This window comes from Terrirhizobium terrae (assembly GCF_030323265.1).
GTDB lineage: Bacteria > Pseudomonadota > Alphaproteobacteria > Rhizobiales > Rhizobiaceae > Neorhizobium.
This window is the reverse complement of record NZ_CP104992.1, coordinates 1,266,539-1,323,465: the sequence shown is the minus strand read 5'-3', so window position 1 is coordinate 1,323,465 and position 56,927 is coordinate 1,266,539. Positions and strand designations below refer to the sequence as shown.

The following is a 56,927-nucleotide window of genomic DNA, read 5'->3' as shown; positions in this document are numbered from 1 at the left end:
CCGACGCCGCGGCCAAGGCGATGGCTTCGGCCGTGTCTGCCGGTGCTGGCGCACAGACGACGCTTGCGCTTGGCGGTGATGCCTGGGCCGACAGGGCCGGCGGGACATCCGGTGCGATCTGGGGTCTGCTTCTACGGTCCTGGAGCAACGCGCTGAGCGATACGGACGTGCCGAACGAGGCAGCGATTGCCGAGGGTGCTCGGCTGGCGCTGGACGGCGTCACTCGCCTCGGTCGTGCGCGTGCCGGTGACAAGACGCTGGTGGACTCGCTCATTCCGTTTGTCGAAACCCTGACTGCCGAAACCGCGGCCGGAAAGTCCGTGGCCGAAGCCTGGAAGGCTGCTGCCGATGCATCCGAAGCCGCGGCCAAGGTAACGGCTTCGCTGACGCCGCGTCTCGGACGCGCCCGTCCGCTGGCGGAGAAGAGCATCGGCCACCCGGATGCCGGAGCGATCTCGCTTTCCATGGTGGCACAGCTTTCCGCAGGCTTCATCGCCGCAAGGCGCTAGGCGGCAAGGTCGGGCTGTTCGAGTTCAGCCGAACAGTCCGACAAGTGTCAGCCACAGGCCCGATGCAAGGGTAATGGCGTCCATCATCAGACGAAAATTCCGCGCCGACATGCTGATGACGTAGCGTTTCGAAAAGAAGGTTCCCGCCATCAGCGAAGAGCCGATGATCAGACCGCTGATCATGAGATCCCAGGTCAGTGCTCCCGCCTCGTAGAAGGTAAGCACCTTTGCCGCCTGAACGAAGATCGAGGAGGCGGCTTCCGTCGACAGGAAGGCGCCCTTGACCAGTCCGAAGGCGAGAAATGCCGGAATGCTGAGTGGCCCGGTAGACAGGAACATGCCCGTCAGGAAGCCAACCACGGCACCCGCAACCGCCAGGCCGCCAAGGCCGATCTTGATGTCGCGCTTCTGGATATAGTGCTTGAACGGCACGAGCAGCATGATGAAGACCCCAAGCAACGTGCCGCTGATCGCCGCCGGCAGATGGACGAGGCTGAGAGCGCCGAGCGATGCCGCCGGCACACCGGGCAGCGAATAGGCGAGAACCGCGCGCCAGTTCACCTCCCTATGCCATGCCATGACCCGCGCCGCATTCGCCATTAGTCCCGCGATCGCCATGACGGGAATGGCGCGCGCCGGATCGAACATCGGAACGAGGACGGGAAGAAGAATGAGGCTGGCGCCGGTCCCGATCACGCCACTCAGGCATCCTGCAACAAAACCGATGGCGCAGACGATGATGTAGGACAGCAAGGCGGGATCTCGGCAGGTTTGGCGTCACGCCGATGGGAAGAGCGCAGCCGGCTTGTGCCGGCTGCGCTGGCGCTTGGGAGGCGTCAGAAGAAGGCTTTATCCTGCTCGCGTCGCAGCGCAAGCAGTTCGGAGGTTTCGTCGAGTTCGACGTCGCCGCAGAGGATCGGCTGGCCCGCCTTGACCGCGCGCTTCAGCGTGCGATTGGCGGCGAGGTAGAAGGGGACGGGCTTTTCGTCGGACAGCGCCCCGGCCGGGATCATCCGTGCCGAGACGTTGACGATCGAGTGATGGTGACCGCTTGCGGTCAGCACGGTTCCGGCGGCGATATCGGCATCCGCATGGGCGACCAGATCGATTACCGGGCGTGGCTCGACGGCGCCGCTCGAGACACCGCGAAGGCCGACTTCGAGAATGCTCGTCGCCGCCTCCACGCCGAGAAGATGGCGCGGGATGTAGAGCATCGCAACGTCGCCCTTGCGGCTGACGACATGGCCCTTCTCGGCCAGCATCTGCCAGGTCTCAGCGTCGTCGCAGCGAACCGTCACGAAGACACCGCCGGCAAAGCTCAATTCACCGGGAAGCCGAAGGCAATGGAAAACATCGAGTACCTTGGGCGCAACGAGCAATCCGCCGCTCTCCGTCGAGGAGAAGAAATCCGCGACCTCCGTGATCCGCGCGATCGGGACATGCAGGTCGGCCCGGTCGACGAGGAAGCCGGTGGCGTTGGCGACGAGCGTCATCTCGCAAAGATCAGGCACCGCACGCTGCGGGAACTCCGCAGCGATCTGAGAGCGCTTCGCGGCAATCGTCGCGAGGTCGGTCGTCGCGGGATCCATCCAGTCGGCAAAGTCCGGTGCCGGTGCGATCTTGCCGTTGGAATTGAGCGTCTTCTCCTTCGGATCGAAGACGAAGTCGTATTCGCTGGCCTTGCCGGCAGCGATGATTTCAAGCCCGAGGACTTCGGCCCAGGTAACCAGTCCCATGAGCAAGCTCGGCTGATCACCGTCGACGGGGGTGACGATTACGTTGTTGCGGCGTGCGCGCAATGCGAGGCCCGGACCGACGACGCTGTCGACTTCCTTGGAGACGAGTGCGACATGCTTGCCGGCATCGACTGCAAGCCTGGAATGTCTGGCGCCGGCTTCCGGGTGGCCCGTGGCCTCGACAACGACCGAAACCGGAAGCTCGAGGACCGTGGCAAGGTCTGCGGTCGCGATGTAGTGCCCCGCATCCCAAGCTGTCTTTGCTTCGCTTGCAGTTGTGCATTGTGCGATTTTTGCGGGATCGATGCCCAGGCCGCGCAGAACTTCCGCCGCCGTTTCCGCCTTCAGGTCCACGGCAACGCGGGTGCTGATCAGGGGCGTCTTCAGGCTTTGTGCGATGAAGCTGCGGCCGAAGCCGCCGGTGCCGACGATGCAGCATTCAACCGGCGCGGCATTTTTGCCGAAGTAGGTATGATAGTTCATCTGTTCCCCTCCTAAACCGAATGAAAGATGGGCGAACCCGGCTTATGCAGCCGAGTCCGCGTTCTTGTGGCTCTTGAGGTACTGGATGAACTTCAGGCTCTGCGGAATGATGAGGAGCGCAAGAGCGATCGTCATGATCGTGCCGACCAGATAGTTCGAAAAGAAGATCCCGAGCGAACCGTCGGATGCAATCATCGACTGGTGGAACGAGCTTTCCGCCTTGCTGCCGAGAACCATGGCGAGAACCAACGGTGCGAGCGGGAATTCCAGCTTGTTGAAAACGAAGCCGACGACACCGAAGATCAGAACGAGCCAGAGATCGGATGTCGAGTTCGCCACCGTATAGGCGCCGACGAAGCAGATCGCCACGATCATCGGTCCGATGATGGCAAAGGGGATGCGGAGCAGCGCGGCGAAGAAGGGAACCGTCAGCAGGACCAGGATGACGCCGACGAAATTGGCGACATACATGCTGGCGATCAGGCCCCAGACGAAGTCCGGCTGGTTGGTGAAGAGCATCGGTCCGGGCGTCAGGCCCCAGATCATCAGGCCCCCCATCATGACTGCAGCGGTTGCGGAGCTCGGAACGCCGAGTGCCAGCATCGGCAGCATGGCGCAGGAGCCGGCCGAGTGGTCGGCGGTTTCCGGCGCGACAATGCCTTCCGGACGGCCCGTGCCGAACTTGTCGCCGGGTTTGGACCACTGGCGTGCAAGGCCGTAGCTCATGAAGGATGCCGCAGTCGGACCACCTGGCGTGATGCCCATCCATACGCCGACAGCCGAGGAGCGGATGATCGTGGTGATGTATTTCGGCAGTTCCAGCATGGTCTTGAAGACGTCGCGCGGGTCGATGCGAGACGCTACACCCCGGAATTTCAACCCGTCCTGCACGGTTGCCAGAAGTTCGCCGATACCGAAGAGGCCGATGACGACGACGAGGAAGCTGACGCCGCTCAGAAGCGCATCGAAACCGAAGGTCAGGCGAAGCGATCCCGTCACCGTATCCATGCCGACGGTGGACAGAAGCAGGCCGAGGCTGAGCGAGACGGCGGTCTTGATCGGCGATGCGCTACCCATGCCGATGAAGGCGCAGAAGGCGAGGAAATAGACGGCAAAATATTCAGCCGCGCCGAAACGAAGTGCGAAACGTGCCGCCCAGGAGGACAGAAGCGTAATGACGACTACGCCGACGAAGGCGCCGATGCCGGCCGACATGAAGGCGAGTGTCAAGGCTCTGGTCGATTGCCCTGACTTCGCCATCGGATAACCATCGAAGGTCGTCGCCACCGAACTCGGTTCACCGGGAATGTTGAAGAGGATAGACGTTGTCGAGCCACCGAAGAGCGCACCCCAATACATGGACGCCAGCAGGATGATGGCGGAGACAGGATCCATGGCGAAGGTCAGCGGAATAAGCAGTGACACGCCGTTTGGCGCACCGAGGCCGGGCAGGACGCCGACGATCAGTCCGAGGAGTACGCCAACGATCATCAATGCGATGTGCATCGGCGTCAGCGCGGTGGCGAAGCCACCCATGAGAAGTTCGAAATTTTCCATGATCTAGCTCCGGTCGCTCAGTAAATGCCGAGCATTTCTTCGATCGGGCCCTTGTGAAGCGGCACCTGGAACGCCCTTTCGAATACGAAGAAGAGCGCGATGGAGAAGGCGAGGCCGATCAGGATTGCGATCCATGGCTTATAGCCGCCGTTCCGCCAAGCGACGTAGAAGAGATACAGCGTCGTGCCGACATAGGTGCCGAGGAAGGCCGTCACGATGACGAACACGATCATGGGCAGCAGGAAGGAAAGCACCCGGCGCGTCTGCTCGGGCTCCAGGAAGGTCTCCCGCATTTCCTCGCTGCCCATTCTTGCGCGGAATAGGGCCTGAGCCGCGCTGGCCACCGCGGCAATGATCAGGATTATGCCCACGTAGAACGGGAAGTAGCCCGGCATCGGGCCGGACTCGCTCCAGCTCACGCCGAGCTCAAGAGCACCCGTGGAACCGAGGGCGCCGACGGCGGCCAGGGTCACGGCGGTGGCAATCTCCACATGGAGTCGCTTGATACGCATGATTGATTTCCTTCGATCGGGAAGATCCGGCACTCACGCGCCGGATCTTGCGTCGCTTAGGCTTGGAGACTTACTTGACCAGCCAGCCTTCGGCTTCGAAGACGCCGACGGCGTTCTTTTCGCTGGTGACGATGAAGTCCTGGAGCTTCTGACCAGCCATGAAGTCGCCCGTCTGCGAGGTCTTGCGGATGTATTCCGCCCATTCCGGGGTCTCGCTGACCTTCTTCAGCACTTCGCTGTAATAGGTCACTGCCTCATCCGGAGTGCCGGCTGCGGTCCAGACGGTGCGCGGCATCTTGTAGGAGGGGATGTTGAGACCGGCCGATGAGCAGGTCGGGATGTCGCCCCAGCCCTTGCCGTCATAGACCGGTTCGCCCTTGGCCATCGGCTTGTCGGAGAACACGCAAAGCGGCTTGACGGCGCCCGCCTGCCATTGGCCGACGTTTTCGTTCGGGTTGTTGACATTCGCTGCGACATGGCCGCCGGCGAGCTGAACGCCCACTTCGCCGCCACCGTTGAACGGCAGATACTTGAACTCTGCGCCGCTGGTCTGCTCGATCAGGGCTACCAGAGTTTCGTCCGTATCCTTGGACTGGCTGCCGGCGAAGGCGACGCCGTTCGGCTTGGCCTTGGCGGCGTCGATGAGCGCGGCCGGTGTCGTGTATTCGGAATCGCCCTTCACCCAGATCAGGAATTCATCGAAAGCGAGTGCTGCGACCGGGCGCAGGTCTTCCATCGAATAGGCAAGCTTGGCCACATGCGGCAGCAGATAAGCATTGTTGGTGCCGAAATAGAGCTTGTTCGGGTCGCCTTCGTTCTTGCGGGCATACAGGAATGCTTCTGCGCCGCTGCCGCCGCCCTTGTTGAGGACGACCATCGACTGATCCATGAGCTTGTGCTTGGTGATGATCGACTGAATGGTGCGGGCAAAGTTATCGGTACCGCCACCGGGACCCGAGGCAACGACGAATTCGACGGGGCGCGTGGGTTCGAAGGCAAGGGCCTGACCCGCCAGCATCGTGGCAGCGGCCAGTGTCATTCCGATCGATAGTGCTTTGATTTTCATCTTATTCCTCCTTTAGATGAAACGGCTGCAGGTTCTTCTGCATCCCGATATGTCAGCTTTCTCAGGCGGCGGCGGGGTGCGTCCTTGGCGCGCCATGCGAGTTCGAACAGTCAGCCGCCATGGACAGACGGCGCGGTACGCCGGTCTCAGCAGCCATGGCAGGTGCAGCATTGTTTCGAGAAAACGGAATGGAGGCGGGGGTGCTTGAGCCCTTGTAAGCGCGAGCCCCATTGATCTCCGAATTACCTGCGGCAAGCGCGGGGTCGGCTATCATCTGGCATCGTGCTGACGTCATAATCTCCTCCATCCGGTGAAATTCATAGGATATTTAACCGTGGACATCAAGTCTTCAGAATTCTGTATACAAAATTTTGCGGACAGGTCCGGGTCGGTATACGACACGCGATTTGAGGAGGGTCTAATCGATTTGTTCACCGCATCCGCGGAAATGAACCATCCAATGAATGAGCCCAGCCGCCTTGAAAGCCATGCAGCGGAAAAATTTTTCGGTGAAAAATGCGGTTACTTCTGAGCGACGATGCTCAAGCCATCTCGGCGCCTCAAGCTCGAAACGGGCGAACCGGATCGCGGGTGGAGTCGAATTCAATGGCTAAGTTCCCCGCCGCCTGCAAATGCTGCGGCGGAGAAAGCCGGAGGCCTTGAACGACCTTTCCGCTGATGATTGCCACCACGATTGCCCTCTTTCGCAGGCGCGTGGGGAGCAGCCGGCATTATCGGGAGCTACTCGCGCGGCGGCTGGCGGGCTCGCTTATAGAGAGGACATCTTCGTTTGGTGTCTTCAATCGATAGTGTTTTCGAGCCGTCTCTGCAAAAAGCTTGGCCTGCTCTCTGGTTGGATATCGGGCAGCTGCGTCCCTAAAGCCCGAATAGATTTCGTTGAATGACCCGCAAAGGCTATCAACGGGAAAGTTGCTGGCGAACATTGCCCGCTCGCAGGAGAACATGGCGATTGTCTCCGCGATGATGTAGCCGTTGTCTTCGATCGTCCACGGCCGACCTTGCTGGCCAATGCCCGAGATCTTGACGCAGACGTTGGGCATTTCCGCAAATTTGCCCATGGCCCTGTGCCAGCCGCGAATGCCTTCGCTTGATCGATCCGAAGGCAGACCCGTGTGATTGAGAATGATGGTCGTGTTCGGGAAATCCCTTGCCAGCAGGATTGCCTCATCAAGGTGCCACCAGTTCGTCTGCAGGTCGAAGTTCAGGCCATGCCTTTCGAGAAGGGCGTATCCTCTGCGCCACTTCTCATCGGTCATAAGGGTTCGATGGTCCGCGGCGCTGGCAGCGTTTTCGGCGCCGCCGGGCTTGTGGCGTATGCTGCGAACCAAGCCAAAAGATGCCTGGCCTTCAAGTACGTCGGCGACATCGGTCCTGTCGAGCCATGCCTGCGCCACGATGGCGTTCGGAAGGCCGAATGTTTCGGCTACCTTCGTCGCGTAACGGGTCTCACCGATAGGATCCGACGGATCCCATTCGGTTTCGACATAGACGGTCTGTACGACGTTGTAGCCTGCAGAATCCTCCAGGTATTCAGGTGGAAGATACCGCCGCTTGATCGAGCTGTAATCGCCGTAGCGGAAGGGGATGTTTGCCTCCGGTTTTAGCCAGGGATGATCGTTGGCGACGGGATCCCAGAAATGCTGGTGCGCATCGACGATCGGGCCATCCCACAAAGGAAATTTCTGCAATTAACTGTCCTTTCTTACGGGAGTGCTTTCGTTGAAGTCGATCGCGATGGTGGCAATCACATAGACGATCGCGCAGCCTGCAAAGAAGCCGAGAACGGTTCCGTAGGAGCCATTTGTCCATTGCAGGATGAAGCCGGTGAGGATCGGAACAACAATGCCACTGATGCTGCCGGCGAAATTCATCGTGCCGCCAACGATCCCCACCCGGCTCTTGGGAGCGAGGATCGAGGGGAGGCTCCAGTAGAGGCTACCGAAATAAAGCAGGAACAGCGTTGCGGACAGCAGCGCGACCGCGATGATCGGGTTGCTGACATGGGGTAGAGCGATGAAGGTCGCCGCAACACCGAGGCCGGTGATGCCCAGAAGCAGCTTGTAGACGACCGATCGCCTGTAACCCGCTGCCAGAAGCTTATCCGCAATGAAGCCGCTGGCGAGCGAACCGAGCATGCCGGCCAGGAAAATGACGAAGGTCGCCCCGCCCATTTCCTTGAGGTTGAAACCCCGAGCCTGCGCCAGATAGCTCGGTCCCCAGGTTAGCAGACCGAAGTTTATCATCGCCCATCCGGTGCGACCGGTAACAAGACCCAGGAGTGAGCGGCGAAGGACATGGGAAGGCTCGTATTCCGCATTCTCCTGCCTCGATTCTCCCACGTCCTTGATGATGTCCCTTTCGGCATCGTTGACACCGGGATGGGTGGAAGGGTTGTCGCGCAGGTAGCGCCACGCAAACCAGCCGAGCACGATCGTCACGAGGCCGGCTGCGATAAAGGCTAGACGCCAGCTGCCGAGGGCGAGGATAAGCCAGCTGATCAGCACGCCACCAAAGGCCGCACCGAGCGGCGCTCCGCTATCCATGAACACGGCGCCGCGTGCCCGCTCCTTGCTGGAAAGCCAGATCGAATTGAGCTTGGCGCCGGATGGAAACAGCGGAGCTTCGGCTGTCCCAAGGCCGATGCGGGTCAGCAGAAGCGAGATGCCTCCGGTGGTAAATCCCGCGATCGTCTGGAAAACGCCCCATCCCACCGTCGATAGCGTGATCACAGAGCGCGGGCCGTAACGGTCGATAAGCCAGCCGCCCGGAATCTGCATCAGCGCGTAGCTCCAGAAGAAGGAGCTGAGGATGAGCCCCTGCATTGCGGGGCCGAGTGAAAATTCCGCCGCAATGGTGGGCATGGCGATCGACAGTGCGGTGCGATCCACCATGTTGATGACCACGAGCAGGAAGACGACTACGAAAATGTACCATCTGACATTCGTTGCGGCTCCGTCCTTGGCCTGGACCCTCCCATAGGCAAAGCGTCCCTGTTCAATCTCAGACATTGATTGCAATCCTCCCTGATCGAAGAAGCAGCCCATCAGGCTGCTCACTCCTCCGGCGAATCTCACCGACCTCCTTGATCGGTGTTCCCTTCACCGTGTCTCCGCAGGAAATATAGAATTGATTGGATATTCCAAAATAATGAAATAATCAGATCATGTGATCGGATTTCTGGATCACTGGAGGATTGTTCGACAATGGAGGTTTGTCCGTGGCGTCCGAAAGGTTCGATCGTGGTCTTTCTCTTCTGAGGCATCTGAAGAGCTCGCAGCTTCTGCTGCTCATAGGCCTAGGGGAGGCGGCTAGCCTGCGAAAGGCAGCGTCCGCTCTGAACATGACCCAGCCAACGGCGACGAAACTCATTCAGGATCTCGAAGCTGCCGTGGGCGTGGCTCTCTTCGAAAGAAGCCGGCGGGGCATGCGGCCAACGTCCTATGGCGAGGTGATGATAAGGCATGCCCGTCTTATGCGGACCGAGATCATACGCACGAGAGAGGAGCTGGATTCGCTGGCTCAGGGGCGACCGGCGCTATCAAGATCGGCGCCGTCATCAGTGCCATTCCTTTCGTGCTGGCCAAGGCCGTCGCGGCCCTGAAGCTGGAGCATCCCAGATTGCAGGTTTCGGTGGATGTGAACACCAGCGATGTGCTTGTCGCCTCGCTTCTGCACGGCCAGCTTGATGTCCTGCTCGCGCGTCCATTGGTGCTGAGCGATCGTCGCGAGTTCGATTACGTTGATCTCATCGACGAACCTTTGAAAGTGGTCGGCCGCAAACAGCATCCGCTCGCGCTCAGACCTTCGGTGAGCCTAAGGGAACTGGGAAGGTGGCCCTGGACGCTGTTGCCGGCCGGTAGCCCGATGCGCAACGTCCTGGCACCGGTCCTTGCTGAAATGCGATTGTCAGGTCCGCAGGACATCGTGGAGACATCCTCCATGATGACAATGGTGGCGCTGATGCATGAAAGCGATATGCTGGCCGTGATGCCGGGAGATGTGTCCGACTTCTACATTCGCCATCAACTGCTCGACGAAATACCGGTCACTTTGCCCTCGGTCATGGGGTCGTATGGGATCGTTACCCGGCGCGATCGACCGGTTACTCCGGCGGTCGCGGCATTTCTTGCACAGCTTCGTGTTGCGATGGAAAATCAGAAGCTAGTGAAAACATCTCCCCAGCATGAGGGCTGACGAGAGCTTTTCCGCTGCCGCAGTTTCTTCTCGCCAAGGCGTTGCGACAACGGCCATGAAGGCCGGTCGAGCCCGGCCTTCGGTACCGCGAAATCGCTTCAGATCGAAGCCATCCAGCCGAGCCCGTCCTCTGTATTGCCCGCAGGCCTGTATTCGCAACCGACATAGCCTTGATAGCCGATCGCATCGATCTCCTGAAAGATGCGCCTATCGTCCAGTTCGCCGGTGGTCGGTTCGTGGCGATTAGGCACTGCGGCTATCTGGATATGCCCGATACGTGGCGCCATGCTTCTCAATGCAGTGATGACGTCCCCGTGCAGGATCTGACGATGATAGACGTCGAATTGCAAAGTGAGATTGGGGTGGTCGAGCTCTACGATCAGGTCGAAGGCCCGATTGAAGTCGTTGAGAAAATATCCCGGCATATCGCGTTTGTTTATCGGCTCGATGACCAGGCCGATACCGGCCTCGGCCGTGACGTCCGCCGCCTTCTTCACGTTTTCCCGAAAGCAGACCGCGGCCGCCTTGTCATCTGATGGGGCGATACCGGCCATCATATGAAGAAGAGGTGTTCCCAGCGCCTTGCCGTAGGTGATGGCGGTCAAAAGCGCAGCGTCGAATTCCTCTCGCCTGTTCGGGAGGCTGGCGAGACCACGATCGCCGGCAGCCCAATCTCCGGGCGGCATGTTGAAGAGAGCCTGCCTCAGCCCGGCGTCATGCAGCGCCCGGGCGACGACATCAGCAGGATGATCGTAGGGAAAGAGATATTCAACGGCCCTAAATCCGGCCCGGTTTGCGGCCTCGAAGCGCTCCAGAAACGGTCGCTCATTGAACATCATGGAAAGGTTCGCAGCAAATTTCGGCACGATTTATTCCTCCTCGGGCATGCCAGGCAGTTGCAGCCCGGCGATCTGGGCGAGCAGACGTGCGACGGAACTGTCATCGTCACGCCCCATGCCGGCAGCTTCGGTCATGATGAAAAGTTGAAGCGCAGCCGCGGTGATCGGCAGTGGAAATTTCTGATGGCGCCCGATGTCGGTTACGATGCCGAGATCCTTCGTAAAGATGGAAACGGCGCTGTGTGGTGTGTAGTCGCCCTCCAGAACATGCGGGATCCGGTTTTCGAACATCCAGCTATTGCCGGCCGACTTGGTGATCACGTCAAAGACACGGGAAATGTCGAGATCGAGGCTTTTCGCAAACGTGATCGCCTCGCATGCGGCGGCGATGTGCACCCCGGCAAGCAACTGATTGACGATCTTGAAAGATGACCCGACGCCCGGCTCGTTACCGAGCTCGTGGACGGTGGCCGCCATGGCTTCAAGCGCCGGCCGGGCCGCCTCGAAGGCTTGAGCCGACCCTGACGCCATGACAGTCAGCTCACCGGAACTGGCCTTTATCGAGCCCCCGCTGATCGGGCCATCGAGATACAGCAAACCCGCAGCCTCGGTGCGGGCGGCGAATGACTTTGCCTCGGCGGGCGAGATTGTGGCGCAAGAGACGATCACTGATCCAGGGCTCATTGCGGAGACAATACCGTCATCGCCGAACAGAACAGCTTCGGTCTGGACTGCGTTTACCACGACGATGACTGAGATATCCGCGCCACTGGCGGCGTCGGCAGGCGTGGATGCTGTGATGCCACCCTGTGCCTCCAGCGCCTCAAGCGCCTTGGGGTTTACGTCAAAGCCGCGGACCTGATGACCGGCTTTCAATGCCGATCGCGCCATGCCGAGCCCCATCGAACCAAGGCCGATCACAGCAATCTTCGTTTGGCGAGACATGGAAAAGCATCTCCTTGAATGGAATGAACTGCTATCTCAGCGCTAACATCATCTCAAAGCACATCCTCTTGATCTGTTCAAGCAAGTTATGTTAGCGCTGAGATAAAACTGGAGGCCGCCAAATGACGGACGAAGGCCGTGCGGCCGAAGACCCTATATCGCTCTCGACGCAAGGCACGCCGACGCTCGCCCATGTAGCCCGTCTGGCCAATGTCAGCGAGAACACGGTTTCCCGTGTCATCCGCAATAAGGGGTCCATCGCGCCGGAGACGAGACGGCGCGTCAGCGCGGCCATCGATCAACTCGGCTACGTACCGAACCGGGCTGCCGGATCGCTTGCGTCGTCCTCCTCCCTGATCATCGGCGTCATTCTGCCGTCACTATCGAACATCGTGTTCCCGGAAGTTCTGCGCGGTATCAATGCCGCACTTAGCGGTACGTCCTATCGGCCGATGATCGGAGTGACTGATTATGATCTCGAAACCGAACAGAATCTAATCTCATCGCTTCTCGCCTGGCATCCGGCAGCCCTCATCGTCACCGGTTTCGAGCATACGGATGCTGCGAGACGCATGCTTGAAGCCAGTCGCGTCAGGATCGCGGAACTGATGGATATCGATGATCGTCCAATCGATCTCGCGGTCGGTCTGTCGCATCGAAAGGCCGGTCGTTCCATGGCGCGCCACCTCGTAAAACGCGGTTATTCCAAAATCGCCTATGTCGGCCATGACTGGGAGACGGACCGGCGCGCCCATGCTCGCTATCAGGGACTGTGTGAAGGTCTGGCGGAAGCCGGTCTTTCGCTGGCGGCCGAGCGCCGAGCGGAGCAACCCAGCTCGACACTGGAGGGGCGCAACACGCTTGCCCGCCTGCTGGCTGAGAGCGAAGGCATCGATGCCGTCGCTTTTTCGAATGACGATATGGCGGTCGGTGGCTTCATGCATTGCCTTGCGGCCAATATTTCGGTGCCGGAGGAGTTGGCACTTATCGGTTTCAACGGGTTGGAAATAGGCCAAGTCCTACCCAAACCGCTGACGACGGTGCTCTCCAACCGCTTTGCCATCGGCAAAACCGCCGTCGAGATCTTACTCGAAAATCCAAAACGTCCGCAGGAGAGCCGGATCATCGATACCGGATTTTCAATCATCGAGGGAGCAACCGCCTGAGCGGGCCCCATGCAATACGGAGGAATGACATGCTGCTAGGCGCAATTGCCGACGATCTGACCGGAGCAACCGATCTGGCCCTGACGCTGTCCCGCGAGGGTATGCGCACGATCCAGACAGTGGGCATACCGCCGGCGGATTTCGACCTCAGCAATGTCGATGCAGTTGTGGTCGCGCTGAAATCCCGCACGAACCCTTCCGCCGAGGCCGTCAGCATGTCGCTTGAGGCGCTGGCATGGTTGAAGGTATCCGGCGCTCGCCAGATCATTTTCAAATACTGCTCGACGTTCGATTCCACCACCAAGGGTAATATCGGTCCTGTCACAGATGCGCTTATCGCAGAACTCGGGACAGACCTGACGATCGTCTGCCCGGCTTTTCCGGCTAACCGCCGGACGATCTATAAAGGGCATCTCTTCGTCGGTGATCAGCTGCTTTCAGACAGCCCGATGCGCCATCACCCGCTGACGCCGATGACAGACTCGTCCCTGGTCCGCCTCATGGCTGCGCAGTCGGGATCCAAGGTCGGTTTGGTCACCCATGATGCGGTTTCCGGCGGCGTCGGGAGTATACGTGAAGCCTTTGCACAGGCGAAACGGCGTGGGGAACAAGTGGTTGTCGTCGACGCGATTTCCGATATGGACCTGCGCGTCATCGGTGAGGCCATTGCGGACTTTCCCTGATTACCGGCGGCTCCGGCATCGCGATCGGCTTGCCTGAGAATTTTCGGCGTGCCGGGCTACTTGCCGCTGATAATGCTGCCGGCCGGTTCGAGGCGCCAACGGGAGGCGCCGCCATTCTTGCCGGTTCCTGCTCGGAGGCGACACGTGGACAGATCAAGCAGGTCATCGATGCCGGCTTGCCGGCCCTGAAACTCGATCCTATCGCGATTGCAGAAGGCCGCGTCGCTGTCGGCGAGACGCTGGAATGGGCGCTTTCACACGGAGATGCCGTGCCGCTGATCTATTCAAGTGCCGATCCGGAGGATGTCCTTTCCGCTCAGAAAAGCCTGGGTCATGAAAAGGCAGGGGCGGTTGTCGAGAATTTTCTGGCGCAGACCGCAATCGGGTTACGGGAGAGAGGTATCCGTCGGTTGATCGTTGCCGGAGGCGAAACCTCAGGCGCAGTTGTCGGCGCGCTTTCGCCTTCCGCATTGTTTATCGGCCAGGAAATCGCTCCGGGCGTGCCATGGACATTGACGATGGGGGATCGGGAGCCGATGGCGCTCGCCCTGAAGTCCGGCAATTTTGGCGCGCCGGATTTCTTCCTCAAGGCATGGGATGTCCTGAAATGACTGCGATCCTTTCAGAAGAAACGCGTTTGCGGGACGAGATCGTCGAGGTCTGCAAGTCGCTGTTCGATCGTTGCTTCACGTTTGGCTCCACGGGCAATATCAGCGCGCGCTTGTCGAATGGCGATCTGTTGATGACGCCGACCAATGCTTCGCTCGGCGCGCTTGATCCGGCGCGCCTGTCGAGATTTTCCGCCGAAGGCGTCCACATCGACGGCGATAAGCCGACGAAGGAGGCTTTTCTCCACCAGTGCATGTATTGCGAACGCAGCTCTGCCGGTGCCGTGGTCCATCTCCATTCCACCAACGCCGTGGCAATCAGCCTTATCGACGGGCTCGATCCGGATGATCTGCTGCCGCCGCTGACCGCGTATTATGTAATGCGGGTCGGAAAACTGCCCATGGCCCCGTACTTTCCGCCGGGTGATGTGGCCTTGGCGGAAGCGGTGAGGGAGCGTGCCCGCGATAGTCATGCGGTTTTGCTGGCAAATCACGGTCCCGTCGTAGCGGGCAAGTCTTTGCGCGAGGCACAATATGCGACAGAGGAGCTGGAGGAAACGGCCAAGCTGTTCCTGATGCTGCGTGGCGAAAAGATCAGACCGCTGACGCCGCAGCAGCGTGACGACTTGGTAAAGCGGCAAACCTGACCCGTCCTTAAGCTGTTCAGCGATGGCAGCATCCGGCTAAAGAAATGAAAGTGACGGTTTCCTGTCTCAACTGTTCTTGCGCGCCCATAGCCGAGCGAGCGTGAAAGCGAGCACTTCCGAGATAGCTGCGGCAACGCCGATCATCCAAACATTGCCGATGGCGATGATACCTGCGCCTAACGCGCTGCCTATGGAAAAGCCGAGATACATCGTGGATGTGTTGAGAGAAAGCGCGACGGATGACCGGGCCTGGCCGCCAGCGACAATGAGGCGCGCCATCTGAGCCGGGAAGAATGACCAGACGCTGAAGCCCCAGCCTGCGACGGCTGCAAAGACCACCGCCATCGACGCCAGGTCAGACAGAAGGGTAGCAAGAGCCAGGGCCGCGAACGAAACGGCGAGGGCGGCCAAGGAGCCTATTGCAACTTTCCTTGAACCGAAGCGATCATTGAGTATGCCGCCGGTGAATACGCCAAAGGCCGCAAAAATTCCCCAGAGTGTGACTGTCGAGGCGATGCCGCGATCTGAAAATCCCAGCGTCGAAGAAAGATATGGTGCGATGTAGGGATAGGCTGTGTAGGCGCCCATCGACCAGAACAGAGTGACCGACAGAAGCCTGAGTATGGGCGGCTGGCTGATGACGCTTATACGCTCACCCATGCTCGGGATCGTCATCCCTGCGCCCGCCTGTCGATCAACGCCGGCAGCTATACCGCTTATCGCCACGGCACCCATCGCCGCGACCATCAGAAAGGTGGTGCGCCAACCGAAGGCGTGCCCGATGATCGAGCCGAGTGGCAAGCCGAGTGCGATGGCGATCGTCATGCCTCCGCTGACGATTGCAAGCGCCCGGCCGCGTTTTTCGGGCGGGACAATCATGCCTGCCAGTGCATTGGCATTCGGTGCATAAAGCCCTGCTGCGATCGCCATCAGGATACGTGCGAGCATCAGCGTACCGAAGCCCGGTGCGAAAGCGGCGATCAGGTTTCCCAATGTGAAGATCGTCATCGCAAGCAACAGCGTATCGCGACGGCGCAGCCCGCCGGTGAGCACGGTTGCGATGGGCGAACTGACGGCCAGCACAAGAGTGAACACCACGACCAGCATGGCGGTTGCCGGCAGGCTCATCCCCAAATCAGCTGAGATCGTGGGCAGGAGGGGGCTATCATGAAACCTTCCGTGCCTATGGCGAATGTGCCAAGGGCGAGAAACCAGGCCGGGAGCATGGATGTTTCCCGCTGTGCCGGATGGTTTGGATCCAATGAACCGGTCGTCTTGGGGGCAATTTTCTGCAGCATCGCTGCCTCCGGCGTGCGCGATGACCGCCTGCCCGGCGGCCGGTTTCGCGGTCTGTGTTTAATCAAAGCGCTGGAAGGCGCGTGGCCATGGTGGTGGCCGCGCGGTCAATGGATCTTCATCGAATGAGGCAGCGTCAGGCCACGCGATCAACCTTCGGGAAGTCAAGCGTCGTCCCGACAATGTTGTTGACGCTGTTGGTCATGATGTTGATAGCAACATGCGCAACCGTCTCGAGGATTTCGGCGTCGGAGAGGCCATAGGCGCGTGCCGCTTCGAGTGCCGATGCGGCGCCCTGGCCGTGCGTCGCGTTGATCGCGAGTGCTAGATCCAGGATTGCCTGGATCTTAGCGTCCGATGTCCGGCCCTTCTGGGCGCTGGCACGATCATCGGCAGCAACGCCCGCCGCCTTCGCGGCACCGGTGTGGGCAGCGAGGCAGTAGTCGCAGCCGTTCGCCGCGGCAATCGCTATGGCGATCTGTTCGCGGGCTGCGGCAGGCAGAACGCCGGCCCGTAGGAACGCGCTGCCGCGAGTATAGACGTCGAGGGCGGCCGGGGCATGGGCCAATACACGATACAGGTTTGGAACCTTGCCCATCGATGCCTTGGCGGTCGAGAATATCTCTGCGACCTGCGGGCTGACTTCGCTGTCTGAAAGTGTGGATATTGCTGACATCATCGTTCTCCTTGAGCCGAGGCGATGATGAGCCGGCAAGGAGAGGCAAGATTGTAAGTTTGCGCCAACGGTGCCTTATGGTCAGCGGTTAACAGCCACATCACAGATTAGATGATCGGATGCGCCAATCGGCGCCGATCAGGCGTCGGCCCGCTCCAGTTCGGATGATGAAGCAACGGCTTTCTGTTCTCGCGGATCGATGCCACGCGGTTTTCCGTAAAGGCCGATGTTGGCGTCACCCCAGAGCTTCAGCGAGAGCAGAATTGGCTCCATGCTGCGACCAAGCGGCGAGAGGCTGTATTCCACCTTCGGTGGCACTTGCGCATAAACCTTGCGCTCGATCAGCCCATCCTCCTCCAGTTCACGCAACTGGTTCGTCAGCATCCTCGGCGTCACATTCGCTATATGTCGACGAATTTCATTGAAGCGCAGAGTGCCCGAAAGAAGATGGAATAGAACAACCGACTTCCATTTTCCGTCTATCAGTCCGATCGCGGCCTCGACCGAGCATCCGGGAGAACAATCGAAGCGGGAATGATGGGCTTTCGCCATGACAGTATCCTTTTTGATACTATATGCGTTTTTTGTGCGTATTGCTCATTTCTGAATATAGACCATTTCTGTGTCTTAGCAATGGAGACAAGGAGCAAATCATGAAAGCCATCGGCTACAACAAGGCAGGCACAATAGAACGGCACGATGCCCTTCAAGATATAGAGCTTCCACGGCCGGTGCCGTCGGGTCGAGATCTTCTGGTCGAGGTCGAGGCGATCTCAGTCAATCCGGTCGACACCAAAGTCAGAAAAGGCGCGCAGCCAGATGCCGATCAATGGAGGATCCTCGGTTGGGATGCAGTGGGCAAGGTGGTCGAGATCGGTTCTGAGGTCACTGGTTTCAAAATTGGTGACGAGGTCTATTACGCCGGGTCCCTCATTCGTCCGGGGGCCAACAGCGAGTTCCATCTTGTGGACGAGCGTATAGTCGGCAGGAAACCGCAGACACTTTCGGCTTCCGAAGCAGCAGCCCTGCCGTTGACCGCTATCACCGCTTGGGAAATGCTGTTCGACCGCCTCGATATCCGCAAACCTGTGCCGGGTGCGGCGAATGCGATCGTGATCGTCGGTGGTGCCGGCGGCGTGGGGTCGATTGCCATCCAGCTTGTTCGTGCGCTTACCGACGTAACGGTCATCGCTACCGCCTCGCGTCCTGAAACCCTCGAATGGGTAAAGGTGCTCGGCGCCCATCACGTGATCGACCATTCGAAGCCAATTGCCGAGCAGGTGGCTGCACTCGGAATCGGTGCTCCGGCCTTCGTTTTCTCGACGACCGAGACGCATCGGCATCTTAAGGAAATCATCGAGCTCATCGCGCCGCAGGGCCGGTTCGGCCTGATCGACGATCCGGACAGTCTCGATGTCGTGGGTTTCAAGCGAAAGGCTGCCTCCATCCATTGGGAGCTGATGTTCACCCGCTCGATTTTCGAGACGGCCGATATCGCCGAGCAGGGCAAGCTTCTCAACGAAGTCGCACGTCTGGTCGATAAGGGCGATATTCGCACTACCATCACCGAGACGTTATCGCCGATCAACGCGGAAAATCTGAAGAAGGCTCATGCGGCGATCGAAAGCGGGCGAACGAAGGGCAAGGTTGTGCTGGAAGGTTTTCACGCAGGCTGAGCGGCCGGTAATTTAAAGCGAGCAGGGCCGGCGTGTCGGTCATTAGCCCGCCCGATAGCGGACACTATCGGCTCTTAGCCGGTAGTGTCCTGCGTTTCATCGTTGAGCGGCCTAAGGGCCTTTTCCATCGCGGCCGGCGATACCATCATCCAAGACACGTGTTGATTGAACGGACATCTAGCAATTCATCCCCGATACGTGGCACGTTGATCACCGGGGTCTGAGGCGCCCGTCATCTACGATGTCGGGTAAAGAGGGTGGCAATCGACAAATGAGACTGATGCTTGGCTTTTGCTTGACGAGGGGTTTCCTCACCCGCGTATACGGGTATCTGGCTGGCTGTCGGATTTCCGTGGCCAATTTACCGAGGCGCGGCCCATGGTCGGCGTTTACTATTGCGGTCCTTTGCTCGGTCAACCTTGCTTTTGTGCTTCCTTCCGATGTCGCGGCGCAGGACGCCGTTCGGATGGCGACCGTCCTGCCGGAGGCAAGGACAGTCGAACTAAGGCCGAAAACGGATATTCAGTTCCGCAAGATCTCGCTCGCTCAGGGCTTGTCGCAAACCCGTGTAGGCAAGATCATCCAGGACGATAGCGGCTATATCTGGCTGGGGCCGCAGCATGGCGCAAACCGCTATGACGGCTACAATTTTCGTGTTTTTACCCATGATCGCGATGATGCCGGTAGCCTGAGCGGCGTCTACATCTATTCCATGTTCAAAGATCGCAAGGGCACGGTGTGGATCGGCACCGACCAATTGCTTGATGCTTTCGACGAAAAGACGGGCGAGTTCCGTCACTTCAAGCTCGATGACACGACACCCACCGTATTGCATATCAGTCAGGACCGGCACGGCCTGTTGTGGCTTTCGACGTCCCAAGGGCTCTATCGGCTGGACCCTGAGAGCGGATTGATCGAACGCTTCGGCCATGTCGAGGGGGACGATGCCGGGCTAAGCACCGATGACGTGAAATTCACGGGCGAGGACAGCCAAGGCGTATTCTGGGTAGCAACCGGCAATGGACTGGAGGCATTCGATCCCGTTAGCCGCAAGGTGAGCCTCAGGATCCCGTTGCGCATGGAAGCGCGAGAGTTCGAGTTCTTTGAGGACAGCCATGGTCTGTTCTGGATATTCTTCGGATCCGGAAGTGGTCTTGCTCTCTATGACCGAACGTCCAACACTCTACAGAAGCTTTCCTTCAGCAATGCCGACAGCGGTCTCTCCGGAATCTATCGGATGATCGAGGCCAAGAACGGTGACTTGTGGTTTGCGACCATGGGTGCCGGGCTGCTGCGGTTCAACCGGAATGACTTCAGCTTCGATCAATATATCAACGATCCAACCGATCCCCAGAGCCTCACCGAAAACAGGGTTATCGAACTCTATGAAGATCGGCAGGGCAATATCTGGACAGGCTTGCATGCAAATCCGCCCAACGTGTTCAGCGTCGAGCCCCGACCCTTTCGGAAGGTCTGGCCTTCACCAGGACAGGTCAACAAGCTCGGAGAAATGTTCGTCAATACGATCCTTGAGGACCGAGCTGGAACCGTGTGGCTTGGTGCAGGGGAGCGCTGCATCGGATCGACAAGGATGGGACTATCTCGGTCGTGGACCTCTCGGGGGAGAACAAGTCCGTCGAAATCCTCTCGATCGAGGAAGATGCCGAGGGGACACTCTGGATCGGTACGATCGGTACTGGTCTCATCTCCTTCAATCCAGCCACCGGTAAGAGGGCGACATATCGATACGAGCGCGGCAAGCCGGACTGGATCAGCAGCGATGTCGTCACACGCCTCTATATTGACCCACAGGGGATTGTCTGGATATCGACCTGGAACGGCCTCAACCGGCTGGATACGAAGACCGGGCGGTTTCGATCTTTCCGCGCCGACACCTCGCTAAACAAGGAGCTGTTTTCGATCGAACCTGACGATCGGGGAAACCTCTGGATCGGCTCGCGCGTCGGCCTGGTCAAATTCTCGACGATCACTGAGACCTTCGAGGAATTCCGGCACGATCCCAACGATCCGACGACGATCAGCAACAACACGGTCAACAACATCTTCCATGACGGCAACGGGGCATTGTGGCTGGCGACGCACAACGGGCTCAACCGCTTTGATCCCCAGACTGGAAAATCGCAGGCCTATTTCGAGAAGGATGGTTTGCCCGGCAATGCGATCAGCTGTATTTTGCAGGATGCGGGCGGAGATCTCTGGATCAGCACCAATCATGGGGTATCGAAGATGGACCCCAAGACCGGCCGGTTTCTCAACTATAACAGTTTCGATGGCTTGCCCGGAGACGACATGGGCGGCTGGCACTCCTGCTCGGCCGGCGCCAACGGTCGGATGTATTTTGCGGGGTTTCCAGGTGCCGCAGTCACCGACCCGTCTTACGTCGAAAAGCCTGATGAACCTATGCCGGTCGTTTTCACCGACATCAAGATCGGCGATCGTTCGGCGCTATACCCTCTGAAGCCGTCTTCGGAGCCCTACAGCTTGGCCTATGACGACAATCTGGCCGTAACCTTCGCAGCTCTGGATTTCGCCAATCCGGCTCAGGCGCGATACCGATACAGATTGTCCGGCCTTGACGAAGACTGGCATTTCGTCTCGAGTACACAGCGAACCATCAATTATGCTGCCTTGCCGGCCGGCCAATTCGAACTCGAAGTCCAGGCGGCGACCGAAAGAGGCGACTGGATTTCAAAGTCATCGCCTCTCGCTGTTTTCGTGGCTACACCATGGTGGCGGACCTGGTGGTTTTATGCGCTCGTGCTCGTCGCCTTTCTGGCCGTGGCAACTGTCGCCTATCGGCTGAGGCTGAGACAGATTGCGGCCATATACAGTATGCGGCTCGAGGAAAGGCTAGGCGAGAGGACCCGCGTCGCGCGCGATCTGCACGACACTATCCTTCAAAGTTTCCAAGGCCTGACTTATCGTCTCGAGGCGATACGAAACCTGCTTCCCGAACAGCCGCAAAAGGCTGCGGACATGCTGGAAGTCGTTCTACGAAAAAGCGACGACGCGATCATCGAGGGCCGGGAGACGATCCAGTCCCTGCGTGATCCGGCCAATGTCACGGGTGACCTCATTGCTGCGATCAATGCGGACGCGCGAGAGCTCTCAGCGGCTCAGACCGGAGAAGTAACCGCTAAGTTCAATCTTACCATAGAGGGTGAAGCAGAGAAATTTCCGCCGAATGTTCGTCATGAACTACGCCAGATTTTCCGTGAGGCATTGCGCAACGCATTCACTCACGCCCATGCAACACAGATCGAGTGCAGCTTCGTGTTCAACAGGGAGGGGCGATCATTACCTTGAAAGACAATGGTCGAGGCATGGAGCCTGCGACCACCCTGTCCGGGGCGAGCGGACATTTCGGCGTGTCGGGCATGCGCGAGCGCGCAGCCCGGGCCGGCGCGGAAATAAGGATCGACACGCTCGGCGGATTGGGTACCAAGGTCGAGCTGTCGATCACGACAAACCCCGTACGACTAGCCGAAATTTCCCGAAGGCTTGGAAACGAGGAAGGCGTTGTCTGAGAGGGAGCTTTAAGCTCAGATCGTGATGATACCGCGCTTCAGACCCAACGCGACGGCATGAGCTCTATCATGTGCCGAGAGCTTGCTGAGTATGCTCTTTATGTGCCCCTTGACGGTTTCTTCGGTGATCGAAAGCTCTACCCCGATCTCGCGGTTGGAGTTGCCTCTTGCAACGAGAGACAGAACAGAGATTTCCCGCGGCGTAAGGGAATCGCCATCCGCATATGTCGCCAGTGTAGAGGCAACCGTTGCATCAATGTGCCTGCGGCCGCTCGCCACCGCACGGATGGTATTGATCAGCTCGCGTCTGACCGACGTCTTCAAAAGATAGGCCTGGGCCCCTGCCGCTATGGCGCGGTTGGCGAGTTGCTCCGTATCGTAGGTCGTCAGAACAATAACGCGGGCGGAGGGGTATTTTGCCCTTATTGCCTCGAGCGCATCGATGCCGTCCCGTTTCGGCATCTGCAGGTCAAGAAGCAGGATGTCAGGTTTCAATTCGTCGTATTTACGGATGGCTTCGTCACCATCGGAGGCTTCGCCGACGATCATGATATCTGGCTGCCCTGCGATGAGCGCGGCAAGACCTTCCCGAATCAACTGATGGTCGTCCGCAGTCATGACGCGGATTGGACTGGAACTGCTCAACGAAAATTTCTCCCTGACTTCTCAACCATCAGCCATACGCGGATCGGCAGGAACCGGCTGGTCCTGCAGGCGAAGTTCTCGCGGGAGAATGGGGTCGGCGGAAGACGGCGGGTCCCATCCTCTAGTCAGCATCGAAAGAAGTGCATCTCGGGACGCCGATGTGATCACAGTCCATCTCAGGCTTCGGATTTAATTTAGGAACGGCCCCAGCGACTTCGCCGCGAGAGCGTGAGTAAGGACCGATCCTAGGTTTAGACAGCGTTCTGTCTACCCTCTAATGGGGGATGCATGGCGAAAGCTGGTGATTCTGTGTTCGCCCGCCGTCATCCATCACCGATCCAAGATTGCCGTAGCTTGGAGGAGCCTTTCCAGCCGGCAAAAGTCCTCGATGAGTTTTTTCGAGGTTCGTTTTGCCGCATCGACATCGGGTTGTTCGCGATCCAGCCAGATGAAATTGGCGTTGATGCCGAGGCCGACCGCTGTGAGAGCGTTGATCAGGTCATGCAGGTCCGGGTTGACGGCCTGTGGCGTGCGGGGCATCGCGGAAGACAGAATAGCGTCCTCCGCAAAATCGATATCGCTGCCCGACATTTCGTCCCATCCGGCCATTACTAAAAATCCCGAGCAATGTTGCGAGATCGGTTCGGTTTCCGGGAAGGCGAAACATGAGCTCCCGTCATGACTGAGATTTTATGTCAGTCACTGACTACGTACACCCTCGAAAGAGGGGGATAGGCCCCTTACATTGCGGGGGCTAGGGTCGGTTGAGTCATCACGGGATCTAATGCAGTGCAGTCTCCAACTGCGTCATCAACGAATCGAATTCGACAGGCTTCGATAGAAAGGCCTGGGCGCCATTAGCCATCGCTGCAGCGACGGTACGCTCGTCATTGTAGGATGACAGGAAGATAACTGGTGTCTGCCTTCCCGAAGAATTCAGTTGCCGTTGCAATTCCAGTCCGCTGATGCCCGTCATGTTCACGTCCAGCAGGATGCAATCCACGTTGGTGGTGTCGTGTGACAGAAATTCTTCCGCGGATGGGAATGCGCGACATTCATATCCGAGTGAACGCAGCAGATCGTCCATTGCTTCGCGGATCGCGACGTCGTCGTCGACCACAGCGACTATTTTCTTCGATGCCAAGGCCCGCTACCTTCGAAAAGCATATGCATGTCCGAGAGCTATGAACCTCGAAAGCCGCCGAGGAATCATACTTCGGTGTATGTTTAGGACTTTCTGATCATTTCCGACAGGCGGACAAGGTCGGCAACACTATGAACCTGCATCTTGCGCATCACGTTGCCACGGTGAAGCTTCACGGTAATGTCCGAAATTCCGAGCGCGAACGCGATCTGCTTGTTCATTCGCCCTTCCACGACAAGCCACATCACCTCTTTTTCCCGCCCTGTCAGTGTCTTGAATAGATCGGAGGCTGCGGTCGTCGCATCCTGCTCCTGCCGCAAAGACCTATCTTTGGCCAAGGCAACTGTTGCGGCATCGAGAACGTCCTGATCGCGAAATGGCTTGGTCAGGAAATCTACCGCACCGGCCTTCATGGCGCGTACGCTGGTGGGCACGTCACCAAAGCCCGTGATGAAAATGATAGGCCGGCGTATTGCAGCTTGCTCAAGGCGAAGCTGGAAATCGAAGCCGCTCATGCCCGGCATGCGCAGATCGAGGATGATGCAGCCGGGCCTGTCGAGGCCGTCATCTTGTAGCAGATCATTGGCACTCGAGAAGCCCTGTGCGTCAATGCCGACAGACCTGAACAGATCCACAAGCGATTCCCGGATCGCGACATCATCGTCCACGATCCTTACCAGAGGCAGTTCGTTGCCATCCCGTCTATCGAGAGAAAGCTTTTCGCTGTTGTCGACGGTATTCGCCTTATCCATTGTCCGGCCCAACCTTAAGGGTCATCTCAAAACACGCTCCGCCCTCGGCATTGTTCATCGCGTGGAGCGTTCCGCCGTGTGCCTCAAGCAGAGACTGGCAGATCGACAATCCCAATCCCATCCCCGCAATTTTCGTCGTGAAAAAGGGCTTCGCAAGCTTGTTCAGGACATTCTCCGGCAATCCCGGCCCGTTATCCCTGATCGCGACATATACTTCGCCTGCCCGTGCGATCCCAAGGCTGATCGCAATCCTTGCATTCGCCACGTGTTCCACCGCCTGGAGGGCATTGGTGATCAGATTGATGAGAACCTGCTGGATTTCTATGCGAACGATATGAACCTGGGGTAATCCCGGCGCGGAGGTTACCTTGATGCTGATATGTTGACGTTCGAGATCCTGCTCGAGAATGACCAAGGTTTCCCGCAATAGATCGTGAAGGTCAGTCAGTTCGTGAAATCGAGCAGACTTGGTCAGATGTTCGCGGGTATTCCTGATGATCTCGCTTGCCCGCCGGCTGTCCCGCTCCATGCGTTCAGCCGTTTTGTAGGCTGATGCAAGATCAGGCGGGTCCTTGTCCAGCCATCGCATCAACGTCTTCGAGTTGACCACGATAGCGCCCAGAGGCTGATTGAGTTCATGGGCGAGGGATGCCGTGAGGGCTCCTACCGTCGCTGCGCGAGATGCAAGTGTGAGATCGGCCTTCGCCTCGTCGAGTGCCTTTTTTGCTTCGATGCGATGGGTGAGGTCAGTCATGCTGACGACAACGCGATCATAGTTCGCATTTTCTTCCGGCACGGACATGCTGAGAAGCACGCGACGGCGTTCCCCGCCGTCGGAAACCATCGTGGCCTCCATCTCAAGATAGGATTGCTCGTGGAAGAGTGCCTCGATTGCGAAGATGAAAGTGTCGTCGTCTGGAAGAAAAAACCGGTCGAATGACCCCGCTTTGCTCTTGCCACAACTCGGACCCAGCAGTTCCAGCGCGGCACTGTTTGCGGAATTTGTCCCGATCAGCTTGAGGCATCGCTGAACGAAGCCCGGATTTGACAGCGCATATTCTCGAATATCGGTAATGCCGTTGGCTTTCAAAGATTTCAGATGCGCGTTGAGCCCTGAATAGTCTCGCTCCCACAAGGCCACGCTGGTATTGTCGAAGATCGAGCGATATCGCGCTTCGCTCTGCCTTAGTGAAGCATTGCTCGTTATGAGCTGCTGCTTTGCGTCATGGTTTCGAAGCAGCAGTGCCGCTGTAATAGCAATGGCCGCCAGTGAAACGCTCAGGCGCAGAATGGTAGGAAAGTCGATATCCGTTCCGTGAGAAACGAGGAGAGCAACAAACCCTGCCACGGCGAAGGTTGATGCGGCCGCAATTATGCCCGTGCGAGTAAGAATTTCAGCAAGAAGCAGCATGGGCACGACATAGAGACCCGCTATTGCACCATTGATGCTGGTTAATGCGTCCACCAGGAAGATGCAGACAGCTATAGTCGCCGCAGCCAGTACGCCCAGTGTTTCCCAGGCTGTGCCACTGCGATGCAGATGTAGTCGAAATCCGGTCACTTGCCCAATTGCCCCCCGACAATAGCTTGAAATCTATCAGGCCGCAGATTGAAGTAACAGCCATCAGGGGAAAATCTATTGTGCCTTGCGTGGCGTCTTGATTGATCGAACTGCTAAAGCCAGATCGACAATGCTCCCGAATATAGATCGGCTTGCAATCATGTCGATCGGGATCCGTGTTTGAGCCGCAATGCCTGGGGTATTTACCGGCTAACGCGCCCGGCGAACGTCGTCAGTGGTTACATTGCCTTGCTTCCCGCTGAAATGATTGACGACAAAGTTCGCCAATGCGGCAATTTCCTCGTCGGAATAGATCGCCGAGAAGGCGGGCATTGTCGCTCCGGGCAGCGCTTCTCCATCCGATGAGCCGTGCATCACCACTCGAATGACATTCGCCGCTTCAGGATCGCTCAACGAATGAGCACCTGCGATGGCGGCACGAGGGTTCGAGTTGCCGGCGCCCTTCCATCCATGGCAACTGGCGCAGGCACCGGCGAAGATATGGCGACCCAGTGTGTCTTCGACGCTTGCCGACCGCACCGACGCTGCAGTGACATCGAACTGGGGCGGCTTACGCAGGTCGGGATCGCCTACTACCGGAGGGACTGTGCGTAGATACGCGATGATGGCGTCTATATCCTCTGTGGAAAGTTTGCTGAGGCTGAGATCTACGGCCTCACGCATGGCGCCGCTGGCGGGGCCGCGCCCGGGGGCGTGACCCTTGGACATATATGATGCAAGCTCGGCGTCGCTCCATGCGCCGATGCCGTCGTCCTTGTCCGAAGTGATGTTCCAGGCCCTCCAGCCGTCAACCACTCCACCAGAAAGCGCCTTTGCCTGCTGACGCTCGAACATCAGGCCGCGCGGCGTATGGCATTCCCCGCAATGCGCCAGCGCCTCCACAAGATAGGCCCCCTATTCCATCGAGCGTCGCGTGACGGGTCGCTGCGCATATCGCTTCCGGGCAGGAACAAAAGCTTCCATCCGCGCATCAACCAGCGCTGGTTGAATGGAAAGGATAACGCACTTTCCGGCGCGCTTGCGGCTACGGGCGCCTGCGTCTTGAGGTAGGCGTAGATGGCGAGGACATCGTCATCCGACAGAAGCGTATAGGACGTATAGGGAAATGCCGGATAGAGGTCCTCGCCATGCCGTCCCACTCCGGATTTGACCGCTCGGACGAACTCGGCGGCGCTCCAGGCTCCGATCCCGTGTTCGGTGTCGGGAGTGATGTTGGACGAGTAGATGGTGCCGAACGGTAGCTTGAATGGCAGGCCGCCGGCAAATGGACGGCCGTCCTTCGTGGTATGACAGGCGGCGCAATCTGCCGCAGTCGTCAGGTATTCCCCTCTTGCAACCAGGGCCTCCCCCGTCGGCTGATTTCTGGTCGCTTCCACCACTGGAAGGCTATGCGGCAGGAGGAAGAAAACTGCCGCCCCGATGAGACAGAGAAATATTGCGCATGCGGCAATGACGGTGGTTCTTGTCCAGTTTTTCATGGCGTTTCTCCATTGTCTTCCGCCGAGGAGCTCAGTTTGTCGTGGTGGGAAGCGGGAGGAGCTTTTCAAACATCAGTGTCGTGATACCGGCGAGTAAGACCATGGGAGGGTGGTCAAAATGGCCGAGAATGACGCGGTCGACATCGGTGAAATGCTCCAGTTAATCCCGATGGAATAGCCGGAGGCACTCCGCGTCATATTGTAAGATCGGGACGTTTCGTCTCTGGGCGATCGCATTGCTGCGGGTTGGCAAGACAATCGGCGACGGCAAGCCAAATTGCATGATCGAACCCTTATCCGTTCCCATCGCTCGTTTGCCGGCGAGATGGGACAATCATGCCGATCACTCCCGTGTCCTAACCGATTGCCGAGGCGAGCAGGCCCAAAATGTCGATCTGCCGCCTTCCATCCGCAAGAAGTTAAATGGAGAGCAACGATGCTGAACTTGAACACGGCGAGAGCAGGAAAATTTCGGATAGGCGGCGATCTAGAGATCAACCGTCTGGGTTACGGGGCGATGAGGGTCGCCGGGCGCGGCATATGGGGTGATCCAGATGACCTGGAAAGCGTGCTGGAAACGCTTAAGGCGCTACCGGAACTTGGCATCGACTTCATCGATACCGCCGACTCCTACGGGCCGGATGTCTCTGAGGAACTGATCCGGGAAGCGCTATATCCCTACAATAAAGTTGTCGTTGCGACCAAGGCCGGCCTGATCCGCACCGGACCGGACTCCTGGGTACCGCTCGGCCGCCCTGAATACCTCATCCAGGAAGCCTATCGCAGCCGCCGAAAACTCGCCGTGGACAGGATCGACCTGTGGCAGTTGCATCGCATCGATCCCCGGGTGCCGCGCGACGAGCAGTTCGATGCCGTCCGTCAGTTGCAATCCGCGGGGGTCATACGGCATGCCGGCCTGAGCGAGGTGTCCGTGGAGGAAATCATGGCTGCGGGCAAGTTCTTCCCGGTCGCCACGGTGCAGAACCGATACAATCTCGTCGATCGCACGAGCGAGGCAGTTCTCGACTACTGCGAGGCGAACGGCATCGGGTTCATTCCCTGGTTCCCATTGGCCGCTGGGCAATTGGCGCGTCCGGGGTCCGTGCTTGCGGCGATGGCGCATAAAAATCGCGTGACGCCGAGCCAGATAGCGCTCGCATGGATGCTCAAGCGGAGCCCGGTCATGCTACCGATACCCGGCACCGCCAAGCTCTCTCATCTCAAAGAGAATGTTCTGGCCGCCGAGATTGCTCTTTCCGATGCCGAGTTCCGAGAACTCGATGTGGCCGGCAGGAACAGCTAGGCGCTCACGAACAAGCAACGCGGCCCGGCGCCTTCATTCAGCATCGGACCGCGTTGTCAGCAGGGTTTACACCTATTGAAACGGAAAAAGCGGCGATGAGAACACCGCCGCTTACGGATATTCAGGAAGTTTAGGACCGCTTATTTCTTCAGCAGGACGGGCCCGCCATCGATCTTGATCCGGAACAGTTTATAGGGCTTTTTGCGCAGGTCTTCGCCCTTATGAAAGCCGGCCTGTTTGTCGAGCTGGTTGGCCGTGAAATAGAGATAGCCATCGGCGGCGATGGATAGCGTATCCGGCCATTGGATCTCATGGGATTGAACCAGCGTCGACCATTTGCCATCCCGCAGCATGCGGATGCTGTTATGCTCGTAGTCGCCGCCGTAGACACGGCCCTTGTCATCGGCCTCCAACCCGTCGGATGCTCCCTTGAGGCCGAGATCCCTGACCTTTGCGGATAGGTCCTTTTCGCCGATGCTCCGGTCGAGAAGCGCTGCTGTCGGGACTGAATAGAGGTGGCGGCCGGAGACGGCTGAGTAGTAAAGCGTTTCCCCGTCCGGGGAAATGGCGATGCCGTCGCTGGCGATCTGTATCTTCGTGGGCTTTCCGTCCTTCGGACGGTTCATGAATTTCTGACCATCGATGACGGCGACGAAATCCTTGTCCGGCGAGGTACTGGGATCACCCGTCAGGCGACGAAAGGCATTTCCTGTCGCGAGATCCACTACGATAATTCCGCCGGGGCCGGTCAGTGAGCTATCGGTCAAATAGGCGACGCCTTCCGCACCTTGTCGCAGGTCGAAGCGGACGTCGTTGACATAAGTGGTATTCAGGATGGCGTCTGCGGGAAAGACGATTGTTTTGATCACTTTGTTCGTCGACAGATCGACCGCGACCAGCTTCGCGCCACCAGCCAGCGGCGGTTTGAAGCCGGGCGCTGCAGTATCGAGGATCCACAGCCGATTTGCCGGATCGACGACCACGCTCTGGACGCTGATCAGATTTCTTCCCGGATTTTCAGGATCAGGCGTGTTGATCTCCACATCCGGGTAGGCAACGACCTTACCGTCTATCAATTCGCCAACGGTGAAAGGTACGTCGTCGCCCCAACGGGGATAATTGACGAAAATGCGACCGTCCCGCGCGACGGTGACACCGGTCAGCATAGCGTCGTTGAATGTCGCCACGGTCTCCAGCCTTGGGGGACTGTCCTTGGCTGCCACTACGGACGCGCTCAGCGCGATGGTCGCCACGCTCGTCAAAAGGCGCAATGCCTTGTTCATGGTCTCTTTCCTTTTGTTTGAAGATCAAAATCCGCTCAGCACAATCTTGCCGAACGAACGGCCACTCTCGAGTGCAGCGTGAGCACGTTTCAGGTTCTCGGCATTGATGACGCCAAAGTCTTCGCGCCGGGTAGTCTTGAGCAGTCCGGCATCCACCAGCCCGGATACCTGGCGGAGTATCCGATGCTGATTTTCCATATCCGGTGTGTGGAAGAGCGTCGGCGTGAACATCAGCTCCCAATGGACAGAGAGGCTCTTCCGCTTGAACGGCACGATGTCGAAGCTCTTCGGATCGTCGATCATGGCGAGCGCCCCATGCGGCTGCAGCACTTCGATGATGGAGCGGCGGTGGTGATCGCTGGAGGTCAGGCTTGCTACATAGCGGACATGAGGAATGCCGATCGCCTTGAGCCCGTCCCCAAGTGGTTTGTGATGGTCGATAACATGGTGCGCCCCCATCGCATTGACCCAGTCGACGGTCTCGGGACGAGATGCGGTCGCAATAACGGTCAGGCCGGTAAGGCGTCGAGCCATCTGCGTGAGGATGGAGCCCACCCCGCCGGCGCCGTTTATGATGAGGATCGCATCCTTCGACGATGCCGGACCATAGGGGACGCCGAGGCGTTCGAAGAGAAGCTCCCATGCAGTCAACGAGGTAAGCGGCAAGGCGGCGGCTTCCGAAGCTGTGAGTGACCTTGGCTTGGGACCTGCAACCCGCTCATCGACGAGATGGTACTGAGCGTAGGTGCCGGGCCGGTCGATCGCGCCCGCGTAGAACACTTCGTCGCCGGGCTGGAAGAGCGTCACGGATGTTCCGATCGCCTCGACGGTACCGACGGCGTCATAGCCGAGGACGCGCGAATGGCCTGATGACGGTGCGTTGTTTTCTCTCTGTTTGACATCTGCCGGGTTGACGGAGATCGCAGCGATTTTGACGAGCAGGTCGTGGGGGCCGGGTACAGGCTTCTCGATGTCGACATCGACAAGGAGTCGGCCTCCGTGATCGGCATGTTGCGGTAGTAGGCGACGGCTTTCATGCTTCCTGTCCTTCTTCGGTGGGCATGGGACCACGTTCCGCCCCTCTGAAAGGCCGGTTGCGGCTGTCATGCGTCAATCGATATGGTGAAGGTAGGCGTGGGCGGTCCGCGTTACTTGTAACATCCGGCGCGAAAGGGGCGTGGGCGCCGCCTCATCGCGGGGTCAGACCTGGATATCGTTCATGGATGCAGGCGGCAGGAGGATTTGGAAGACAGCGCCGCCTTCTGTGTGATTGGTAGCGCTGAGCGAGCCACCATGCGCTTCAACAATGGTCTTGCAGATCGAGAGCCCGACCCCCATTCCCTCGGATTTCGTCGTGAAGAATGGATTGAACAGTTTCACGAGATTGTCCGGGTGGATGCCGATGCCGGTATCGCGAACCTTCAATCGTAGAATACCGTCGTCCGAACTGTCGATTTTGAGGCGCAGTTCGCGACGATCTGGCGAAGTGGTCGCCATGGCGTGGATGCCGTTGGTGACGAGATTGGCGATGACCTGCTGCATCTCGATGCGATTGGCGAGGATGACCGCACTATCAATTCTGACGATTGTGCGCACCCGGGTGCCGGACGTGGTGATATCCCGCTCCAGCAATCCGAGAACATCTGACACAAGGTCCGCCAGATCGATGAGTTCCGGCTTCGGCTGGTTGCCCTTGATCTGCTCGCGGGTGCGCTGAATGATCTGGCTGGCGCGCATGCTGTGCTGCACGACCTTTTCGGCGGCATTCGCCGCCGCCTGAATGTCCGGCGTCTCTGCCTTGAGCCAGCGGATGCAGGCTTGTGCGAACATGACGACGGCGCCGATGGGTTGGTTGACCTCATGCGCTATGGTGGCTGAAATGGCACCAACGGTAGCAACCCTTCCGGCGCGGGCAAGCTCGCCTTGCGCGGCGATCAATGCCTCCTTGGCCTGCTCGCGCTCGGTGACATCAATCATCGCACAGGCAACCCGGTCCAGCGCCTCGCGGTCGTCCGGCAGGGCCGCGACGAAAAGTACGATTGCTTCGCGCCCATCGGCCGAGCGCAGCCGAATCTCCCTCTCAAAACGGTGTCCGCCTTCCTCCACGGCGAAGACCAGAGGAAGGAGAGCATCGGAATTCGCGGGGAGGAAAGGGGTGATCGGACCAAGCAGTTCAGTAGCGCTGCCGCATCCCAGCAGCTTGACCGTCGCATGATTTACATCGACGAACCTGATCAGATCCATACAATCTCGGGCGAATGCAGGATGGGCTTCGGCATAGGCTGCGATCGAGCCGGCTCCCGCCTTCCTTATTTCATCGAGACGATTCTGACCTCGGAAAAATCCAGTTCGCAAAGCGAGATATGGTTTTGCTCGAAGATGGAGCGGTAGCGTCTCTCGCTCTGCACAAGCGCGCTCAAGGCGCGCGAGCGGGCGCTGGCATCGAATGCGACAAGGCTTATGCCACCTGTTATGGCGAGGTAGAAGCCGACGGCAAGCAGGCCGCTGCTGGAGGCCAACGTCTGTGCAATGACAGGTGAAAACGCCCCTCCGATGATGCCGCCGATGTTGAAAGCCAGCGACGTGCCGGAATATCGCACGCGGGCGGGAAAGAGGCTCGGCAGCCATGCACCGAGCGGGCCGTTGACGAAGCCCATGGCGCACAGGGATAGTGACAGATAGATGAAGATTACCAGCAGCGAGCCGCTTCCCATCATCGGCGCAAGCAGGATGCCGGAAACAATCGTTCCGATGCATCCCCAAATCAGCACCCGTTCATGGCTAAGGCGGTCGGCCAGCCAGCTGGCGATGATGATCGAAGCCGCCATGAAGAGGATGGCAACGAGCTCGATTTCCAGAAATTCTGCACGCGTGAAACCGAGTGTTGTGGTTCCGTAGCCCAACGCGAACGCCGTGACGATATAATACAGGGAGTAGCACGCCACGACGCCGAACGCGCCGATGACCAGCTGTCCACCATGTTTGCGTGCCACTTCCAGCAAGGGCACGCGGGCGGGCCTTGCCTCCGCGATTGCCGAGGCAAATTCCGGCGTCTCCACGAGATTGAAGCGGATCCACAAGCCGATCCAGACCAAAGGTACGCTAGCGAGAAAAGGCACGCGCCAACCCCAATCGACAAATTGCTCTGGTGACAGCAGGATTGTGAGGGCGAGGAAAAGACCGTTCGCCATCAGGAAGCCGATTGGCGCGCCAAGCGGAGCGAACATGGCAAACCGCGCTTTCCAGCCAGCTGGTGCGTTTTCGAGGGCAAGCAGGACGGCACCCGTCCACTCACCGCCGAGGGCCAGTCCCTGCCCAAAGCGAAGCGTGCATAGGAGGACGGGTGCAAGCCATCCTGCAACGGCATAGGTTGGCAGGAGGCCGATACCGGCGGTGGAAATGCCCATGAGAAGAAGCGAAGCCACCAGCGTCGCCTTGCGGCCGATACGGTCACCGAAATGACCGAACACTGCGCCACCGATCGGACGAGCCAGGAATGCAATGCCGAAGCTCGCATAAGCGCCTATGAGCTCAAGCGACGGGACGGATCCGGGAAAAACAGCGGACCGAAAATCAGGCTGGCAGCGGTGGCGTAGATATAGAAATCGTAGAATTCCACCGAGGTGCCGATGAGGCTGGACAGCAAGATGCGCGGGGTCATTTTCTGCGCAAGTCCCTCGCCCTGGATCGGTGCGCCGGTAGAAAACGATTCTGTTGCCATGCGCTCAAACCATGACGGGGCACACCCGCGTAACATTACGATCGTAACTGACTTGATTGCTGATAGCCGTCCGCGAATATGTCGGCACCTGCACTTAGGTATAGGTTTTTTGAAATGATCTGACGTGAGATGGCAATGGAGGCCCTGCTTCGAACGCGCGCAAAGGACGAAGCGCGGTGCCTTGCTAGCCGCCCACCATCAGGACATATAGTTTCTTCTCAGGGCCAAGAGGCGTCAAGAGGTACTCTCGTTGCAGAAAGCTGTCATGGCCGATACGTCACCGCTGGTCATTATCGTGGATGATGATGAAGGCATGCGCGAGAGCGTGGCCGAGATCCTGCGTTCGGTGGGGATCGCCTCCATGGGGTTCGGATCGACTGCCGACCTTTTCGCGGTCTCGCTTCCGGACCGGCCCGGCTGCCTTATCCTTGACGTGCGACTTCCCGGTTTAAGCGGTCTCGAACTGCAGGCCAAGCTTGCCTCGTCCGGAAACAGAAAGCCGATCATCTTCATGAGCGGCTATGGCGATGTGCCAATGACCGTGCGGGCGATGAAGGCCGGCGCACTGGACTTCCTGCAGAAGCCGTTCCGTGACCAGGATATTATCGACGCGGTCACCGCCGCCATCGAGCGCGATCAGGAGCAGCGCCTTCGCTCTTCCGCAACGCAGGAAATCGCCGAGCTGGCCTTGACCCTGACGCCGCGCGAGAGGCAGGTCATGGCCGCGGTTGCCAAGGGTTTGCTGAACAAGCAGATAGCTCACGAGCTGCAGCTCAGCGAGATTACGGTAAAGATCCACCGCGGAAACGTCATGCGAAAAATGAAGTCAACGTCGGTGGCGGATCTGGTTCGCAAGGCCGAACTGCTCAAAACGGCCTCAGACAACTAATTCTGCAAATCGATCATCCATCTTTCCATCGCTGGCTGGCGGATCAACATCCGGCCTATCCAACACATGATCGAAACGTCATATGCCCATACGATCGTATAATTATGTCGATGATGGCGAAGCGCTATCTACGGGTTAGGACCCGAATTCTTTTCCTGAGAGGAAGATGCCGTTGGCTTTCGGCAAAAAATCAGTGGCGATCGTTGATGACGACGAGGCATTGCTTGAGGCGACATCCGGCTTCCTCGAGGCAATGGGCTATGACGCCATCCCGTTCAGTTCCGGTGAAGCCTTCCTCGATTTCGACGGCAAGGAGCGGGTCAGCCTCCTGCTCACGGATATCAACATGCCCGGCATGAACGGCCTGGAGCTGCAGCATATTCTGCGAACACGGCATCCGGACTTAAAGATCGTGATGATGACTGCGTTGCGCGACGAGGTCGTGCGCAGGCGCGCCATGGCAGCGGGAGCAAAGGAGCTCCTGCAGAAGCCCATTCTCGCAGACGACCTCATCCGCTGCATAGAGACAGCGTGAGAAGCAGTCAGACGTCACCGCCTATCCGCGAACGGTCAGGCAAGCTCGATCCCAATACAAATAGGCCGTGACGCCGCCCCTTTATCGGCAGCGTCACGGCCTATTTCAGTTGCTTCACGCACTTGCAACTGATCTGAGCGTGCGGGGCCTGGACCCGTTAATGAAGTGTGGCTGCTTGAGCCCTACGCTGCGGCTGGCGCCATTTGTTGGGTGTAGTGCCGACAGTACGGCGAAAAACCTTGCACAGATGCGCCTGATCCGACATGCCGCATTCAAGCGCAATCTGGCTCAACGAGGCATCGGTCTCTGCCATCAGCCGCTGCGCGAACGCCACGCGACGAACCAGGACGTAATCATAGGGTGACTGGCCAACAGTGGCCCGGAATGCGCGCGAAAAATGGCTGCCGCTCAAGCGGACCAGTTCGGCAAGGTCATCGATTCTGAATTGTCTCCGAAATGTGGTCCTCGACGAATTTCATCACTTTCCGATACTGCCAGGGAGCAAGGCCGCCCCGAATGATTTCGGTACCCGGGTCGGGAAAGAATGCAGGTGCCTTGGTAAGTGCTGGCTGGATCTCGCTTGCCGAGTGGTTTCCGAGTGTTGCACCGGCAACGAAGGCATTCGCATGCTTGATCTGCAGTGTGTTGGCGGTCGCGGTCATTCGTGAGCTCCTTGGCTGAATTGAATGATCCAAGGTTGCCGACCGCGGTCTGATTTGGCGATTGAACTGAGGTTAGCGCGAACCTAGACCTTTGGATGGGGTGTTGCAGACATCGAGGTTAGCTCGTTCTTACAAATGGTTGCATGACCTCATGCGGTCGGTTCTCCGACACCGTTCGAACGGGTCGTGACAAGGGAACGCTCATGGCCGCGCGCCGGGGCCCGGCCATGCGCGGATCGTGCAATCGCCCTCATGCGCGTGTGTCCTACCCTCGCGGCACGACCAGCGAGGAGAGTGTCATGAAACTTCTCAAAATCAACAATGTCAGCCACGAGGTGGATGCTCCCGACGACATGCCGCTGCTTTGGGTCCTGCGCGACATACTGGGCATGACGGGGACGAAATATGGCTGCGGAATAGCCCAGTGCGGCGCTTGCACGGTGCATCTCGATGGCGAGGCGGTTCGGGCCTGTCAGACGACGATGGATATGCTCGATGGGCAGGAAATCACGACGATCGAGGGCGTCGGCGCGACGGAGACCGGCGCAAAAGTGCAGGCGGCCTGGCTCGAAAAGGAAGTCGTGCAATGCGGCTACTGTCAGTGCGGCCAGATAATGGCCGCCACTGCATTGCTGAATGAAAACCCCAATCCCTCCGACAGCGACATAGATGATGCAATGGCCGGCAATATGTGCCGATGCGCCACCTATGTTCGTATTCGCGAAGCCATTCACGCAGCGGCGGCCTGAGGAGTAGGTTATGATCAGAAATCTCTCTTCGCGCCGCTCCTTCCTTAAAGGCACCGTGCTGGCCACCAGCGGCCTTCTCCTTTCCTTACAGATGCCTGAGGCAATGCGTACACGTGCCGCGCTTGCACAGGGCAACACGCCGGTCTTCGTGCCGAATGCATTCGTCAAGATCGATCAGTCGGGTGTCACGTTGATCCTCCCGCATATGGAGGTGGGACAGGGCATATATACGTCGAGCGCGATGATGATGGCCGAGGAGCTTGAGCTCGAGCTTGGCCAGGTGAAACTGGAGGCGGCGCCACCCGACATCTCCAAGTACATGGACCCCATCCTTTACGATCAGGCGACCGGTGGTTCCACATCGACCCGCACCGACTGGATGCGATTGCGTCAGGCGGCCGCCGCGGCGCGCATGATGCTGACAGCCGCCGCCGCTTCTCAATGGCAGGTAGAGCCGTCGGAATGCCGGGTGGAACACGGCGTCATTCTGCACGAGGGTTCTGGCCGCACTGCAGCCTATGCCGAAATCGCCCCCTTTGCGGCTACTCAGCCCGTTCCGACAGATATTCCCCTCAAGGATCCCTCGAAGTTCCGGCTGATCGGGACAAAGGCGAAACGTCTTGATGCTCCCGCAAAGGTGAATGGCTCGCTGATTTACGGTATCGACGTCTCGCTGCCGGGAATGAAATTCGCGACCCTTGCGATCTCTCCGGTCAAAGGCGGAGCGATCGCCGGCATGGATGAAGCCGCGGCTCGTGCGGTCAAGGGCGTCACCGATATCGTCACGGCCGGGAACCACGCTGTGGCGGTGATCGGCGAACACATGTGGGCCGCCAAGAAAGGCCTCGACGCACTGAACGTTCAGTGGACAAGGGGACCCAACGGACACGTGGCTACCGCAAGCATAATCGGAAGGATGAACGAAGCATCGATCAGCCAAGGTGTCGTTGTTCGCGACGAAAACAACGCCCAATCGGCTGTCGATGCTGCTGCGACCAAACTGTCGGCGGTCTACCACTCGCCGTTTCTGTCTCACTCCCCGCTCGAACCGTTGAACTGCACGCTTCATATCCGCGACGATGGAGCGGATGTTTGGGTCGGAACGCAGGTCCCGGTTCGCGCCCAGAAGGCCGTCGCCGCAGTCACTGGCCTGCCGCAGGAGAAGGTGACACTGCACAATCATCTGATGGGCGGTGCTTTCGGTCGTCGGCTGGAGGAGGACTCCGTCGAGCTCGCGGCGGAGCTGCTCAAGGATATACGTTGTCCGGTCAAGCTGGTCTGGACGCGTGAACAGGACATGACCCATGACTATTACCGGCCATATTACTATGACCGCGTGGCCGCCGGGCTGGACGAGGGCGGCAAACTCATCGGTCGCACTCACCGGGTTACCGGCTCTTCCATCTTTGCGCGTTATGCGCCGGCGGCCTTCAAGGATGGTATCGACGTCGATGCGGTCGATTGCGCTGCCGAGACGCCCTACGATGAGGACGCCGTCCTGACCGATTATGTTCGGAACGAACCGGCCGGGGTCGACACCAGCTGGTGGCGTGGCGTCGGTCCGACCCACAACGTATTCGTGGTCGAGAGCTTTGTAGACGAGATGGCGGTCGCCACCGGGCAGGATCCAGTCGCCTTCCGTCGTCGCATGCTGACCAGAAATCCACGAGCACTGGCGGTTCTCGATCTTGCCGCCGAGAAGGCAGGATGGGGTGATGCGCTACCTGCCGGGCGGGGACGTGGGGTCAGCCTGCAGGCCGCATTCGGCAGCTTCCTTGCGCATGTCCTGGATATCGAGATCGGTGCGGACAATGTCATCCGTCTCCTACGCTCCGTAATTGCCGTGGATTGCGGCATCACGATCAACCCGGACACCGTCCGGGCCCAGATGGAAGGCGGCGTGATCTTTGGTTTGAGCTCAGCCATGTTCAACCAAATTACATTCACCAATGGCGCAGTAGACCAGACCAATTTCGATACCTATCGGGTGCTGCGCATTAACGAGGCGCCGAAGGTCGAAGTCTACCAGATACATAATGGCGAGGCTCCCGGTGGCGTGGGAGAAGCCGGAACGGCAGCTGCCGCGGGCGCGCTCGCAAACGCGATCTTCTCCGCCACCGGAAAGCGCTTCCGGTCACTGCCGCTCGGCGAAGCGCTGGCCTGAAGCCGTTATCGCTGTGCCTTTTCAGGCCCGAAAAATGCAAGTTCGGCGCTGCGCGAGGAATGAACGTATCGTCAAATTCATCCTTTCGACCGGGTGGTACCTCTCAGAGTGCAAACGATTTCGCACCAGGAGAGCTAAAAATGAGCAGTCCACTCGGAACCGCCGTGGTCACCGGCGCATCCTCCGGCATTGGAGCCACCTACGCCGAAAGGCTTGCAGGTCGCGGCTATGATGTCATTCTCATCGCGCGCAACAAGTCGAGGCTCGATACGGTCGCCGAACGGATCCGTTCGTTTCACGATGTTTCGGTGAAGGTCATTGTCGCCGACCTGACTAGAGACACCGACCTGAAGGAACTTGAAGGTCGTCTTTCTGCAGACGAGAGCATTTCAGTCTTGGTGAACAATGCAGGCTTCGGTGGGGCAGGCACGCTCGTCGACAGCGACATCAGCAAGATGCAGGACATGATCGCGATCAATGTTGTGGCTCCCACGCGCCTGACCTACGCCATCGTGCCTGCCATGGTGAAGCGTGGCGGCGGAACGATCATCAATATCGCTTCGATCGTGGCGATCGCGCCAGAACTGCTGAATGGCGTCTATGGTGGAACGAAGGCCTATGTCCTTGCCTTCACCCAGTCGCTCCAACATGAGCTTTCTGACAAGGGGATCCGTGCGCAGGCCGTCCTGCCTGGTGCAACTTCGACGGAGTTCTGGGACGTTGCAGGCGTCGGCGTCGACAATCTTCCGGGCGAATGGCTGATGAGCACGGCGGATCTGGTCGATGCGGCTCTTCTGGACCTCGATCGTAACGAGCGCATATCGATACCCTCGCTTCAAGACGGTGCTGAATGGGACGCCTACGAGGCAGCCCGCCAAGTGATGCTGCCGCATCTCTCCAACTCCCACCCCGGCCCGCGCTATGTGAATGTCGCCGACAAGGCCGCTTGAGGAGATCAGCATGGCCAGTATGTCCGACACCCGTTCGGCGCGCTTCGACATTGCCTCTATTGTCGCGAAGTTTCCGCCGACAGCGGAAACATTGCTCGTCGACGAATACCTACGGGATAATCCGGCGGCGAGCTCGCGTGTCTTTCGCGTCTACAAAGGTACCCCGCCGCATTTCCATCGCGGTTCCGATGAGTATCTCTACGTGCTTTCCGGAAGGGGCACATTCTGGATGGAGGATGCCTCGACCGAGGCGGAATTCGGGCCTGGCCAGCTACTCTTCTTCGAAAAGGGTACCGTGCATGCACTTCCGCGGATTCTCGAGGAGCCCGTGGTGTTCCTGTCTGTAGATACGCCGCGGCGCGAACCGACCGACATTGTCTTCGTCAACGTCCAGGATGGTACGCCGGAAACTTTCATGGCACGGCGACAAACGTGAAGCCTTGCCTCTACAGGTTTCCAAATCCTGGAATGTTCGCGCAGCATTGGGGCTGAGCGAGGGTTTCGGGAATGGCCTTTTTGGCCAGACCTGAGGGACAAAGCAAGGTTCATGCTGTGCCATTCACCTTCGGCTAGGCCTGTTCGTTACTCCAGATCGCTGCGGGCATCCAACGCATCGCGTAGCCCGTCGCCGATGAAGTTGAAGCTTGTCACTGCAAGGGTGATCGCGACGCCGGGGACGATCGCAAGCCACGGGGCGCGGTCGAGATATTGCTGGGCGCCGTTCAGCATGTTGCCCCAGCTCGGTAGCGGCGGCTGGATGCCGTAGCCGAGGAAGCTGACATAGGCTTCCAGCAGGATGGCACGGGCCACCGTCAGCGTTCCCGCGACGATGATCGGACCGATCGCATTGGGCAAGAGCTCCTTCAACATGATCGTGCTGTTGCGGTAGCCGAGCGAACGCGCCGCCAGCACGAAATCCCGTTCCCTTATGGAGCGTATCTCGGCATTGACGATGCGGGCGACCTCCATCCAGCTCGTCAGCGCGATGATGACCGTGATCATGAAGGGGCTCGGCTTGATGAAGGCTGCGAGCGCCAGGAGCAGGAAGATCGACGGGAAGGACAGGAAGGCATCGACGATGCGCATCAGGATCGCGCCCGTGAGGCCGCCGCGATAGCCGGCAATGATGCCGATCAGCGTGCCCAATGCCGTCGACATCAGCATGGCGAAGAAGCCGACGAGCAGCGAAATGCGGCCGGCATTGAATAGGCGCGCGGCTATATCGCGGCCGAGCGGATCGGTGCCGAAGATGTGGTAGCCGGTGAGCGGTGGCGCGAAACGGGCTCTGAGATCGATGAAAAGCTCGTCATAGGGAAGCAGATAGGGGCCGAAGACGCAGCTCAGCACGAGAATCGTAATCATGGCCACGCCGATGACGGCTAGTCGGTGGCGCATGAAGCGCCGCAGCGTGCGGCTCTTCCACCAGCGGGTCTGTTCGGAGGTTGCGGCGGGCGATGGAATTGTCACGGAAGACATGGGCGTTCCTTTTCTGCCTAACCGAGGCGGACGCGCGGATCGACGACCGCAACCAGAATGTCGGCGATCAGGCTGCCGATCAGGACGAGGATGGCGGAGAACATCAGGAGGCCCATGACGACCGGATAGTCGTGATAGCCGAGGCTATCGAGGAACAGGCGTCCCATGCCCGGCCATGTGAAGACGGTCTCCGTCACCAGCGCGCCACCGAGAATGGTCGGCAGTTGAAGGCCGGCCAGCGTGATCATCGGGATCAGGGCATTGCGCAGGACGTGCTTCATCAGCACGGCCCGCTCCGTCAGGCCCTTGGCGCGGGCGGTGCGAACGAAATCCTGGTTGATGACATCGAGCGTCGCCGTGCGCATGTAACGGCTCCAGACGGCGATATCGACGAGTGCAAGCACGAGGCTCGGCAGGATGAGGTGGGTGGCGTAATCCATGAAGGAGCCGTCTCCGACCGTGTACATGTTGCCGGCGGGCAGCCATTTCAGCCTCAGCGCGAAGACATAGATGGCGACGAGGCCGAACCAGAAGGTCGGGATCGACAATGCCACCATGGCGGCGACCGTCGCCGTGTAGTCGAAGACGGAATAGCGTTTCGTCGCGCCGCGCACGCCGATCCAGGTGCCAACCAGGATCGAGATCACCATCGACGTGCCCATCAGGAGAAGGGTGGCGAAGAGGTGGCTGGAAATGATGTGAAGCACCGGCAGCTGGTCGCGGTAGGATTTTCCCCAATCGCCCTGCAGCAGTCGCCATATCCAGTCGAGATACTGGATCGGCAATGGCCGGTCAAGGCCCATCTGGTGGGCAATCCGGTCCATCGTCTCCTGCGTCATGCCCGGGGTCAGCGCGTATTGGGACAGGGGGCCGCCGGGCGCCAGGTTGAGGACGGCAAAGCCGATGATCGACACGAGCAGAAGCAGGACGAGGCTCTGTAAAATCCGGCTGACGATATAGGACAGCATGGGCAAACTCCGGGTCTCGCAATAGATACGAAGCCTGCCGCCCGCGGATACTAAAATGGGCAAGCGGCAGGCGTGGCATCATGGCAGCCGGTCAGTTGCCGGCTGCCAATCCGTGCGGGGACTTACGCCCTGCGCCACATCGCGACATTCCAGGTGTTGATGCGCGTGTTGACGTTCGGATTGATGCCTTCGATGCCCTGCTTGTTGCCCTGTACGGTCGCGTACTGGAAGAGCGGCAGGAAGGGCAGGTCCTTGCGCATGATTTCCTGAATCTTCATGTAAACCGCCTTGCGTTCCTCTGGAACGAAGAGCGCACCACCCTTGGCGAGGAGGGCATCAACTTCCGGATTGGCATATTGCCAGTTGTTCTGTCCTGCGCCGCCCTTGGCGGCGGAGGAGGTCGACATGAAATAGTCGGACGTATCCGGGTCGGAACCGGTGAGGAAATTCAGGCCAACGATGACACTGTCGAATTTCGATAGCATCCAATAGTCGCCCCACATGACCGCCGGCGGCAGGTTGGAAATCGTCATTTCCACGCCGAGATCCTTGAAGGACTGCTGGATATATTGCTGCACCTGTTCGCGAATGTGATTGCCGGCCGTCGTCGAGCAGGTGAAGGCGAGCTTGACGCCGTCCTTGGCACGGATGCCGTCCGGGCCGGGCGCCCAGCCGGCGGTGTCCAAGAGCTCCTTCGCCTTGTCCATGTCATAGGCCTGCTTCGGCAGGTCTGGATTATAGTAGAAGGACTGCTGCGGCATGTAGGTCTCGGTCGGCGCCGGCAGGCCGTAATAGAGCGCGTCGATGATGGCGGCCTTGTCGATCGCCGCATAGAGCGCCTCGCGCACGGCCGGATCCTTGAATTGCGGCCGCTCCATGTTGAAGGTGAAGGATTCGACCGTGGCGGCCGGCACGACAGAGACGTCCATGCCGGGAAGATCCTTCGCCTCCTCATAGTGGTCCGGTGTGATCCACTGCAGGCCGAGAACGTCGATGTCGCCTGCCTTGAACTGGGTATACATGACGTTGAGGTCGGGAATGTATTTGTAGATCAGCCGTTCGACATAGGGGCCTTCGGCAAAATACTCGGCATTGGCTTCGAGCGTGATGTGGTCGCCAGCGACGCGCTCGACCCATTTGAATGGGCCTGTGCCGACAGGGGCATTGTTGAACGGGGCATTGTTCGGATCGGCAGAAGCCGACATCAGGTGCTTCGGCGTGATGAAGGTGGATGCGAGGATCGACGGGTAGGGTGCGAAGGCCTTTTCCATGCGCCATGTGATCTCGGTCGGCGAAACGACCTTGAGATCGCGGATCAGGTCATGGCCGGTCTTGCGCCAGCTGCGGAAATCGGGGTTCACCAGAAGCTCGAACGTGGCCTTCACGTCCTCGGCGGTAAACGGCGTGCCATCGTGCCATTTCACGCCCTCGCGCAGCTTCACCTTCCAGGTCAGGCCGTCGGCGGAAATGCCGCCGTTCTCGACCGTCGGCACTTCGGCGGCGAGCGCCGCGACGAACTTGCCCTCGGGATCGACATAGAAGAGCGGGTCGTAAAGGCTGAAATGGATGCCGTCATCCACTTCGATATGCGGCATATGCGGGTTGAAGACCGTCGGCTCCTGCGAGAAGCTGATGATCAGCTGCCCCTTGATCGACTTCTCTCCGGCGGCGAGCGCCTGGCTGAAGCCGGGCATGCCGGAAAACACCACGCCCGAAGCGCCGAGCGCCATCAACCCGAGTGCTTGACGGCGCGTCGGGTGGGTCAGAACATCATTCCTGGTATCAGACATTTCATATCCCCTATGGTTGGTTGTGTCGTTCATGCTTGTTTGCCGCCCTCTGGTGGGGCGTTGGAAATCAGGTGCCTCGTCAGAAACCGCTGACGAGTTCGATCTTCGAGCCATCCGAGAAGCGCTTGAAGCGGAAGGCGGTGGGATCGACGATTGGAGGCTTGCCGGTAACGATATCGGCCATCAGCTTGCCGGCAGCCGGACCGATGCCGAAGCCGTGGCCGGAGAAGCCTGTGGCAAGATGGAAGCCTGGGATGGCATCGATCTTGTCGATCACCGGAACAGCGTCCGGCGTCACGTCGATCATGCCTCCCCAGCGCTGAGCGATCTCTGCCTTCTTGAAGACGGGAAAAGCCGCGCTCAGCCGCGACATGGCGCCATCGATCATCTTTTTCGACGGAATCGGATCGAGCACGCGATTGTATTCGAAGGGCGATGGTTCATCGAGCGACCAGCGGCGCGGGATGCGTGCATCGTCGAAATAACGGCCGCCGAGGCGGAAGCGCAGGGAGCGCCATTCATATTTGTAGGCAGGCATAAACTGCCGCGCATAGCGGAAAGAGGCAGGCACGATATCGACGATGTTCTGCATGCCGTCGGCGATCGTGTATCCGCCGTCCAGGCGCTTGCGCAGGGCGAAACCGGAGGCCCATATGGCCTCTTCCGGCCCACCTTCCAGCGGCTTGGTGCGCAGGACCGAGTTTAGCACCCGCAGCTGCGGCAGATCGAGCCCGCTATTGCCCATGAACAGGCTGGACCATGCGCCGCCGGCCAGAACGGCCGCCTTGCAGGCGATTTCGCCGCGTTCCGTCACCACGCCCGAGACGTGGCCGCCTGAAAGCTGCAGGCCGCGGACCGCGCATTCCGTCAGGATATGGGCGCCGCGTTCCCGAGCGGCTTCCGCGATGGCAGGGGCCGCTCGCTGCGGTTCGGCGCGGCAATCGCCGGCAGTGTAGAGCGCGCCCTTGATGTCGAGATTGGAGCCCGGATATTTTTCCCTGAACTCGGTGGCGCTCAGCATGCGGCTTTCGATCTGGTAGCCTTCCAGATTGCGGGTCCAGCGCTCGTGTTCTTCATATTGCTGGTCGTTGGCGCAGGTGAAGACGATGCCGGCGCGCTTGAAACCCGTTTCGCGGCCAGTGCGCCGATTGAGGTCGGACCAGATCCGCAAGGATTCCGCCATCAGCGGCACTTCGCGCGGATCACGTCTTGAGATGCGGACCCAACCCCAATTGCGGCTCGACTGTTCGTGGCCGATGCCACCCTTTTCGCACAGCGCGACCCTCATTCCCTGCTCGGCAAGTTCAAGCGCCGTCGACGTGCCGATAATGCCGCCGCCGATGACCACGACATCGACTTCCTTGGGCAGTTCGGCATCACCGTGAACGGGAACGACATAGGGACCGGGCATTTCAACGATACTCCTTGGGATGACTTGAATAGTGACGAGAGACAGCCGCGAGAGGGTTTCTTCAAGTGCTGTTGAGGCTGACGATCCGGCGATAGGTGCGGCTGAGGATGGAGATCAGCAGGCGATGTTCGTCATCGGTAATGTCCGGGAAGAAGTCACGCGATTGCTTGACGACAATCGGGCGGATCGTCGCCGCGAGATCACGGCCCTTGCGGGTGATGAACAGGCCCTGGGCGCGGTTGTCGTCACCGTCCGTCCGGCGCGTGAGGAGCCCATGCTCCTCCATCTGGTCGATGACGCGCACCATGGCCGAGCGGTCCCGCAGGATGAGTTCGGCAATGGCGGAGGGGCGAATTCCGGGGTGCCGGTCGACCAGCAACAAGGTGGTGATCTTGCCGGTGCCCTTGGCGACTTCCAGCCCGTCAAGCTTCTCGTCGAGATCGCGGGAAACCGCGATATTCAGGGTGCGGATATAGTAGCTCAGGATGTCCTCGAGCACGTCGAGGCCGAGATCGGCCAATTCCGCCGCGCCGGTACCACGTCTGACTGCACTCGCCATGCTGCCTCCTGAAGAAGACAATAGATCTCACATCCGGCAGCTGAAGACTGCCGGCTCAAATCACGCTGGATGCATTCAATTTACGAACGAAGGATCGCGAGGATCCGCGTCTCAGGTCTGTGTGAGAGGCCGTGACGCGAGATTGCCCCCTCATTTCGAGTATTCAAATCCCATTAGTGGACGTTTGCAACTATTATTCCGCAAAATTGCCGATAAAAATTTCACCGTCAAAATATGCGCAATTTATGTGCGACTGGTTGTAGCCTTGTCTACCGGGCCTTTTGTTGTTCGATCGGCGACAGCGGATAGCCCGGCAAATCGTCGGTCTGGCTGGCCGGCCATTGGCGGTAGATACCGACCACATGCGTCGTTGCATCCTGCAGATGTTCATGCAGCTCATCGCGTAGCCGAGTGATATCGCGGGCGCGCAACGCCTCGATGATCGGGTCGTGGGTTTTGGCGATCTCGACGGGATTGGCGTAGATGCGGCCGACAAGCGCGATGCCTGATCGAAGCTCGGTCGCGATCTGATCGAAGAGTTTCAAAATACGGGAATTGCCGCCGACTTCGCAAAGCATCCGGTGGAAGGAGTAGTCCTCGACGACCTGTTCCTGGGTGCGGCCTTCCGCGCCGAGCTGTTTCAGGAGTTCCACCTGGGCTTCGAGCCGCTTGAGGTCATCGTCGGTCATCCGTGCGATCACCGCCTGTGCATTGTGCAGTTCCAGGCATTCGCGCAGATCGTATATCTCCAGCAGCTCGTCAGCATTGTAGCTTTTCACGAAAAATCCGCGGCGCGGATGCGAGACGATCAGCCCCTGGCTTTCCAGTAGTCGCAAAGCTTCGCGAACCGGCGCGCGTGACGTTCCCATCTGTTCGGCCAACCGGGCTTCGGTGACACGCTCGCCCGGCCGCAGAAGACCATCACCGATGGCGCGCAATACCAGGTCGGCGATGCGGCTCGGCAAATCGGCCTGTTCTAGCAATCGAAACATTCTGCCGGTCCTTCCCCGTCGGTTGCAGGTCTTCGACCATATCCCGCAGGGCTGGCATCCTTGTGCGAGACGCCGGTCTTGGGAATGTCGATGCGCGAACGATAGATCGTAATTTGTCGATTGTCGACGATTGACAGTGGGTCCGGGGTCGGTATCATGACCACAAAATGACCGCTGTGCAAAAAATGCGCAGCTGGCAAGAATAGTGGGAACAGACGTGACGAAACCGAACGGGACAGCCGGCAAGGCTGCACTGGGTCTGGCTTGTTGTCTTGATGCCGGGCTCTGGAAAGACAGGGATGTTTACGCACTCGCCTTCACTGACGGCGAGTCGGTACCCGTCTCTCTCACCGTCAAGCGCGAGTCTGCTTCGTGAGCGCGGTGGCTGCCGGGCCTGCCATCGAGGTCGTTGGCCTTTCCCGAACGTTCGATCTTTGCCGGATATTCGATGGCAGTGCCGATGCGGCGCTGCGCGTGGTCAGGCCGCATGAGGTCGTCGATCCCGCTCGTGTCGAGGTAGCGCTTGCCTGGATGCCTGAGGAAAGGGCGTTCGACGCTTATCCCAATCTGAAAATGGTGTCGTCGATCGCTGCCGGCGTCGACAGCATCCTGGCCTGCCCGTCGCTGCCGAAAGGCGTGGTGGTGACGCGGGTTCGCGATCATGCGCAGGCCGATCTGATGGCCGGTTTTGCGGCCTGGCAGGTTGTCTGGCACCACCGGCGCATGGGCGATTACATCGCCAACCAGGCTCGGCGCAGCTGGGATCGCAGTTTTCGGCCTCTGGCTCCCGGATCGGTCACGGTCGGCGTTCTCGGCTACGGGCTGATGGGTAGGCGCTGCGCGATGGCGATTGCCGCCATGGGTTTTCGCGTGCTCGTCGCGCGCAACTCCGTTCCCGCGACGGAAGAAGCATCGCTTGACGGGATCGAGGTTGTAGCAGGTCCGGGCGCCGTTCGCAGCGTCGCGGCAGAGGCCGATATTCTCGTCAACGTTTTGCCGCTGACGGAAACGACGCGGGATCTGCTGAATAGGGATTTCTTCGCGCAGATGAAGCAAGGTGCCGCGCTTGTCCAGATGGGACGCGGCGAGCATATGGTCGAGGCCGATCTTATCGAGGCTCTCGATAGTGGTCACCTAACTGCCGCCAGCGTCGATGTCTTTCGCCAGGAGCCGCCAGCCGAGGATCATCCGTTCTGGTCTCATCCCAGGATCATGGTGACCCCGCACAAGGCATCCGACACCACGCCGGCGGAAATCCTCCGCCAGGTCTCCGAGAATTTTTCGGCGCTCCGCGAGGGGCGTTCACCACCGGGTCTCGTCAACAGGGAAGCCGGCTACTGATCTCTTAAACATTCCGATCTCAATTTCATGAAGGACCAGAGCATGACAGTGCCTACTCGCCTACTGACGAACGGAAAGATCTGGTGCGGCCTCAAGGAGGGCTTTGCCGAAGCGATCGCCATCGACGGCGACAAGGTTCTGGCGACGGGCACGGCTGCCGAGATGGCCGCGCTTGCTGGTCCCGAAACCGAGATCATCGATCTCGAAGGCAAACTTGCGACGCCAGGCCTCAACGACGCGCATATGCACCTGCATCACTATGGAAGAAGCCTTGTCGAACTGGATCTGCGGCCGGCGGCCGGCGTCACCAGCGTCCAGGCGATCGTCGATCTCGTCAGGCAAGCCGTTGCCAATGCCGAGCCGGGGCAGTGGATCCTTGGCCGTGGCTATGACCATGACAAGCTTGCCGAACTCGAACATCCGACGAAATGGGATCTCGATACGGTCTCGCCCGACAATCCGGTTTTCCTCACCCGTACCTGCGGCCACACGACGGTCGGTAACTCCCTCGCACTGAAGGCCGGCGGCATCGGTCGCGATACACCAGACCCGTTCGGCGGCAAGATCCGCCGCCGCAACGGCGAGCCTGACGGCATCCTGTTCGAGAATGCTCGCGATGCCGTGCGGGCGGTGATGCCGCCGATCACCGAAAGCCAGCTGGTTGCGGCCATCGAGCGTGGCGGCAAGAAGCTTCTGACATTCGGCATCACTTCGATCATGGAGGCCGCGATCGGCATCGGTGAAGGCGAGGTCGAACTCGACGCCTATCTGACGGCGCGCGAGCAGAACCGCATTCCTCTGCGCGTCGCCGGTACGCTGATGGGCGATCTCGAACGCAATATCGTCGACTACGCCCATTCCAAGGGACTGGTGACCGGCGTGGGTGACGACATCTTCCGCATCGGCCCGGTCAAGTTCTTCACCGACGGATCGGCCGGTGCCGGTACGGCGTGGTTCTCCATTCCTTACGAAAACGACGAAACCAATTTCGGTGTGCGCTGCCTGACCCAGGAACAGACCGACGAACTGACGCTCAAGGCGCACCGGCTGGGCTATCAGATCGCTCCGCATGCAATCGGCGACGCCGCCATTTCCATGGTGCTCAATGCCTATGAAAAGGCATATGCGGAAATGCCGGATCCGGACCGCCGCCACCGCATCGAGCATTGCGGCTGGCATGTGCCGGAAGACCTGGCGCGTCTCAAGGCAATGAAGGTCATTCCGGCCGGGCAGCCATCCTTCCTCTATTTCTTCGGCGAGGGCTATTACACGATCCTCGGTTCGGAACGGCCGCAGCATTGCTATCCGTTCAAGACCTGGTTCGAGGAGGGCCTGCATCCTTCCGCTTCCACCGATTGCCCGGTCACTTCGCCCGACCCGATGCCCTGCCTCTATGCGATGGTCGCCCGCAAGTCCGATACCGGCAAGCCGCTCGGCCTGGCGCAGGCGCTTTCCGTTGGTGAGGCGCTGCATCTCTACACCTACGAGGCCGCTTACGGCGTCCATGACGAAGAGCGCAAGGGGCGCCTGATCCCGGGCCAGCTCGCGGATATCGCGGTCTTCGACACGGATTTCTTCACCGTCGAACCGGAGGCTTTCCTCTCGGCAAAATGCCTGATGACCATGCTCGGCGGCGAGGTGGTCTATCGCGCCTGAGACGGTTTGCCCTGCCATACCCGGAGCCCGCCCAGGCGGGCTCCTGAAATGCATCGACCTTGCGATATCATGAAATGGAAGGCCCCTATGACGACAACTGCAGACGTGATTCTGACCGGCGGCAAGATCTGGCTTGGTCAGAAGGAAGGTTTCGCCGAGGCGCTTGCCATTTCAGGAGACAAGGTGCTCGCCTCCGGCTCCGCAACCGAGATCGCGACGCTTGCCGGCCCGCAGACCGAGGTGATCGCGCTTGAGGGGCGGCTCGCCACGCCGAGCTTCTATGACGTCCATACGCATCTCGCGGCCTTCGGTCTCGGCTTGAAGAACCTTGATCTCAACCCGCGCAGGGTGACCTCCGTCGGCGCGCTTCTCGGCGAGGTCGCCGAGGCGGCGAAATCCCGCCAGCCGGGCGAATGGATCATCGGCCGCGGCTATGACCATTCCAAGCTTGCAGAAAACCGCCATCCGACCCGTCGCGAACTGGATGAGGTTGCGCCGAACAGTCCCGTCTATGTCGTCCGCGCCTGCGGCCATGTGGGCGTCGCCAATTCGATTGCGCTGCAGCTCGCCGGGATCGGCCATAACACGCCCGATCCGGATGGCGGCACGATCGGCCGGGCCAATGGCGAATTGACTGGTCTTCTCGCCGAAAACGCCCGCCAGCCGGTCGCCAACCAGCAGCCGGTGCCGGGTCTGGAAGATTATGTCGAGGCGATCGAGGCCGGCGGCAAGATGATGCTGAGCTACGGCATTACCTCGACCATGGATGCCGCGGTGGGCATGAACCACGGCTGGACCGAGCTCAAGGCTTACGAAACCGCCAAGGAAACCGGCCGCCTGCCGGTACGCGTCTCCATGTGCCTGATCGGCGACAAGGAGCGCAACATTCTCGAAAAGGCGACGGCGGAAGGTTATGTCGCCGGACAGGGCGACGACATGCTGCGGCTGCGCCAAGTCAAGATCTTCGTCGACGGCAGTATCGGCGGCAAGACGGCGGCGATGAAGACGCCCTATGCCGGCACGAAGGACGAATACGGGCTTTTCTGCCTGACGCAGGACGAGACCGACGGGCTGGTAAAGCGCGCCCATGATCTCGGCTACCAGATGGCGGTCCATGCGATCGGCGATGCTGCGATCGAGCGGATCCTCGATGCGATCCGAGCCGCGCAGGAAGCCAATCCGGCGGCCGACCGCCGCCACCGGATCGAGCATTGCGGCTGGCTCAGCCACGAGCAGATCGCCACCATGGTCGAGCTCGGTGTCATCCCGGCCCCACAGCCCGATTTCATCTACTATTTCGGCGACCAGTATGTCGAAGTGCGCGGCAAGGAAGCCTCCGACTTCGCTTACCCGATGCGCACCTGGATCGATGCGGGACTGCGCCCGTCTGCTTCGACCGATTGCCCGGTGACGCCGCTCAATCCGTTTGCCGGTCTCTACGCGATGGTCACCCGCACCACCGACAAGGGTACCGTGCTCGGCGCCGACCAGGCGCTGACCATGGAGGAGGCGCTTAACGCCTACACCCTGGAATCCGCTTATGCCGCCCATGAGGAAGAGGTGAAGGGGCGCCTCGTGCCCGGCCAGCTCGCCGATATCGCGGTCTTCTCAAATGACCTCTTCGAGATCGAGCCTTCCGAAATTCTCAACACGACCTGCGAGATGACGCTGCTCGGCGGCAAGGTCGTCTACACGAAGCAGGAGGTGCAGACATGATTTCGGTCATCTTGCGTCGCCTGGGGCTTTCGATCCCGGTCCTTTTCGGGGTTCTCGTCTTCGGGTTTCTGCTGTTGCAGATGGTGCCCGGTGACCCGGCTATCGTTCTCGCCGGCCCGACCGCGCCTCCCGATGTCGTCGAGGAGATCCGTCGGTCGATGGGGCTCGATCAGCCGCTTCTCGTGCAGTTCTGGATGTATCTCGAGCGGGTTCTGGTCGGCGATCTCGGCCGGTCGATGATCTCCAACAAGCCCGTCATCGAGGAGCTCCTGACCGCTATCGTGCCGACGGTCGAACTGATGTTCGCCTGCCTGATCTGGTCGATCCCGCTCGGTATCGCCATGGGCACGGTCGCCGCGATGCGTCGTGGCTCGCTCGTCGACCGGGCGGTGATGGCGCTCTCGGTTGCGGGCATCTCGCTGCCGGTCTTCTTCATCAGCCTGATCCTCATCCAGGCGTTCGGCGTGTCGCTGCGGCTGTTCCCCTTCGTCGGTCGCGGCGGACCTCTCTGGACGCTTGATGGCCTCAGCCACATCTTCCTGCCGGCGCTGTCGCTCGGCATGGTCTTCATCGGCCCGGTCGCCCGCATGACGCGCTCGTCCGTGCTCGAAGTGCTTGAGCTCGACCACGTCCGCACTGCCCGCGCCAAGGGCCTGCCGGAACGCACGGTGGTGTTCCGTCATGGCTTGCGCAACGCGCTGATCCCCGTCGTCACCCTGGTCGGGCTGCAGACCGGCTACCTGCTCGGCGGAGCCGTCGTCACCGAGACGATCTATTCCTGGCCGGGCATCGGCCGGCTTGCCGTCGGCGGCATCCTGTCGAGCGATTTCACCGTTGCCCAGGGCTGCATTCTCGCCATGGCGGTGACCTTCATTGCGATCAACCTGATCGTCGACCTCCTCTATTCGGTTCTCGACCCGCGGGTGAACAGATGAGCGCTATCACGACAGACGACACCGCCAAGAAGGCTGCGGCCGCACCCGCTGATCGTGCCTGGTGGAAACGCTTCCTGCGGGATCGTGCAGCACTTTTCGCGATCACCGTGCTTGCGCTAATCTGCCTTGCGGCGATCTTCGCGCCGCTGCTGGCGCCATACGATCCCTATGAAAGCTCCCGCAGAACCATGCTGCCGCCGGCCTGGGCCGCGCGCGGCAATATAGAATACCTGCTCGGAACCGATCCGCAGGGCCGCGATATCCTGAGCCGGCTTCTCTACGGCACGCGGTTGACGTTGCTGATCGGCCTCGCCTCGGTCGCGATCGGCGGCGTGCTGGGCTCGTTCCTCGGCCTCCTCGCCGCCTTCTATCAGAAGCTCGATCCCTGGATCATGCGCTTCTCGGACATCCTCCTGTCGCTGCCGGCAATCCTTCTCGGGTTGGCGTTGGTTGCTGCGATGGGCCAGGGCGTCACGCCTATCCTGCTGGCGCTGGTCATCTCGACCATTCCGGACTGCGCCCGCGTGGCACGCGGCATCGGCATCGGCATCATGGGGCAGGAATTCATCACGGCGGGCCGTTCGCTCGGCATTCGCGATCCGCAGCTCTTCTCGCGCTATCTCGTCCTCAACTGCATTTCGTCGGTGCTGATCTTCCTCAGTCTGCGTTTCGGCCAGCTGATCCTGATCGCAGCCTCGCTGTCGTTTCTCGGTCTCGGCGCCCGTCCGCCGGTCGCTGAACTCGGAATGATGGCGGCACAGGGCCGCGACTTCTTCCTCTTCGCGCCGCATATCGCGGTGATCCCCTCCATCCTTATCCTCGTCATCGTGATGGCCGCCAATGTGGTCGGCGACACGCTGCGCGACGTGCTGGACCCGCGTCTCAAGACCTGACCGGGAGCGGGCTCCCACCGCTTCCTGCCTGAACTACTGACATGACCCCTATCCCAACAAGGAGCCATTGCCATGATGATGAAACGCCACAGACGACTGATGACAGCGGCCCTTACCGCCGCCGTCACCCTGACGTTCGGCACGCTTGCCATGGCGCAGGACGTTAAAATCTCGCGCCGTATCGACAGCAACAACTACGATCCGCACAAGACGACGGCGACGGCCGCTGCCGAAGTGCTGTTCATGTTGGCCGACACGCTGGTCACGATCGACTACGACATGCAGACGCTGCATCCGGGCCTGGCGAAGAGCTGGGACGTTTCGGAAGATGGCCTGACCTACACGTTCCATCTGCGCGATGACGTGAAGTTCTGCGGCGGCAAGCCGATGACGGCGGAAGACGTCGCCTACAGCTTCAAGCGCTGGATCGATCCCGCGACCAAGTCGCCGGTGGCGTGGCGCGCGGGCGAAGTGGAAAGCATCACCGCGACGGATGCGACGACGCTGCAGTACAAGCTGAAAAAGCCCTATTCCGAACTGCTCTACCAGCTGACCCAGAGCTTCGCCGTCGTGATTGACAAGGAATCGGTCGACAAGCTCGGCCCGGATTTCGGCGTCAAGGGCATGAATGCCACCGGTCCGTTCTGCTGGGGCGAATGGGCGCCGCGCGACAAGATGGTCCTGACCCGCAACGACGCCTATACCTGGGGTCCGGAAATCTACGAGAACAGGGGGCCGGCCAAGGTCGACAGCGTCACCTGGTCTATCATCGGTGAGGAAAACACCCTGACCGCCGCACTGATGACCGGCCAGACGGACGTGTCCAATTACGTGCCGCCGATCGCGCTGCAGCAGTTCGAAAGCATGCCGGGCTTCGTCACCAGCAAGTCCCAGTCGGCACGCTATACCTATTTCGTCGGCTTCAAGCTCGACAAGCCGACGGTCAGCGATCTCGCCGTCCGTCAGGCGATCAACTACGCGGTCGACCGCGTCGCTCTCGTCCAGGACCAGCTCTACGGCACGGTCGAGCCGGCCTATACCTACATCACCGAGGACACGCTGGACTGGAACAAGGACGTCGATAAGACGCTCATCAAGGACTTCGATCCGGAAAAGGCCAAGAGCCTGCTGGACGAGGCCGGCTGGAAGGTCGGTGCCGACGGCATCCGCGAAAAGGACGGCGTCAAGCTCGCTCCGGTTCTCTACAGCTTCAACGGTGCATGGATCAACATCATGCAGCAGGTACAGGCCGAACTTCTGAAGATCGGCGTCAACCTGCAGATCCAGACCTTCGACGCCACCGTCGTCTGGGGCAAGCTTGCGACCCAGGAATACGACATGTTCACCATGGGCTACCCGTATTTCTCCGCGGGTGACGCGATGAACCTCTACTTCCGCTCGGGCAATACGCCGGCTCCGAACCGCACCAACTGGAAGGATCCGGAAACGGATGCGCTCCTGGTCGCCGGCTCGGCAGCCACGTCCGAGGCCGAGCGCGCCAAGGATTTCGGCAAGGTGCTCTACAAGGTGCATGAGGCCGTCAACTGGCTGCCGCTCTATCACACGCCGATCATCATCGTGCAGAGCGACAAGCTGAAGCCGCTCAAGGCGCATCCGATCTATGGCGCGGCCTATTACAAGGGCCTCGACCTGGAATTCACCGAGTAACGAATGCAGCGGCCGGTCCCGGGATCCGGGGCCGGCCGTTCCCGATCTCTACATCACCCTGCGACAGGACAGGCCGCGCAGTCAGAAAGGTCAATGCAATGAACATGCTCCCGAATTCGATCGAGGCGCGCGATATCCGCTCACAGATGCCGGCCGTCGCAGACATGCGCAAGCATGAGGAAACCGGTTCGCTGGTCATCGAACGCGGCGAGGGCATCTATGTCTTCGACAACAATGGCAAGCGCTATATCGAAGGCCTTGCCGGTCTCTGGTCGGTTGCCGTCGGCTTCGGCGAGGAACGGCTTGCAAAGGCCGCCTATGACCAGATGTCGAAGCTGCCCTATTACCATATCTTCAACTACAAGACCCATGGCCCCTCGGTGGAGCTAGCCGAGAAGATCCTCTCCATGCTGCCTTTCGAAATGTCGAAGGTGCATTTCGCCTCGTCGGGATCGGAAGCCAACGATCTCTCCGTCAAGCTGGTCTGGTATTACAACAACGCGCTTGGCCGCAAGGACAAGAAGAAGATCATCGGCCGCATCAAGGGCTATCACGGCGTCACCGTCGTCGCTGCTTCGATCAACGGCCTGCCGCGCAATCACGAAAGCTTCGATCTGCCGCTCGAGCGGATGATCCACACGTCCTGCCCGTCCTACCCTCATTTCGGCAAGGATGGCGAGACAGAAGCCGAGTTCACCGCGCGTACGCTGCAGGAACTGGAAGACCTGATCCTCAAGGAAGGCCCGGAAACGATCGCCGCCTTCTGGGGTGAGCCGGTCATGGGTGCCGGCGGCGTGCTCATTCCGGCTGCCGGCTATTGGGAAGGCGTTCAGAAGATCCTGAAAAAATACGACATCCTGCTCGTCGCCGACGAGGTGATCTGCGGTTTCGGTCGTACTGGCAAGATGTTCGCCTGCGAGACCTATGACATCGTGCCAGACATCCTGGTGCTGTCGAAGCAGATTTCGTCGTCCTATCTGCCGCTGTCGGCCATCGTGCTCAATGACAAACTCTATCAGGTCGTGGCCGACGAATCCCACCGGATCGGCTCTTTCGGCCATGGCTTCACGGCATCGGGCCATCCGGTCGTCACGGCCGTCGCACTGGAAAACCTGAAGATCATCGAGGAGCGCGATCTGCTCGGCAATGTCCAGCGCCTCTCGCCTGCCTTCCTGAAGGGTCTTGAGGAACTGGCCTCCCATCCGCTGGCGTCGTCCTGGCGCGGTATCGGGCTGATCGGCGCCGTCGAGCTGAAGCCGTCCGACAAGGCGGGCGCGATGGCGACGGCAGTTGCCGAGCGCATGCAGGAGGAAGGCCTGATCATCCGCGGCATCGGTGAAGCGCTCTGCTTCTGCCCGCCGCTGATCATCACGGAAGAGCAGATCGGCGAGATGTTCGCCATCGCCCGCAAGGCGCTCGACATGGTCGCCGCCGAGCAGGCCTGAGTCATCCTCTGACTCTTTGAGCTCCGCGCCACTGGCGCGGGGCTCTCACCACTATCCA

At 59.6% G+C, this 56,927-nt stretch carries 57 protein-coding genes and 2 pseudogenes (1 of these 59 cut by a window edge); 26 read left to right on the top strand and 33 right to left on the bottom strand.

Annotated features, from left to right (window positions below; translation table 11 throughout):
- Window positions 1-509: the 3' portion of a dihydroxyacetone kinase family protein gene (locus N7E02_RS14260; protein WP_286582694.1), read on the top strand. 1,204 nt of this gene lie to the left of the window's left edge; 509 of the gene's 1,713 nt are visible here — the last part of the coding sequence; its start codon lies off the left edge, out of view; the stop codon is at window positions 507-509.
- Window positions 510-533: 24 nt separating this feature from the next.
- Here N7E02_RS14260 and N7E02_RS14255 read toward each other — a convergent pair whose 3' ends face one another.
- The 7 genes from N7E02_RS14255 to N7E02_RS14225 form a co-directional block, all read right to left on the bottom strand.
- Window positions 534-1,262, bottom strand: a complete 729-nt coding sequence (locus tag N7E02_RS14255; protein ID WP_286582692.1) for a sulfite exporter TauE/SafE family protein — start codon at window positions 1,260-1,262, stop codon at window positions 534-536.
- An 83-nt stretch (window positions 1,263-1,345) separates the two neighbouring features.
- Window positions 1,346-2,728, bottom strand: coding sequence for an NAD(P)H-dependent oxidoreductase (locus N7E02_RS14250; protein WP_286582691.1), 1,383 nt, complete (start codon window positions 2,726-2,728; stop codon window positions 1,346-1,348).
- 42 nt (window positions 2,729-2,770) lie between these two features.
- Window positions 2,771-4,285 (bottom strand): tripartite tricarboxylate transporter permease, encoded by a 1,515-nt coding sequence (locus N7E02_RS14245; protein ID WP_286582688.1) that lies wholly within the window; start codon window positions 4,283-4,285, stop codon window positions 2,771-2,773.
- 17 nt (window positions 4,286-4,302) lie between these two features.
- Window positions 4,303-4,797, bottom strand: a complete 495-nt coding sequence (locus N7E02_RS14240) for a tripartite tricarboxylate transporter TctB family protein (RefSeq protein ID WP_286582687.1) — start codon at window positions 4,795-4,797, stop codon at window positions 4,303-4,305.
- 70 nt (window positions 4,798-4,867) lie between these two features.
- The gene (locus tag N7E02_RS14235) at window positions 4,868-5,863 is read right to left on the bottom strand and encodes a Bug family tripartite tricarboxylate transporter substrate binding protein (RefSeq protein WP_374730694.1); all 996 of its coding nucleotides are present in this window, start codon (window positions 5,861-5,863) and stop codon (window positions 4,868-4,870) included.
- 731 nt (window positions 5,864-6,594) lie between these two features.
- Window positions 6,595-7,572, bottom strand: a complete 978-nt coding sequence (locus N7E02_RS14230; protein ID WP_286582685.1) for an amidohydrolase family protein — start codon at window positions 7,570-7,572, stop codon at window positions 6,595-6,597.
- Window positions 7,573-8,892 (bottom strand): MFS transporter, encoded by a 1,320-nt coding sequence (locus tag N7E02_RS14225; protein ID WP_286582684.1) that lies wholly within the window; start codon window positions 8,890-8,892, stop codon window positions 7,573-7,575.
- Between the two features lie 209 nt (window positions 8,893-9,101).
- Between N7E02_RS14225 and N7E02_RS29725 the strand changes: the two genes are divergently transcribed.
- Together N7E02_RS29725 and N7E02_RS14220 are read left to right on the top strand one after the other, a co-directional pair.
- The gene (locus N7E02_RS29725; RefSeq protein WP_353622889.1) at window positions 9,102-9,485 is read left to right on the top strand and encodes a LysR family transcriptional regulator; all 384 of its coding nucleotides are present in this window, start codon (window positions 9,102-9,104) and stop codon (window positions 9,483-9,485) included.
- The gene (locus N7E02_RS14220) at window positions 9,458-10,078 is read left to right on the top strand and encodes a LysR substrate-binding domain-containing protein (protein ID WP_286582683.1); all 621 of its coding nucleotides are present in this window, start codon (window positions 9,458-9,460) and stop codon (window positions 10,076-10,078) included. Before N7E02_RS29725 ends, N7E02_RS14220 begins: the two co-directional genes overlap by 28 nt.
- A 98-nt stretch (window positions 10,079-10,176) precedes the next feature.
- On the opposite strand, the gene otnI is transcribed toward N7E02_RS14220, so the two are convergent.
- Window positions 10,177-10,944 (bottom strand): 2-oxo-tetronate isomerase, encoded by a 768-nt coding sequence (otnI, locus tag N7E02_RS14215; RefSeq protein WP_286582682.1) that lies wholly within the window; start codon window positions 10,942-10,944, stop codon window positions 10,177-10,179.
- 3 nt (window positions 10,945-10,947) lie between these two features.
- Window positions 10,948-11,862 (bottom strand): L-threonate dehydrogenase, encoded by a 915-nt coding sequence (gene ltnD / locus N7E02_RS14210; protein ID WP_286582680.1) that lies wholly within the window; start codon window positions 11,860-11,862, stop codon window positions 10,948-10,950.
- A 155-nt stretch (window positions 11,863-12,017) separates the two neighbouring features.
- Here ltnD and N7E02_RS14205 point away from each other — a divergent pair, with 155 nt between their 5' ends.
- Genes N7E02_RS14205 through otnC form a run of 4 tightly spaced genes read left to right on the top strand, consistent with a single transcriptional unit; the run spans window position 12,018 to window position 14,966 of the window.
- The gene (locus tag N7E02_RS14205) at window positions 12,018-13,028 is read left to right on the top strand and encodes a LacI family DNA-binding transcriptional regulator (RefSeq protein ID WP_374730724.1); all 1,011 of its coding nucleotides are present in this window, start codon (window positions 12,018-12,020) and stop codon (window positions 13,026-13,028) included.
- A 29-nt stretch (window positions 13,029-13,057) separates the two neighbouring features.
- Window positions 13,058-13,711 (top strand): four-carbon acid sugar kinase family protein, encoded by a 654-nt coding sequence (locus N7E02_RS29720; RefSeq protein WP_353622888.1) that lies wholly within the window; start codon window positions 13,058-13,060, stop codon window positions 13,709-13,711.
- Window positions 13,712-13,740: 29 nt separating this feature from the next.
- Window positions 13,741-14,322, top strand: a complete 582-nt coding sequence (locus tag N7E02_RS29715) for a nucleotide-binding domain containing protein (RefSeq protein WP_353622887.1) — start codon at window positions 13,741-13,743, stop codon at window positions 14,320-14,322.
- A complete protein-coding gene (otnC, locus tag N7E02_RS14195; protein WP_286583826.1) occupies window positions 14,319-14,966 on the top strand; it encodes a 3-oxo-tetronate 4-phosphate decarboxylase in 648 nt (215 codons plus the stop codon). Before N7E02_RS29715 ends, otnC begins: the two co-directional genes overlap by 4 nt.
- Window positions 14,967-15,032: 66 nt before the next feature.
- On the opposite strand, the gene N7E02_RS14190 is transcribed toward otnC, so the two are convergent.
- Window positions 15,033-16,094 (bottom strand): MFS transporter, encoded by a 1,062-nt coding sequence (locus tag N7E02_RS14190; RefSeq protein WP_286582678.1) that lies wholly within the window; start codon window positions 16,092-16,094, stop codon window positions 15,033-15,035.
- A 39-nt stretch (window positions 16,095-16,133) separates the two neighbouring features.
- Between N7E02_RS14190 and N7E02_RS14185 the strand changes: the two genes are divergently transcribed.
- Window positions 16,134-16,391: a hypothetical protein gene (locus N7E02_RS14185; protein WP_286582677.1), complete on the top strand. Its 258-nt coding sequence runs from the start codon at window positions 16,134-16,136 to the stop codon at window positions 16,389-16,391.
- A 7-nt stretch (window positions 16,392-16,398) separates the two neighbouring features.
- Here N7E02_RS14185 and N7E02_RS14180 read toward each other — a convergent pair whose 3' ends face one another.
- Together N7E02_RS14180 and N7E02_RS14175 are read right to left on the bottom strand one after the other, a co-directional pair.
- A complete protein-coding gene (locus N7E02_RS14180) occupies window positions 16,399-16,938 on the bottom strand; it encodes a carboxymuconolactone decarboxylase family protein (protein ID WP_286582676.1) in 540 nt (179 codons plus the stop codon).
- 138 nt (window positions 16,939-17,076) lie between these two features.
- Window positions 17,077-17,490, bottom strand: coding sequence for a winged helix-turn-helix transcriptional regulator (locus tag N7E02_RS14175; protein WP_286582673.1), 414 nt, complete (start codon window positions 17,488-17,490; stop codon window positions 17,077-17,079).
- Between the two features lie 101 nt (window positions 17,491-17,591).
- Here N7E02_RS14175 and N7E02_RS14170 point away from each other — a divergent pair, with 101 nt between their 5' ends.
- Both N7E02_RS14170 and N7E02_RS29710 read left to right on the top strand, forming a co-directional pair.
- A complete protein-coding gene (locus tag N7E02_RS14170; protein ID WP_286582671.1) occupies window positions 17,592-18,614 on the top strand; it encodes a zinc-binding alcohol dehydrogenase family protein in 1,023 nt (340 codons plus the stop codon).
- A 241-nt stretch (window positions 18,615-18,855) separates the two neighbouring features.
- Window positions 18,856-19,338 (top strand): annotated as a pseudogene (locus tag N7E02_RS29710) (hypothetical protein); the annotation flags it as partial.
- A gap of 459 nt (window positions 19,339-19,797) precedes the next feature.
- Here the strand turns inward: N7E02_RS29710 and N7E02_RS14160 are convergent.
- On the bottom strand, window positions 19,798-20,037 hold the full coding sequence (locus N7E02_RS14160) for a hypothetical protein (protein WP_286582666.1): 240 nt from the start codon (window positions 20,035-20,037) through the stop codon (window positions 19,798-19,800).
- A 185-nt stretch (window positions 20,038-20,222) separates the two neighbouring features.
- Between N7E02_RS14160 and N7E02_RS14155 the strand changes: the two genes are divergently transcribed.
- Complete coding sequence (locus N7E02_RS14155) at window positions 20,223-21,941, top strand: ligand-binding sensor domain-containing protein (protein ID WP_286582664.1); 1,719 nt, start codon at window positions 20,223-20,225, stop codon at window positions 21,939-21,941.
- Complete coding sequence (locus tag N7E02_RS14150) at window positions 21,938-22,162, top strand: ATP-binding protein (RefSeq protein ID WP_286582663.1); 225 nt, start codon at window positions 21,938-21,940, stop codon at window positions 22,160-22,162. Before N7E02_RS14155 ends, N7E02_RS14150 begins: the two co-directional genes overlap by 4 nt.
- A 15-nt stretch (window positions 22,163-22,177) precedes the next feature.
- On the opposite strand, the gene N7E02_RS14145 is transcribed toward N7E02_RS14150, so the two are convergent.
- From N7E02_RS14145 to N7E02_RS14115, 7 genes are all read right to left on the bottom strand, one after another.
- Window positions 22,178-22,780, bottom strand: a complete 603-nt coding sequence (locus N7E02_RS14145) for a response regulator transcription factor (protein ID WP_286583824.1) — start codon at window positions 22,778-22,780, stop codon at window positions 22,178-22,180.
- Between the two features lie 357 nt (window positions 22,781-23,137).
- Window positions 23,138-23,416 (bottom strand): hypothetical protein, encoded by a 279-nt coding sequence (locus N7E02_RS14140; protein WP_286582662.1) that lies wholly within the window; start codon window positions 23,414-23,416, stop codon window positions 23,138-23,140.
- Between the two features lie 172 nt (window positions 23,417-23,588).
- Complete coding sequence (locus N7E02_RS14135; protein ID WP_286582660.1) at window positions 23,589-23,951, bottom strand: response regulator transcription factor; 363 nt, start codon at window positions 23,949-23,951, stop codon at window positions 23,589-23,591.
- Between the two features lie 83 nt (window positions 23,952-24,034).
- Window positions 24,035-24,703, bottom strand: coding sequence for a response regulator transcription factor (locus N7E02_RS14130; RefSeq protein ID WP_286582658.1), 669 nt, complete (start codon window positions 24,701-24,703; stop codon window positions 24,035-24,037).
- Window positions 24,696-26,264, bottom strand: a complete 1,569-nt coding sequence (locus N7E02_RS14125; protein ID WP_286582656.1) for a sensor histidine kinase — start codon at window positions 26,262-26,264, stop codon at window positions 24,696-24,698. Before N7E02_RS14125 ends, N7E02_RS14130 begins: the two co-directional genes overlap by 8 nt.
- 210 nt (window positions 26,265-26,474) lie before the next feature.
- Entirely contained in the window at window positions 26,475-27,167 is a 693-nt protein-coding gene (locus N7E02_RS14120) for a c-type cytochrome (RefSeq protein ID WP_286582654.1), read from the bottom strand.
- Complete coding sequence (locus N7E02_RS14115; protein WP_286582652.1) at window positions 27,119-27,763, bottom strand: c-type cytochrome; 645 nt, start codon at window positions 27,761-27,763, stop codon at window positions 27,119-27,121. The genes N7E02_RS14120 and N7E02_RS14115 overlap by 49 nt, the downstream gene beginning before the upstream one ends.
- 436 nt (window positions 27,764-28,199) lie before the next feature.
- On the opposite strand from N7E02_RS14115, the gene N7E02_RS14110 reads away from it, so the two are divergent.
- Window positions 28,200-29,066 (top strand): aldo/keto reductase, encoded by an 867-nt coding sequence (locus tag N7E02_RS14110; RefSeq protein ID WP_286582649.1) that lies wholly within the window; start codon window positions 28,200-28,202, stop codon window positions 29,064-29,066.
- A gap of 140 nt (window positions 29,067-29,206) precedes the next feature.
- Here N7E02_RS14110 and N7E02_RS14105 read toward each other — a convergent pair whose 3' ends face one another.
- From N7E02_RS14105 to N7E02_RS14085, 5 genes and pseudogenes are all read right to left on the bottom strand, one after another.
- Window positions 29,207-30,349 carry an L-dopachrome tautomerase-related protein gene (locus tag N7E02_RS14105; RefSeq protein WP_286582648.1) on the bottom strand — a complete coding sequence of 381 codons (1,143 nt, stop codon included), beginning with the start codon at window positions 30,347-30,349 and terminating at the stop codon, window positions 29,207-29,209.
- A gap of 24 nt (window positions 30,350-30,373) precedes the next feature.
- Window positions 30,374-31,386 (bottom strand): annotated as a pseudogene (locus tag N7E02_RS14100) (zinc-binding alcohol dehydrogenase family protein).
- Window positions 31,387-31,549: 163 nt separating this feature from the next.
- A complete protein-coding gene (locus N7E02_RS14095; protein WP_286582646.1) occupies window positions 31,550-32,593 on the bottom strand; it encodes a sensor histidine kinase in 1,044 nt (347 codons plus the stop codon).
- Between the two features lie 65 nt (window positions 32,594-32,658).
- Window positions 32,659-33,819 carry an MFS transporter gene (locus tag N7E02_RS14090; protein ID WP_286582644.1) on the bottom strand — a complete coding sequence of 387 codons (1,161 nt, stop codon included), beginning with the start codon at window positions 33,817-33,819 and terminating at the stop codon, window positions 32,659-32,661.
- 53 nt (window positions 33,820-33,872) lie between these two features.
- Window positions 33,873-34,070 carry a hypothetical protein gene (locus N7E02_RS14085; RefSeq protein WP_286582643.1) on the bottom strand — a complete coding sequence of 66 codons (198 nt, stop codon included), beginning with the start codon at window positions 34,068-34,070 and terminating at the stop codon, window positions 33,873-33,875.
- Between the two features lie 265 nt (window positions 34,071-34,335).
- On the opposite strand from N7E02_RS14085, the gene N7E02_RS14080 reads away from it, so the two are divergent.
- Both N7E02_RS14080 and N7E02_RS14075 read left to right on the top strand, forming a co-directional pair.
- A complete protein-coding gene (locus N7E02_RS14080) occupies window positions 34,336-34,959 on the top strand; it encodes a response regulator transcription factor (protein ID WP_286582640.1) in 624 nt (207 codons plus the stop codon).
- Between the two features lie 172 nt (window positions 34,960-35,131).
- Entirely contained in the window at window positions 35,132-35,494 is a 363-nt protein-coding gene (locus tag N7E02_RS14075; protein WP_374730693.1) for a response regulator transcription factor, read from the top strand.
- 157 nt (window positions 35,495-35,651) lie between these two features.
- Here N7E02_RS14075 and N7E02_RS14070 read toward each other — a convergent pair whose 3' ends face one another.
- On the bottom strand, window positions 35,652-35,906 hold the full coding sequence (locus N7E02_RS14070; RefSeq protein ID WP_286582638.1) for a helix-turn-helix transcriptional regulator: 255 nt from the start codon (window positions 35,904-35,906) through the stop codon (window positions 35,652-35,654).
- Window positions 35,907-35,925: 19 nt separating this feature from the next.
- Window positions 35,926-36,156 carry a hypothetical protein gene (locus N7E02_RS14065; protein WP_286582637.1) on the bottom strand — a complete coding sequence of 77 codons (231 nt, stop codon included), beginning with the start codon at window positions 36,154-36,156 and terminating at the stop codon, window positions 35,926-35,928.
- Between the two features lie 299 nt (window positions 36,157-36,455).
- On the opposite strand from N7E02_RS14065, the gene N7E02_RS14060 reads away from it, so the two are divergent.
- From N7E02_RS14060 to N7E02_RS14045, 4 genes are all read left to right on the top strand, one after another.
- Window positions 36,456-36,905 carry a (2Fe-2S)-binding protein gene (locus tag N7E02_RS14060; RefSeq protein WP_286582635.1) on the top strand — a complete coding sequence of 150 codons (450 nt, stop codon included), beginning with the start codon at window positions 36,456-36,458 and terminating at the stop codon, window positions 36,903-36,905.
- Window positions 36,906-36,915: 10 nt separating this feature from the next.
- A complete protein-coding gene (locus tag N7E02_RS14055) occupies window positions 36,916-39,069 on the top strand; it encodes a xanthine dehydrogenase family protein molybdopterin-binding subunit (protein ID WP_286582633.1) in 2,154 nt (717 codons plus the stop codon).
- A gap of 140 nt (window positions 39,070-39,209) precedes the next feature.
- Window positions 39,210-40,019, top strand: a complete 810-nt coding sequence (locus N7E02_RS14050) for an SDR family NAD(P)-dependent oxidoreductase (RefSeq protein WP_286582631.1) — start codon at window positions 39,210-39,212, stop codon at window positions 40,017-40,019.
- Between the two features lie 19 nt (window positions 40,020-40,038).
- On the top strand, window positions 40,039-40,455 hold the full coding sequence (locus N7E02_RS14045; RefSeq protein ID WP_286583822.1) for a cupin domain-containing protein: 417 nt from the start codon (window positions 40,039-40,041) through the stop codon (window positions 40,453-40,455).
- A 146-nt stretch (window positions 40,456-40,601) separates the two neighbouring features.
- On the opposite strand, the gene N7E02_RS14040 is transcribed toward N7E02_RS14045, so the two are convergent.
- From N7E02_RS14040 to N7E02_RS14015, 6 genes are all read right to left on the bottom strand, one after another.
- Window positions 40,602-41,495 carry an ABC transporter permease gene (locus N7E02_RS14040; protein ID WP_286582629.1) on the bottom strand — a complete coding sequence of 298 codons (894 nt, stop codon included), beginning with the start codon at window positions 41,493-41,495 and terminating at the stop codon, window positions 40,602-40,604.
- A gap of 17 nt (window positions 41,496-41,512) precedes the next feature.
- Window positions 41,513-42,463, bottom strand: a complete 951-nt coding sequence (locus tag N7E02_RS14035) for an ABC transporter permease (RefSeq protein WP_286582627.1) — start codon at window positions 42,461-42,463, stop codon at window positions 41,513-41,515.
- 122 nt (window positions 42,464-42,585) lie between these two features.
- The gene (locus N7E02_RS14030; RefSeq protein WP_286582625.1) at window positions 42,586-44,253 is read right to left on the bottom strand and encodes a peptide ABC transporter substrate-binding protein; all 1,668 of its coding nucleotides are present in this window, start codon (window positions 44,251-44,253) and stop codon (window positions 42,586-42,588) included.
- A 79-nt stretch (window positions 44,254-44,332) separates the two neighbouring features.
- On the bottom strand, window positions 44,333-45,664 hold the full coding sequence (locus N7E02_RS14025; RefSeq protein WP_286582624.1) for an NAD(P)/FAD-dependent oxidoreductase: 1,332 nt from the start codon (window positions 45,662-45,664) through the stop codon (window positions 44,333-44,335).
- Window positions 45,665-45,725: 61 nt separating this feature from the next.
- Complete coding sequence (locus N7E02_RS14020; protein ID WP_286582623.1) at window positions 45,726-46,223, bottom strand: MarR family winged helix-turn-helix transcriptional regulator; 498 nt, start codon at window positions 46,221-46,223, stop codon at window positions 45,726-45,728.
- A 269-nt stretch (window positions 46,224-46,492) separates the two neighbouring features.
- Window positions 46,493-47,215 carry a GntR family transcriptional regulator gene (locus N7E02_RS14015; protein WP_286582620.1) on the bottom strand — a complete coding sequence of 241 codons (723 nt, stop codon included), beginning with the start codon at window positions 47,213-47,215 and terminating at the stop codon, window positions 46,493-46,495.
- 372 nt (window positions 47,216-47,587) lie between these two features.
- Here N7E02_RS14015 and N7E02_RS14010 point away from each other — a divergent pair, with 372 nt between their 5' ends.
- The 7 genes from N7E02_RS14010 (at window position 47,588) to N7E02_RS13980 (ending at window position 56,869) form a co-directional block, all read left to right on the top strand.
- Complete coding sequence (locus N7E02_RS14010; protein ID WP_286582619.1) at window positions 47,588-48,556, top strand: 2-hydroxyacid dehydrogenase; 969 nt, start codon at window positions 47,588-47,590, stop codon at window positions 48,554-48,556.
- Window positions 48,557-48,598: 42 nt separating this feature from the next.
- Window positions 48,599-50,212, top strand: coding sequence for an amidohydrolase (locus N7E02_RS14005; protein ID WP_286582618.1), 1,614 nt, complete (start codon window positions 48,599-48,601; stop codon window positions 50,210-50,212).
- Window positions 50,213-50,299: 87 nt separating this feature from the next.
- On the top strand, window positions 50,300-51,928 hold the full coding sequence (locus N7E02_RS14000) for an amidohydrolase (RefSeq protein WP_286582616.1): 1,629 nt from the start codon (window positions 50,300-50,302) through the stop codon (window positions 51,926-51,928).
- Window positions 51,925-52,863 carry an ABC transporter permease gene (locus N7E02_RS13995; protein WP_286582613.1) on the top strand — a complete coding sequence of 313 codons (939 nt, stop codon included), beginning with the start codon at window positions 51,925-51,927 and terminating at the stop codon, window positions 52,861-52,863. The genes N7E02_RS14000 and N7E02_RS13995 overlap by 4 nt, the downstream gene beginning before the upstream one ends.
- Entirely contained in the window at window positions 52,860-53,756 is an 897-nt protein-coding gene (locus tag N7E02_RS13990) for an ABC transporter permease (protein ID WP_286582611.1), read from the top strand. Before N7E02_RS13995 ends, N7E02_RS13990 begins: the two co-directional genes overlap by 4 nt.
- A 72-nt stretch (window positions 53,757-53,828) precedes the next feature.
- Entirely contained in the window at window positions 53,829-55,424 is a 1,596-nt protein-coding gene (locus N7E02_RS13985; protein WP_286582609.1) for an ABC transporter substrate-binding protein, read from the top strand.
- Between the two features lie 98 nt (window positions 55,425-55,522).
- A complete protein-coding gene (locus N7E02_RS13980; RefSeq protein WP_286582607.1) occupies window positions 55,523-56,869 on the top strand; it encodes an aspartate aminotransferase family protein in 1,347 nt (448 codons plus the stop codon).
- Window positions 56,870-56,927 lie beyond the last annotated feature (58 nt).

Coding starts and splice junctions, on each gene's coding strand:
- N7E02_RS14250 (WP_286582691.1), bottom strand. CDS start 2,728: ATGAACTATCATACCTACTTCGGCAAAAATGCCGCGCCGGTTGAATGC.
- N7E02_RS14245 (WP_286582688.1), bottom strand. CDS start 4,285: ATGGAAAATTTCGAACTTCTCATGGGTGGCTTCGCCACCGCGCTGACG.
- N7E02_RS14240 (WP_286582687.1), bottom strand. CDS start 4,797: ATGCGTATCAAGCGACTCCATGTGGAGATTGCCACCGCCGTGACCCTG.
- N7E02_RS14235 (WP_374730694.1), bottom strand. CDS start 5,863: ATGAAAATCAAAGCACTATCGATCGGAATGACACTGGCCGCTGCCACG.
- N7E02_RS14225 (WP_286582684.1), bottom strand. CDS start 8,892: ATGTCTGAGATTGAACAGGGACGCTTTGCCTATGGGAGGGTCCAGGCC.
- ltnD (WP_286582680.1), bottom strand. CDS start 11,862: ATGTCTCGCCAAACGAAGATTGCTGTGATCGGCCTTGGTTCGATGGGG.
- N7E02_RS29720 (WP_353622888.1), top strand. CDS start 13,058: ATGCTGCTAGGCGCAATTGCCGACGATCTGACCGGAGCAACCGATCTG.
- otnC (WP_286583826.1), top strand. CDS start 14,319: ATGACTGCGATCCTTTCAGAAGAAACGCGTTTGCGGGACGAGATCGTC.
- N7E02_RS14190 (WP_286582678.1), bottom strand. CDS start 16,094: ATGAGCCTGCCGGCAACCGCCATGCTGGTCGTGGTGTTCACTCTTGTG.
- N7E02_RS14185 (WP_286582677.1), top strand. CDS start 16,134: ATGAAACCTTCCGTGCCTATGGCGAATGTGCCAAGGGCGAGAAACCAG.
- N7E02_RS14180 (WP_286582676.1), bottom strand. CDS start 16,938: ATGTCAGCAATATCCACACTTTCAGACAGCGAAGTCAGCCCGCAGGTC.
- N7E02_RS14175 (WP_286582673.1), bottom strand. CDS start 17,490: ATGGCGAAAGCCCATCATTCCCGCTTCGATTGTTCTCCCGGATGCTCG.
- N7E02_RS14170 (WP_286582671.1), top strand. CDS start 17,592: ATGAAAGCCATCGGCTACAACAAGGCAGGCACAATAGAACGGCACGAT.
- N7E02_RS14160 (WP_286582666.1), bottom strand. CDS start 20,037: ATGCAAGCCTGTCCAGATATTGCCCTGCCGATCTTCATAGAGTTCGAT.
- N7E02_RS14145 (WP_286583824.1), bottom strand. CDS start 22,780: ATGACTGCGGACGACCATCAGTTGATTCGGGAAGGTCTTGCCGCGCTC.
- N7E02_RS14140 (WP_286582662.1), bottom strand. CDS start 23,416: ATGGCCGGATGGGACGAAATGTCGGGCAGCGATATCGATTTTGCGGAG.
- N7E02_RS14130 (WP_286582658.1), bottom strand. CDS start 24,703: ATGGATAAGGCGAATACCGTCGACAACAGCGAAAAGCTTTCTCTCGAT.
- N7E02_RS14115 (WP_286582652.1), bottom strand. CDS start 27,763: ATGAAAAACTGGACAAGAACCACCGTCATTGCCGCATGCGCAATATTT.
- N7E02_RS14110 (WP_286582649.1), top strand. CDS start 28,200: ATGCTGAACTTGAACACGGCGAGAGCAGGAAAATTTCGGATAGGCGGC.
- N7E02_RS14105 (WP_286582648.1), bottom strand. CDS start 30,349: ATGAACAAGGCATTGCGCCTTTTGACGAGCGTGGCGACCATCGCGCTG.
- N7E02_RS14095 (WP_286582646.1), bottom strand. CDS start 32,593: ATGGATCTGATCAGGTTCGTCGATGTAAATCATGCGACGGTCAAGCTG.
- N7E02_RS14085 (WP_286582643.1), bottom strand. CDS start 34,070: ATGGCAACAGAATCGTTTTCTACCGGCGCACCGATCCAGGGCGAGGGA.
- N7E02_RS14080 (WP_286582640.1), top strand. CDS start 34,336: ATGGCCGATACGTCACCGCTGGTCATTATCGTGGATGATGATGAAGGC.
- N7E02_RS14065 (WP_286582637.1), bottom strand. CDS start 36,156: ATGACCGCGACCGCCAACACACTGCAGATCAAGCATGCGAATGCCTTC.
- N7E02_RS14060 (WP_286582635.1), top strand. CDS start 36,456: ATGAAACTTCTCAAAATCAACAATGTCAGCCACGAGGTGGATGCTCCC.
- N7E02_RS14055 (WP_286582633.1), top strand. CDS start 36,916: ATGATCAGAAATCTCTCTTCGCGCCGCTCCTTCCTTAAAGGCACCGTG.
- N7E02_RS14050 (WP_286582631.1), top strand. CDS start 39,210: ATGAGCAGTCCACTCGGAACCGCCGTGGTCACCGGCGCATCCTCCGGC.
- N7E02_RS14045 (WP_286583822.1), top strand. CDS start 40,039: ATGTCCGACACCCGTTCGGCGCGCTTCGACATTGCCTCTATTGTCGCG.
- N7E02_RS14040 (WP_286582629.1), bottom strand. CDS start 41,495: ATGTCTTCCGTGACAATTCCATCGCCCGCCGCAACCTCCGAACAGACC.
- N7E02_RS14035 (WP_286582627.1), bottom strand. CDS start 42,463: ATGCTGTCCTATATCGTCAGCCGGATTTTACAGAGCCTCGTCCTGCTT.
- N7E02_RS14030 (WP_286582625.1), bottom strand. CDS start 44,253: ATGTCTGATACCAGGAATGATGTTCTGACCCACCCGACGCGCCGTCAA.
- N7E02_RS14025 (WP_286582624.1), bottom strand. CDS start 45,664: ATGCCCGGTCCCTATGTCGTTCCCGTTCACGGTGATGCCGAACTGCCC.
- N7E02_RS14020 (WP_286582623.1), bottom strand. CDS start 46,223: ATGGCGAGTGCAGTCAGACGTGGTACCGGCGCGGCGGAATTGGCCGAT.
- N7E02_RS14015 (WP_286582620.1), bottom strand. CDS start 47,215: ATGTTTCGATTGCTAGAACAGGCCGATTTGCCGAGCCGCATCGCCGAC.
- N7E02_RS14005 (WP_286582618.1), top strand. CDS start 48,599: ATGACAGTGCCTACTCGCCTACTGACGAACGGAAAGATCTGGTGCGGC.
- N7E02_RS14000 (WP_286582616.1), top strand. CDS start 50,300: ATGACGACAACTGCAGACGTGATTCTGACCGGCGGCAAGATCTGGCTT.
- N7E02_RS13995 (WP_286582613.1), top strand. CDS start 51,925: ATGATTTCGGTCATCTTGCGTCGCCTGGGGCTTTCGATCCCGGTCCTT.
- N7E02_RS13990 (WP_286582611.1), top strand. CDS start 52,860: ATGAGCGCTATCACGACAGACGACACCGCCAAGAAGGCTGCGGCCGCA.
- N7E02_RS13985 (WP_286582609.1), top strand. CDS start 53,829: ATGATGATGAAACGCCACAGACGACTGATGACAGCGGCCCTTACCGCC.
- N7E02_RS13980 (WP_286582607.1), top strand. CDS start 55,523: ATGAACATGCTCCCGAATTCGATCGAGGCGCGCGATATCCGCTCACAG.